Origin of the sequence: Salinicola endophyticus (assembly GCF_003206575.1) — a bacterium.
Lineage (GTDB): Bacteria > Pseudomonadota > Gammaproteobacteria > Pseudomonadales > Halomonadaceae > Salinicola > Salinicola endophyticus.
Genome location: NZ_PZJO01000004.1, coordinates 519,045 through 573,655 on the forward strand (window position 1 = coordinate 519,045; position 54,611 = coordinate 573,655).

Sequence of the window (54,611 nt, forward strand, 5' to 3'; positions counted from 1 at the left end):
TCATCTCGTCGGAGAGTGGCAGCCGCGCGCGCACCGCCGGGTCCAGGGCGATGATACGTTCGCCCAGCGCCTGCAGTTCCTGCATCTCTTTCTTGAGCTGTGTCTTGCTCGGGGGCGCAGCGTCCTCGAAAGTCATGTCATTACCATTTGCAGCGAGTCGGGGGCGCAGTATATCAGCCGCCGCTCGCTCGCCCAGGCCCGTTCACGCGGCCGGGGCACCATCGATCAGGAGTTTGCCATGAGTCAGGCCTTCGATGCCGCCGAACAGCAGTCACGCCTCAAGGAGCGGGCGACCCGGGCGCTGGCGCTCGCCGCCGAACTAGGCGCCGACGCCTGCGAGGTGGGTGCCAGTGTCGATCAGGGTATCGGCGTGGGGGTACGCCTGGGCGAGACCGAGAGCGTCGAGCTCTCGCGCGACCAGGGCATTGCGGTGACCGTCTATGTCGGCCAGCGCAAGGGTAACGCGTCGTCGTCGGATGACAGCGATGCGTCGCTGCGCGCGGTGGTCGAGAAGGCGATCGCGATCGCCCAGCACACCGGAGAAGACCCTGCCGCGGGGCTTGCCGAGGCCGCGCTGATGGCCACCGAGCTGCCCGACCTCGACCTGCATCACCCCTGGGCGCTGGAGACCGACGACGCGCTGGCGCTGGCGCTGCGCTGCGAGCAGGCCGGGCGTGAGCGCGCCGGTATCACCAACTCGGAGGGCGCCAGCCTGTCGTCGACCGAGGCGGTGACGGTCTACGCCAACAGTCATGGCTTTCTGGGCAGCCGTCGCGGCACCCGCCACTCGCTGTCGTGCCTGCTGATCGCCGGCAGCGGCGAGGGCATGCAGCGCGACCACGACTTCACCACGGCGCGCCGGGCGAGCGACCTGGCCAGCCCGGAGCAGGTCGGCATCAGCGCCGCCGAACGTACCCTGCGCCGGCTCGACGCCCGGCGCCCGCGCACCGGACGCTTCCCGGTGCTGTTCGCCCCCGAGATGGCGCGCGGGCTGGTGGGCAACCTGCTCAACAGCATTGCCGGTGGGGCGCTCTACCGCGAGTCCTCGTTCCTCTGCGACCAGCTCGGCGCGACGCTGTTCCCCGAGTGGTTCTCCCTCGGCGAGCGTCCGCGCGAGCGCGGCGGCATGGCGAGTTCCGCTTTCGATAGCGACGGCGTGGCCACCCGCGACAACGTCTTCATCGACCAGGGGCGTCTGGCCAGCTATATGCTGTCGGCTTACAGTGCTCGCCGCCTCGGCCTGCAGACCACCGGCAACGCCGGCGGAGCGCGCAACGTGCGCATCCAGGCGCCGACCACTGAGCTGGCGGCGCTGATGCGTCAGATGGGCACCGGGGTGATGGTCACCGAGATGATGGGGCAGGGGCTCAATCCGGTCACCGGCGACTATTCGCGCGGGGCGGCGGGGTTCTGGGTCGAGAACGGCGAGATCTCCCACCCGGTGGAGGAGTTCACGGTCGCTGGCAATCTGCGTGAGATGTTCGCCGCCCTGCAGGGGGTGGGTGACGACATCGACCGCCGCGGCAGCGTGCACACCGGCAGCTGGCTGGTGGATGGGATGACGCTCGCTGGGCAGTAGGGCGGGGCGAAGTCAGGGAAACACGGCATCAAGGACGAAGTGGGTGAGGCTATGAATCAGTCCCGGCAAGCGGACGAGTCGCGTCAGTTCCTGGGCCACCCCTGGCCGCTGTCGACGCTCTTCGGCATGGAAGTGTGGGAGCGCTTCTCGTTCTACGGCATGCAGGCGATCCTGCTGATCTACCTCTACTACGAGAGTGCGCGGGGCGGGCTGGGCATCGCCGAGAGCGCGGCGTTCGGTATCGTCGGCGCTTACGGCAGCAGCGTCTATCTGGCGACCATCCTCGGTGGCTGGTTCGCCGACCGCGTGCTCGGTCCCGAGCGCACGCTGTTCTACTCGGGGGCGATCGTGATGGCGGGGCATGTGGCCCTGGCGCTGGTGCCCGGGGTTCCCGGGGTGACGCTGGGGCTGTGCCTGGTGGCGCTGGGCAGTGGTGGGGTCAAGGCGACCTGTGCCGCGCTGGTCGGGTCGCTCTACGCTCCAGGCAGCCCCAAGCGCGACGCCGGCTTCTCGATCTTCTATCTGGGGATCAATCTCGGCGGTTTTGCCGGGCCGCTGCTGACCGGCTATCTGCAGAGCAGCGCCGGCTTCCACTACGGTTTCGGTATCGCCGCCATCGGCATGGCGCTGGGGCTGATCCAGTATGCCTTCGGTCGGCGTCATCTCGCCGAGGCGCAGCGCCATCCGCCGATGCCGCTGGCGGCGGGGGAAGCCAAGCGTTATCTGTTCGGTGCGATCGTGGCGTTGGCGCTGCTGGCGGCAGCGCTCGTGTTCGGTTGGCTCCGGGCGGACACGCTCACGGATGTGATCCTCGGCGTGATCGTGGTCACCACGCTGGCCTACTTCGTGGTCATTCTGCGCTCGGCCCGGGTGTCGGCGCTGGAGCGCCGCCGGGTACTCGCCTTCGTGCCGCTGTTCATCGCCAGTGCGGTCTACTGGGCGCTCTATGTGCAGTCCTACACGGTGATCGTGGCGTTCTTCGACCAGCGGGTGGATCGCCAGTTGGACGGCTGGACGATACCGGTGGGCTGGCTGACCTCGGTACAGGCACTCACCATCATCCTGCTGTCCGGGGTCTTTGCCTGGCTGTGGTCACGCCTGGGCAAGCGCCAGCCCTCGTCGGCGGCCAAGTTCGTGATCGCGATGCTGGTGATCGGCGCTTCGTTCTTCGGCTATCTGCCCTGGCTGGGCACGGATGCCGTGGGCATGCCGCTCTGGGTGCTGGTACTGCTGCTGCTCGGCTTCACGGTCTCCGAGCTGTGCCTGTCGCCGATCGGGCTATCGGTCACCACGCGGCTGGCGCCACGCGCGATGCAGACCCAGATGATCGCGCTCTTTTATCTGTCGCTGTCGCTCGGTTTCGCCGCCGGCGGACGTGCCGGCGAGTGGTACACCCAGCGCACGGAGGTGGTCTATTTCATCACGCTGGGCACGGTGAGTCTGATCGCCGGTGTGCTGCTCGCGCTCTGCCTGCCGGCGATTCGCCGCGCCAGCGCCGGCACCGAGTGAGCGCCGGCAGCGAATAAGCGCTGTTATCGAGCAAGTACCGGCGGTACCCCGGGCGCCGCGGGTATGGCGTCCGGGGGATGGCGGTATCAGCTGTCGAGGCGATCCTTGACGTAGGTGATCTCGCTCTTGCCGTGGGGCACAGGTTGGCCGTCGGCATCGAGATTGACGAAGACCATGCGATCGATCGTCAGAATGCTCTTGCGGGTGATCTTGTTGCGGACATGGCAGGAGAGCGTGATCGAGCTGGTGCCGAAATGGGTCGCGGTGAGGCCCAGCTCGATGATGTCACCCTGACGTGCACTGGAGACGAAGTTGATCTCCGAGATGAACTTGGTGACCACGTTGGCGTTGTCGAGCTGAATGATGGCGTAGATCGCGGCTTCTTCGTCGATCCAGCGCAGCAGACTGCCCCCGAACAGCGAGCCGTTGGGGTTGAGATCCTCGGGCTTGATCCATTTGCGGGTATGGAAGTTCATGCACGGCTCCTGGGGGCGACGGTAGGCGTCGGGGCATTGACGTTGAAGGATTGCCGCTATCGGCGGGACCTATTCATCCTCGTGGAAGCGGGCCTCGAACAGCGCGGTGATCGCCTCCATCGCTGGTTCCGCTTCGTCACCTTCGGTGACGATCACCAGCGGCGTGCCGCAGGGCGCGGCCAGCATCAGCAGCGACATGATATTGGCGGCGTCGGCGATACGCTCGCCGTGGTGTACCGCGACCCGGGCGGCGAACGGCTGACAGCACTGCACCAGCTTGGTCGCGGCCCGGGCGTGCAGGCCGCGGCGGTTGGTCAGGCGCAGTTCACGCGTCGGCATTGCCACCCCGCTCGGCAGGCATGTCATCGGAGAGGGCGGTGTGCACCCCGAGTTCGCGATGGCGTAGACGGATATCGACGTCGTCGTGACGGAAGTGGTGCGCCAGGCGCTCGATCAGGTAGACCGAGCGGTGATGGCCGCCGGTGCAGCCCACCGCGACGGTGAGGTAGCTGCGGTGGCTGGCCAGGTAGGCCGGCAGCCAGCGGATCAGCCAGGCATGGATATCGCCGGCCATGGCGTGCACGTCGGGGTACTGCTCGAGAAAGGTGACGATCTCGCCGTCGCGGCCGTCGAAAGCACGCAGGTTCGGGTCCCAGAACGGGTTGGGCAGGCAGCGCACGTCGAACACCATGTCGGCATCCAGCGGTACGCCGCGCTTGAAGCCGAACGATTCGAAGGTGAGCGTGAGGCGGCCGCCGCTGTGACGCGCGACCTGTTCGCTGATGCGGGCACGCAGGTCGTGGACCGAGAGACCGCGGGTATCGATCACCAGATCGGCGACCCGTCGGATCGGCGCCAGATAGCCCTGCTCGTTGTCGATCGCCTCGGCCAGCGTCATGTCGTTGCCGCGGGTCAGCGGATGGCGACGACGGGTGGCGGAGTAGCGTTCGAGCAGCACCTTGGCGTCGGCGGTGAGGTAGATCACCTGGGTGTCGATGCCGCGCTCGCGCACACCTTCGAGCAGCACCGGGAAGCGCTCCAGCGCCTCCGGCAGGTTACGCGCATCGATGCTCACCGCCACATTGGGCCGCGACGGCGGTGCGGCCCTGAGCTCGTCGATCAGCGGCGCCAGCAGATTGGTCGGCAGGTTGTCGATGGCGTAGTAGCCGAGATCTTCCAGCGCCTGCAGCGCAATGGATTTCCCCGACCCCGAGCGGCCACTGATGATGACGAGTCGCATGCAGTCTCTATCCGTCTTCGCTGTCCTGATGATGGCGAATGGCGTCGATCAGCGTGTCGTGGAGCGCGTGCTGCGAGCCGGCCTGGCGCAGCTTCTGGCGCACGCTGCCCTGATTCATGATGCCGGCGACCTCGGCCAGCAGCGAAAGGTGGGCGTCGTCGGCCTCCTCCGGCACCAGCAGCACGAACACCAGATCCACCGGCTCGCCATCGATGGCATCGAAGTCGATGGCATCCTCGAGGCGCATGAAGCCAGCCAACGGCGTCTTGCAGTGCGGGCTGCGGGCGTGCGGGATGGCGACCCCGTTGCCGATGCCGGTGCTGCCCAGCCGCTCGCGTCCGATCAGGCGGCTGAACACCTCCTGACTGTCCAGGCTGGGCGTATTCTGGGCGATGAAGGTGCTGAAGAATTCCAGCAGACGCTTTTTGCTGCCCCCCGTCACACCGTAGAGGGTGCGTTCGGGGGGCAGGATGGTTTCCAGAGTGATCATCGGGGAATTAGCGGGCGCCTGCGCCTTGCGCGCGGGCCTGTGCCTTCTCTTTGTGTTTGACCAGCTGGCGGTCCAGCTTGTCGGTCAGGGCGTCGATCGCGGCATACATGTCGATATCGCTGGCTTCGGCATGAATGTCGCCGCCCGCTGCGTGTAGCGTGCAAGCCGCTTGCTGACGCTCTTTCTCGATGCTCAACGTCACCTGAACGTTGGTGATGTTGTCGTAGTGGCGCTCCAGACGTGCGAGTTTCTCGTCGACGTAGTCCCGCAGGGCGTCGGTCAGTTCGACATGGTGGCCGGTGACGTTCACTTGCATGGCGCGCTCCTGTTGCGGCTTATGTGGCACCTCTGATTGTAACCCTTTTCTCCGCGCTGCAAAGGGATCGCGGACGATTGATCGCCATGCGCTGGCGTGAATTCTAAAAGTTCAATCAAGACAGTCGCTTACGTTCGCTCGAGGCGGGGATGCCCATGGCCTCGCGGTACTTGGCCACGGTGCGCCGGGCGACGCTGATGTCGGCTTGCGCCAGCAGCTCCACCAGTTTGCTGTCGGAGAGCGGCTTGCGCGGCGACTCCTCGCCGATCAGCTTCTTCAGACGTGCCCGAATCGCGGTGCTGGAGACGCTGTCGCTCTCGCCGCGTTGACCCACCTGGCTGGAGAAGAAGTACTTGAGCTCGAACACCCCGCGCGGCGTGTGGATGAACTTCTGCGTGGTCACCCGCGAGATGGTGGATTCGTGCATGTCGACGCTGGTGGCGATGTCGGCCAGGATCAGCGGCTTCATCGCCTCTTCGCCGCGCTCGAGGAAGTCGACCTGGCGCGCCATGATCTCGCGCCCCACCCGCAACAGGGTGTCGTTGCGGCTGGAGAGGCTCTTCATCAGCCAGCGCGCCTCCTGCAGGTGCTGGCGCAGGAAGGTGTTGTCGTCGCTCTTGTCGGCGCGCCGGATCAGCGCGGCATAGTCGGGCTGGATGCGCAGCCGCGGCAGCGCCTCGGCGTTGAGCTCGATGCGCCAGCCATCGCGGGTCAGGCGTGCCACCAGATCCGGGATCACATAGTCCTGCTGGCTGTGGTCGAAGGCCTGGCCGGGGCGCGGATCGAGGGTGCGGATGGTGGCGATGACGCGGTCGAGCTCGTCGTCGTCGAGGCGCAGGCGGCGCTTGAGCTGGCGCCGGTCGTCGCCGGCCAGCGCCTCCAGGAACTGGCGCACCAGGCGCTTGGCCTGGGGCAGCAGTGGGGTATCGCCGGGCAGCGCGCCGAGCTGCAGCAGCAGGCATTCGCGCAGATCGCGGGCGCCCACGCCGGTGGGGTCGAACTGCTGCAGACGCAGCAGTACGCGCTCGAGGTCGGCGCTGGTGCACGGCTCCGAATGCTGCTCGCGCAGCCCCGCGGTGAGCTCGTCGAGGGTGCCCTCGAGATAGCCGTTGGCGTTGATGGCGTCGATCAGGTAGTCGCCGATGAGCCGTTCGCGGGGATCGAAATCGCCCATGGCGAGCTGCCAGGCGAGATGGTCGTGGAGCGTGGTGCCGGCGGCGTTTCGCTCCAGGTCCGGCCACTCGTCGGCGCCGGCCGGGGCGGCGCTGGCGGCGATGTCCTGATAGGTGTCGCTCCACTCGCTGTCGAGGGCGAGCTCTTCGGGAATATCGCTGGCCCACTCCTCCTCGGGCGTCTCGCTGGCCGCCTGCTCGGCATACTCTTCGTCCAGCTCGAGCATGGGGTTGGCCTCGAGCGCCTGCTGGATCTCCTGGCGCAGATCGAGCGTCGACAGCTGCAGCAGCTGGATCGCCTGCTGCAGCTGTGGCGTCATTGTCAGCTGGGCGCCGACACGCAGTTGAAGTGAAGGTTTCATGGACATGGCATGGACACGGGAAAGGGCCGCGGTGGCCGTCGATAGGTTAACCCTACGTTACTGACTGCCCCGGTGGGATGCAACGCTTTGAGCGCTAACTTTATGCAAGAAATATGCCACGGTACGTTCGACTTGGGTGTGCAGAGGCTTTGAGAGGTGCGCCGCCCGCCGCGAGTGACGCAGCGGGCTGGGGAGGCGGAAGGGCCTTGGCGCGACGCTGGACTTTGTAAGCAAAGTCGGCGAGCGAAGGCTAGGCCGGAGCGCGTGGCTAAGACAAAATCGGCGAAAACGGACCGGTCTGGCGCTCCAGTTTACGGGGAGTAAATGAGCATTTTGACGGGGGCGCCGACCTCGGGCTGGCGATCCCGCCGATTTTTAACGCCGAATTGTCGAGCGCAGGCAGTTTTTGTGTCGAGTCTAGAGTCGGAACTCGTGCCCCAGATAGACATCGCGCACGCGCTGATTGTCGAGGATCGCCTCCGGGCGCCCCTCGGCGATGATCTGTCCATCGCCGACGATGTAGGCGTTGTCGCAGATATCCAGTGTCTCGCGCACGTTGTGGTCGGTGATCAGCACGCCGATCTCACGATCCCGCAGCTGGCGGATGATGTTCTTGATATCGCCCACCGAGATCGGATCGACCCCGGCGAAGGGTTCGTCGAGCAGCACGAAGGCGGGCTCGGTGGCCAGTGCCCGGGCGATCTCCACCCGCCGCCGCTCGCCACCGGAGAGCGACATGCCCAGGTTGTCGCGGATATGGTCGACGTGGAAATCGCCCAGCAGCTGCTCCAGGCGGTCGCGGCGCCCGGCGCGGTCGAGATCCCGGCGCGTCTCCAGAATGGCCATGATGTTGTCGGCGACGCTGAGCTTGCGGAAGATCGAGGCCTCCTGCGGCAGGTAGCCGATGCCGGCGCGGGCGCGCTCGTGCATCGGCGCGCGGCTCAGGTCGCGATCGTCGATGTGCACGCTGCCGGCGTCGGACTTGACCAGCCCCACGATCATGTAGAAGGAGGTGGTCTTGCCCGCGCCGTTGGGGCCGAGCAGGCCGACGATGCTGCCCTGGCGCAGGGTCAGGCTGAAGTCGTGGACGACTCGACGCCCCTTGTAGCTCTTGGCCAGATTGGCGGCCGTTAGCGTTTTCATCGCTGGATTCCTTGCCTCGCGAAAGGGTGCGTCACTGCGTCTGCTGGCGCGGCGTGAGCGTCATGCGCACGCGGCCGTCGCCGCTGCCATCGCCACTGGTGCTGGAGCGCGCATTGACCCTGCGCGAGTTGAGATAGTACTCGACATAGGCGCCATCGAAGGTGTCGCGTGCCTGGTGCAGTTCGGCGTGACCGATCAGCTCGACCCGGCGCTCGGCGGCGTGGTAGATGATCTTGTCGCCCCAGCCCTTGACCAGGGCTTCGTCGGGGGCGGGCTTCTGCTCCAGATAGGCGCGCTCGCCACCGCCACCGGTAGCGGTCACCAGGCTGACTTCGCCATTCTTGCCGCGCTTGATCTCCACTCGAGCGGCCTTGAGCTGCATGCTGCCCTGCTGCATGTCGACCTTGCCGGTATAGACGGCGGTGCCTTGGCGATCGTCGAGTTCGAGCTGGTCGGCGGCGATCTCGATCGGCGCCGAGGCGTCGCTCTCCAGCGCCAGGGCGGGCAGGCTGGAGAGTCCCAGTGCGGTCAAGACCAGCAGTTGGCCGAGTTCTCGCCTCATGATCCTTGATCCTCAGATTGCTGTGGCAGGCGGCCCTGCACGTTATCGGTCAGACGCATGCGGTTCTGGTTGATCCAGGCGTCGAAGCGATCGCCACGCATGGTCTGGTTATGCTGACGCAAGACGGAGGAGGTGTCACTCCAGGCGTGCGCGCTGCGGTTGTCGTAGTGGAGGGTCTGGGTCTCCAGGCTCCAGGCCTTGGTCGGCTGCACCAGGCGTGCGTTGCCCTCGAGGGTGAGCAGGTTGCCGTTATCGGCCAGCCGGCCCTGGTCGCCGGTGATCTGCCACTCACGCTGATCGTCGTCGATCAGATAGCCGTGGGGCTTCTCGGCCCGGATCACGTCGTCGACCGGGGTGTGCACCATGCGCGGCGTATCGAGGCGCTGATAGGCACGGCCCTGCTCGTCGAAGCGCGTCATTCGCGCATCTTCGAGAAAATAGTCCGGCTCGCCGGCGGGATCGCTGGGCGCCGGTGCCGGGGCGCGCTCGTTGCGCTGGTCGAGATAGGCGAGCCCGCCACCGAGGGCCAGCAGCAGGGCCAGCAGGCCGAGGCGGCGCCACCAGGGGGAGCGAGTTCGTGGCGTGGCTGTCACGCGATCTCCTTCGGCATCGGGGTTAGCAGCGACCATCTCAGATCACGCCGCTGCGCAGCAGGTCGTGCATGTGCAGGGCGCCGATCGGGCATCCCGCCTCGACCACCGCCAGTGCGGTGATCATGTTGTCCTCCATGATGCGCACCGCCTCGGCGGCGAGCATGTCCGGGGCTGCCGTCTTGCCGCCGCGGGTCATGACGTCATCGACCTTCAGCAGGTCGAAATCGCCACGCTGGTCCAGCGTGCGGCGCAGGTCGCCGTCGGTGTAGACACCGACCAGGCGCTGATGTTCATCCACCACGCAGGTGAAGCCCATGCCCTTGCGCGTCATCTCCAGCAGGGCCACGCGCAGGGGGCTGCCGGCGGGCACGCAAGGCAGTCGCTCGCCGCCATGCATCAGATCGCTGACGCGCAGCAGCAGCCGCTTGCCCAGGGTGCCACCGGGGTGCGAGAGGGCGAAATCCTCGGGGCTGAAGCCGCGCGCTTCGAGCAGGGCCAGAGCCAGGGCGTCGCCCATCGCCAGGGCTGCGGTGGTCGACGAGGTGGGGGCGAGGTCGTGCGGGCAGGCCTCGCGCGAGACGCCCGCATCGATATGCACGTCGCTGTAGCGCGCCAGGGTCGAGTGGGGGCGGCCGGTGAGGCTGATCAGCGGTGCGCCCAGGCGCTTGAACAGTGCGATCAGGCCAGTGATCTCCTGGGTCTCGCCGGAGTTGGAGAGGGCGATCACCACGTCACCCTCGGTCACCATGCCCAGATCGCCGTGACTGGCCTCGCCGGGGTGCAGATAGAAGGCCGGCGAGCCGGTGCTGGCAAAGGTGGCCGCCATCTTTCGCGCAATATGCCCGGACTTGCCCATACCGGTGACGATGATCCGACCGCGGCACTCGAGCAGCGTGCGACAGGCGTGGTCGAAGCTGACATCGAGCTTGTCGATCAGCTCGTTCAGGGCCTGCTGCTCGAGGGTGAGGGTGCGCCGGGCGCTGGCGCGGAAGTCGAAGGTGGCGTCGTGGATCATGGTCCTGCTCTGTGATTCTGCTGTGTCACGGTGAGTGGCCGGGGCGGGAGCGAAGCCTCGGCTGCCGCGCGGGCATCGGGTGGCGTCCGGGCGCGGACACGCTAGGGTTTAGTCAGTATACCGTTGATCGCCTGCACTTTGGGCACTCGCTGCCGCGGCGGGGCAAGATCGCGCTTGACGATGAGCATGCTCATGGCTGGCTGCGCTCCGCCAGGTTAGGATACAATGTTCGATAATCTTTCGAACCAGAGTGGTGGAGGGTGCATGAATGACCCGATTATGGTCGAGGTCAAGGATCTGCATTTCGCCCGCGGTAACACCGAGGTGTTTCGCGGCGTCGATCTGCAGATTCCGCTCGGCAAGATAACCGCCATCATGGGGCCGAGTGGCACCGGCAAGACGACCCTGCTCAAGCTGATCGGCGGGCAGTTGACCCCTGACCGCGGTCAGGTGCTGATCGGGGGGCAGGATGTGCACGAGCTGCCGCGGCGCTCGCTGTTCAAGCTGCGTCGGCGTATGGGCATGCTGTTCCAGAGCGGCGCGCTGTTCTCCGATCTGGACGTGTTCGAGAACGTGGCCTTCCCGCTGCGCGTGCACACCGAGCTGCCCAACGCCATGATTCGCGACATCGTGTTGATGAAGCTGCAGGCGGTGGGGCTGCGCGGTGCGCGCCACCTGATGCCGTCGGAACTCTCCGGTGGCATGGCGCGGCGTGTGGCGCTGGCGCGGGCGGTGGCGCTGGACCCGGACCTGGTGCTCTACGACGAGCCTTTCGTGGGCCAGGACCCGATCTCGATGGGTGTTCTGGTGCAACTGATCAAGAAGGTCAATCAGGCGCTGGGGCTGACCGCGATCGTGGTCTCCCACGACATCAAGGAGACGCTCTCCATCGCCGACTACGTCTATATCATCGCCGACGGCAAGGTCATGTCTCACGGCACGCCACAGACGCTGGACGTCGACGATGACGCCCACGTCCGCCAGTTCGTCCATGGTGAGCCCGACGGGCCGGTGCCGTTCCACTATCCGGCGCCGGACTTCTACGACGATATTCTGGCACCCGCGGGGCAGTTTTCATGATCGATCGTATCGCCGCACTGGGCCGGGGCACGCTCGACGTGCTCATGGCGATCGGGCGCGCCGGACTCTTCCTGGTGCAGTCCGTGTTCTGCCTGCCCTCGCGCGAGGGTTTCCATCTGTGGCTGCGCCAGATGCACTTCGTTGGGGTGATGTCGGTGGCCATCGTGCTGGTGTCTGGGCTGTTCATCGGCATGGTGCTGGCACTGCAGGGTTACACCATTCTGGTGGGCTTTGGCGCCGACGAGGCGCTGGGGCAGATGGTAGCGCTGTCGCTGGTGCGTGAGTTGGCACCGGTGGTCGCGGCGCTGCTGTTCGCCGGCCGCGCGGGCTCGGCGCTGACCGCCGAGATCGGCCTGATGAAGGCCACCGAGCAGCTCACCAGCATGGAGATGATCGGGGTCGACCCGCTGCGCCGCATCGTCGCGCCGCGGCTGTGGGCCGGTTTCGTGTCGCTGCCGATCCTCACCGTGATCTTCGCGGTGGTCGGTATCTGGGGCGGCTATCTGGTCGGCGTCGACTGGCTCGGCGTGTATGACGGCTCCTACTGGAGCAACATGCAGGACAGCGTCGACTTCGTCGGCGACGTGCTCAACGGCATGGTCAAGAGTCTGGTGTTCGGCCTGGTGGTGACCTGGATTGCGGTATTCCAGGGCTATGACCTGGTGCCCACCTCGGAAGGCATTTCACGCGCGACCACCCGCACGGTGGTCTACGCTTCGCTCGCGGTACTGGGCCTCGATTTCGTGCTCACCGCCTTGATGTTTGGAGATCTCGGATGAAGCGCAATAGCGTCCTCGAACTGGGTGTCGGTCTGTTCATGCTGGCCGGCATCCTGGGGCTGGTGTTCCTCGGGCTGCGGGTCAGTGGCCTGAGCTTCGGTGTGCCCCAGAACACCTTCACGTTGACGGCCAATTTCGCCAACATCGGCGGGCTGCGCCCGCAGGCGAAAGTGAGCATGTCGGGCGTGCGGATCGGCAAGGTGACCGATATCGAACTCGATCCCAAGTGGTTCGACGCCAAGGTCACCATGCAGATCGATGCGCAGTACGACGGCAAGTTCTCCGACGACACCACGGCGGCGATTCTTACTGCCGGCCTGCTCGGCGAGCAGTACGTCGGCCTGACCGTGGGCGGTTCGCCCAAGATGTTGCACGATGGAGATGTCATTCACGACACCCAGCAGGCGCTGGTGCTGGAGCAGTTGATCCAGCAGTTCGTGTCGAACATGGCCAAGTGATCGTAGACAAGGAGTCGATGATGAACGCAACCCGTTTTTACCGCCGCTCTGCCGGCTTCGTGGCCGCCCTGATGCTGGGGCTGTGTGCCGTGGTGTCCACCGCCCAGGCGCAGACCCAGACGCCCACCGAGGTGATCCGTCAGAGCGTCGATTCGTTGATGTCGGAGCTCGAGGGCAAGAAGGACTACTACGCCCAGCACGAGGACGAACTGGCCCAGCTGGTCGATAGCAACATGGCGCAGGTCGCCGACTTCCGCTATATCGGCGCCAGCGTGATGGGGCGCTACTTCCGGGCGGCGACGCCGGAGCAGCGTTCGCGCTTCGTCAAGGTGTTCCGCAAGACGTTGATCGATACCTACGCCAAGGGTCTGGTCACCTTCGACTACAAGACCCTGCGGGTGAAGGACGCCGAGGACACCGGCCGCTATGAGGACCAGGCCTCGGTGCCGGTCGAGGTGGTATCGACCACCGGCAAGACCTATCCGGTCAGCTTCACCCTGCGCCAGAGCGACGGCCAGTGGAAGGTGATCAACGTGATCGTCAACGGCATCAACCTGGGTCTGACCTTCCGCAACCAGTTCGATCAGTCGATGCGTGACAACGATCGCGATTTCGACAAGGTGATCGACAACTGGGCGCCGAAGGTCGACACCGATCAGCTCGAGAAGGGTGGCGATTCGTGAGTCTGCTGCTCGAGCGTGAGGACGCCACGCTGGAGGTGGTCGAGGGTAACGTGCTGACCATCCGCGGCGAGGCGGACTTCGACAGTGCCGGCCCGCTGGCCCAGGCGGGTCGGCACTGGCTGGGCGCTCAGCCGGCGGAGACCCAGGTCTCGTTCGATCTGACCGCGGTGGAGGTCGCCAGCAGTGCCGTGCTCAGCGTGCTGCTGGTCTGGGTGCGTAGCGTGCAGAAGCACTCGCTGCACCTGGAGCGGGTGGCGCTCTCGCGTCCGCTGCGCCGGCTGATGGATATCACCGAGCTGGGGCCACTGCTGCCGGCCCGTGAAACCACCTGCCGCGAAGACGAGGCGCCCGCCTCGCCCTGAAGTCGCCTCGCGGGATAGGCGGAGACGCGGCGCCCCGGCGCTCGCGTCTCTATCTCTCTTCCTTGCCTGCCTGTTGCGGCCCCGCCGTTGCTGTCGTTCTGGCTTGCATCGTTGTTGCCTGCCTGTGGCATCGCCAGGGCGGGGCGATTGCCGCACCTTGAAGAGGGGCGCTTGCGCCACGCGGAAATCGCCCTCGCGTTTATCATCTTGATGGCTTGCATCGTTTTTGCCTGCCTATGGCGTCGCCAGGGCGGGGCTTTTTCCGCTACCATGTGGCGCTTTCCCTGCGCATCCGGCGCAGCAGTCATACGGGAGCCGAGTCTATGCAACCCAGCGACGTCAAACGTCTGCTCGAAGATCGAATCGACGGCTGTGAATTCCATATCCAGGGCGAAGGCTGCAACTTCCAGGTCGTCGCCGTGGGCGAGGTCTTTGCCGGCCTCAACAAGGTCAAGAGCCAGCAGTTGATCTATGGCGCACTCTCCGACGAGATCGCTTCGGGCGCGCTGCACGCCATCACCATCAAGACCTTTACCCCGGCGCAGTGGGCCGAGGCGCCGGAAAACGCGGGGTTCTGATCGCGTCCGCTGCCGCGGCGGCGGATACGCTTTCGTCACGGTCGGTCACCTGGCCACTTCTTTTCGATCTATAGCGAAACTCCATGGACAAGCTGATCATTACCGGTAACGGCCCGCTCGACGGCGAAGTCTGGGCCAGCGGGGCCAAGAACTCGGCGCTGCCGATCCTGGCGGCGACGCTGCTCGCCGACGAGCCCGTCACCATCGGCAATCTGCCGCACCTGCAGGACATCACCACCACCCTCGAACTGCTCGGCCGGATGGGCATCGAGCCGGTGATGGGCGAGAAGATGAGCATTCAGATCGATGGCTCCCAGGTGCGCGACAGTCACGCGCCCTACGAGCTGGTCAAGAAGATGCGCGCCTCGATCCTGGTGCTGGGTCCGTTGCTGGCGCACTTCGGTACCGCCGACGTGTCGCTGCCGGGGGGCTGTGCGATCGGCTCGCGCCCGGTCGACCTGCATATTCGCGGGCTCGAGGCGATGGGCGCCGACATCCGTGTCGAGGGCGGCTACATCCGTGCCCGGGTCGACGGCCGGCTCAAGGGCGCCACCATCTTCTTCGACACCGTGACCGTGACCGGGACCGAGAACCTGCTGATGGCGGCGACGCTGGCCGACGGCACCACCACGCTGGAGAACGCCGCGCGGGAACCGGAAGTGGTCGACCTCGCGGAGTGCCTGATCGCGATGGGCGCCAAGATCAGCGGTCACGGCAGCGACACCATCGTGATCGAGGGCGTCGAGCGGCTCCACGGTTGCCACTACGATGTCATGCCCGACCGCATCGAGACCGGTACCTTCCTGGTGGCGGCGGCGGCCACCGGCGGGCGCGTGCGCGTGCGCAATACCCGCGCCGACATCATGGAAGCGGTACTCAGCAAGCTCGAGGAGGCCGGCGGCAAGATCACCTCCGGTGAGGGCTGGATCGAGCTCGACATGCAGGGGCGTCGGCCGCGGGCGGTGAACATTCGCACCGCGCCTTATCCGGCGTTCCCGACCGACATGCAGGCGCAGTTCGTGGCGCTCAATGCGGTCGCCGAGGGTACCGGCACCGTGGTCGAGACGATCTTCGAAAACCGCTTCATGCACGTGCAGGAGCTCAATCGCATGGGCGCGCACATTGCCCTGGAGGGCAATACTGCGGTGGTGACCGGGGTCGAGCGCCTTTCCGGGGCGCCGGTGATGGCAACCGATCTGCGCGCGTCGGCAAGCCTGGTGGTGGCAGCGATGGTGGCTCAGGGTGAGACCCTGGTCGACCGGATCTATCACATCGACCGTGGCTACGAGTGCATCGAGGAAAAACTGCAGCTGCTGGGTGCGCGGATTCGCCGCGTGCCGGGCTAGCCGGGTGTAGAGATACCATGAGCGATCAACTGATTCTCGCGCTCTCCAAGGGGCGCATTCTCGAAGAGACGCTGCCGCTGCTGGCGGATGCCGGGGTGGTGCCGGCGGACGACTTCGGCAAGAGCCGCAAGCTGTTGTTCGATACCAACCTGCCCGACGTCAAGCTGGTGGTGATCCGCGCGGTGGATGTGCCCACCTATGTACAGCTGGGCGCGGCCGATCTCGGCGTGGCGGGCAAGGACGTCCTGCTCGAGCATGGCGCCGAAGGGCTCTACGAGCCGCTGGATCTGGAGATCTCGCGCTGCCGGCTGATGACCGCCGGGATCGTCGGCGCCCAGCCGACGCACGCGCGGCGCCGGGTGGCGACGAAGTTCGTCGAGGTCGCACGCCGCTATTATGCCGAGCAGGGCATCCAGGCCGAGGTGATCAAGCTCTACGGCGCCATGGAGCTGGCGCCGCTGATGAATCTGGCCGACGAGATCGTGGATATCGTCGACACCGGCAATACCCTGCGTGCCAATGGCATGGAGCCGCGTGAGCTGATCGAGGAGATCAGTACTCGACTGGTGGTCAACAAGGCCTCGATGACCATGAAGCATGCGCGCCTGAAACCGCTGATCGAACGCCTGCGTGGCGCCGTCAGCGCCCGCCGCGAGAGCGCCTGATCCTGAGTGATGTGCCGTGCGTCCGTGCCGACGGCCGGGTGCAGGCAATGACCGAGAGAGTGAATCGATGAGCCAAACTCCGACCATCGCCCGCCTGAACACGCGGGATGCCGACTTCGATGCGCGCCTCGACGCGCTGCTGGCCTGGGAGGGCGTGTCCGATCATTCGGTGGCGGCACGGGTCGACGAAATCCTGGCGGCGGTGCGCCAGCGGGGCGACGCCGCGCTGATCGAATACACCCAGCGCTTCGACCGGTTGACCCTCTCCAGCGCCGCCGATCTCGAACTCGCCGGCGAGCGCCTGGCTGCGGCCTACGCCGGGCTGCCGGACGCGCAGCGCGACGCCCTCAGCCATGCCGCGGAGCGCATCCGCAGCTACCACGAGCAGCAGAAGCCCGGCTCCTGGCACTACGAGGAGGCCGACGGCACGCTGCTGGGGCAGAAGGTCACGCCGCTCGAGCGGGTGGGTATCTATGTGCCCGGCGGCAAGGCGGCCTATCCCTCCTCGGTGCTGATGAATGCGATTCCGGCCCAGGTCGCCGGGGTGGCGGAGATCGTCATGGTGGTGCCGACCCCCGATGGCGTGGTCAACGAGCTGGTGCTGGCGGCGGCACACCTGGCCGGCGTGCACCGGGTCTTCTGCGTCGGTGGCGCCCAGGCGGTTGCGGCGCTCGCCTACGGCACCGAGAGCGTGCCGCGGGTGGACAAGATCGTCGGCCCCGGCAACATCTACGTGGCCACCGCCAAGCGTGCGGTGTTCGGGCAGGTGGGTATCGATATGATCGCCGGGCCCTCGGAGATTCTGGTCGTCTCCGATGGCGGTACCGATCCCGAGTGGCTGGCGCTGGATCTGTTCTCCCAGGCCGAGCACGACGAAGATGCCCAGGCCATTCTGGTGACCTGGGATGCCGAGCACCTGGAAGCGGTACACGCCGCCATCGAGCGTCTGCTGCCGACCCTGGAGCGCGCCGAGATCATTCGTCAGTCGCTGTCGCGGCGCGGAGCCCTGGTGCTGTGCGACGGGCCCGAGCAAGCGGTGGCCCTGGTCGACCGCATCGCCCCCGAGCATCTGGAGCTGTCGGTAGCCGCACCGCGCGAGATGGCCGAGCAGGTGCGCCATGCCGGTGCCATCTTCATGGGCCGCTACACCGCCGAGGCGCTGGGTGACTACTGCGCCGGCCCCAACCACGTGCTGCCGACGTCGGGCACGGCGCGTTTCTCCTCGCCGTTGGGGGTCTACGACTTCCAGAAGCGTTCGTCGCTGATCGAGTGCTCGGCCGCCGGTGCCGACCGCCTGGGGCGTACCGCCTCGGTGCTGGCCCGGGGTGAGTCGCTCACCGCCCACGCACGCTCGGCGGAGAGCCGCTGGCAGCGTTGAGGCACAGCCAGCGGTGCCAGGGTTTTTACGCAAAGGGTTTTTTGCGAAAGCGCTTTTTGCGAAAAGAAGGTCCAACGCGATTGCCGCCNNGGCGGCAATCGCGTTTCCGGTGGCCGGGTAGTGGGCGTTGGCGGATGGTTCAGTCTGCCTCGGAAGCCGACCCGCTGCTGTTCGGCGCCGCGGTGTCGCTTTTTGGCGTGGTGCCGGCATCGGGGGCATCCGAGCGATTCGAGCTCGAGCCCTTCGTGCCGCTGTCCGGCGTGCTGCTGCCATCGCTACCGCGCTTGGTGTCGCCGGCGGTGGGTTCGGGACGCTCGCCGACGGTGAGTGTCACTTCGCGCTTCTCGCCGTTGCGCAGGATGGTGATCGGGAGCTGGGTGCCGGGGGAGATCTCGGCGATGTCGACCATGGTCTCGCGCGGGTCGAGAATCGGCTTGCCGCGAATCGCCAGCAGGATGTCCCCCGGTTCGAGTCCGGCCTTGGCCCCCGGGCCGCCGGCCACCACGTTAGCGATGATCACACCGCTCAGGGTCTTGAGTCCGAAGGAGGCGGCCAGGTCGGGTGTCATCTGCTGGGCGTCGATGCCCAGCCAGCCGCGGATCACCCGGCCCTGGGTGACGATGTCGTCGAGAATGCTGCGTGCCAGGTTGGTGGGGATGGCGAAGCCGATGCCCTGCGAGCCGCCGGAGCGTGAGAAGATCGCGGTATTGATGCCGACCAGGGAGCCGTTGGCATTGACCAGGGCGCCACCGGAGTTGCCGGGGTTGATCGCGGCGTCGGTCTGGATGAAGTCCTCGTAAGCGTTGAGCCCGATATGGTCACGCCCGGTCGCGCTGATGATCCCCATGGTCACCGTCTGGCCGACCCCGAACGGGTTGCCGATCGCCAGCGCCACGTCGCCGATGGCGACGTTTTCGGAGTTGCTGAGCTTGATCACCGGCAGGTCCTTGAGGTCGATCCTGAGCACCGCGAGATCGCTTTCCGGATCGGTGCCGATCACCTTGGCGATCGCCTCGCGACCGTCGCGCAGCGCGACCTGGATCTCGTCGGCGTCGTTGATCACATGGTTGTTGGTGAGGATGTAGCCATCCTTGCTGACGATGACGCCGGAGCCGAGACTCGACAGCATGCGCTGACGCTGCGGCAGATTCTTGCCGTAGAACTGGCGGAAGAAGGGGTCGGACATCAACGGGTGCTGGCGGGTATCGACGATCTTCGAGGAGTAGACGTTGACCACGGCCGGGGCAGCCTGGTTGACCGCTTCCGCGTAGCTCACCGTGGGGTTGCCGCGCACCAGCGGCGGAGCTTCCTCGACGCTGGGGGCCGCGCGTTCACCGCCGCCGGAGAGGTGGGCGGTGGTGGTGTGGTTGGCATTGGTGGCCTGGCTGGGGGTGGCGCGTTCCCCGCCGCCGCCGAGCAGCGACGGGAAGGCGTAGAGCAGCACGATGGCGAGCAGGATGCCGCAGACGGTGGGCCAGAATAGCGCGGCAAAGTGACGGCGCATGCGCGGGGTCCTTGGGCTGATAGCGGCCACGGGAGGCCGCCACCGGGGTGTCTGTCCGGGGTGTATGGCGGTCGCGAGCCGCGCGCTGCGGCCCGGCGCCGAATGCCCTGGCGGCGCCTGTGATGCCGCGGGCGGGCACAGGGGCTCGACGGCGTCGACCTCGAGTGCGAGTGTAACATTCATCGATGACTTTGCGCGGGAGAGAGCATGATTTCACGAGCAGCCCTTCAGGCGGCGATCGACGCCGAACTCCGCCCCCAGGCGTTCAAGGACTACACCGTCAACGGCTTGCAGGTCGAGGGGCGCGAACGCATCACCCGGGTGATGACCGGGGTGACGGCATGTCAGGCGCTGCTCGACGCGGCGGTGGCGTGGGAGGCCGATGCAGTGCTGGTGCACCACGGCTATTTCTGGAAGAACGAGCCGGTAGCGGTGACCGGCATGAAGCGCCGCCGCTTCGCGACGTTACTCGGCCATGACATCAATCTGCTGGCCTACCATCTGCCCCTGGATGCCCATCCGGAGCTCGGCAACAACGCCTGCCTCGGCCGCCGGCTGGGGCTGGTGGCCGAACGCTGCCTGGATGGCGAGCTGGGGCAGGGGCTTCTGTGGTATGGCGCCCCCGATACTGGGCTCGACGGGGCCGCGCTGGACAGCCACGCGCTCGCCGCGCGAGTCGAGTCGGCGCTGGGGCGGCGGCCGCTGCTGGTCGAGGGGCACCAGGGGCCGCTCGAGCGTATCGCCTGGTGTACCGGTGGCGCCCAGGACATGCTGCCGCTGGCCGCCGAGGCGGGCGCGCAGGCGTTCATCTCCGGCGAGATTTCCGAGCGCACCACCCATCTGGCGCGAGAGCTGGGGGTCACCTATCTGGCGGCGGGGCATCACGCCACCGAACGCGATGGGGTCGAGGCGCTGGGCGAGTGGCTGGCGGCACGTTTCGATATCGAGCACCGTTTCGTGGATATCGATAACCCCGCTTGAGCGCGATCAGCGCAGAGGGCGAGGCGGTGAGAGAGCATGCAGGGGGAGTAGTGGGGGCTGCCGCCGGGCGAGGCGCCGGCGGCAGTGAAACGGGTGTGGACTCAGTAGCGCGGTGGTTGGCTGACGTTCTCCTCCTCGTCGCGCTTCTTGCGCACGCCGTAGTCCTCGGCCAGAGTGCCGCGGTTGCCATCGGCGTAGTCCCGCGGGACCTGGGGGACGTCGACATTGGCGTCCTCTTCCTCGCCCTGGCCATGCAGCCGGCGCTTGAGCTGCAGGTCATCGACCAGGCGATCGGCACCGTTTACCAGATGGCTTTCGAGCTCCTGGCTCTGGCGCTGGATGCTGGAGGCGAGATCGGCGACCTTGGCGAAGTGGTCGTTGAGCGAGTCGCGAACCTGATTGAGCTCGAGCTCGGTTTCGGCCAGACGCTGACGCACCTTCTGATTGCGCGCCACGTTGGCGTTGAGCAGATGGTAGCAAAGGGCGCCGATACCGATGCCCGCGAGGAAGCAGGCGATGGCCAGGATCCAATCGATATTGCTTTCGTTCACTATGCGCTCCTTTGGCGTCGTGCCCGGCCTCGGCGTGACCGGCACGACCATGCTTGAGATCGTTGCAAACCCATTATATCGATCGGTTCGGTGATCGGGTCAAACCTCGCGTGTGGGGATGACGCTGTCAAGACTTTCGTCGAGCGCTATAATCCCCCGCCATCCGTTCCTGCATGAGGCCATCGATCCGCCATGACTGCTCCCCGCTCCGCGACGTCCGCTGCCAATGCCCAGACGCCGATCGCGCGTTACCGCGCCGATCTCGAGCGCGACGACTTCAGCTACGACGCGGCGCAGGAGAATGCCGTCAAGCACCTGCAGCGCCTCTACGACGACCTGCTGCGGGCGCCGGCTCCCAAGCCCTCTACCACCGGTGCCGGCGGCGATTCGGCGCTCTCCAAGGTCGCCGGGCTGTTCGGCAAGCGCAAGGCGGCCGCGCCCGAGGCGCCGGCCAAGCCGGCGGTCATGGGACTCTACTTCTGGGGCGGTGTGGGACGCGGCAAGACCTATCTGGTCGACGTCTTCTTCGAGTCGCTGCCGTTCGAGCGCAAGATGCGCACCCATTTCAACCGCTTCATGCAGCGCGTCCACCGTGAGCTCGACGCCCACAAGGGCGAGAAGAACCCGCTGACCCAGATCGCCGCGCAGTTCGCGCGCGAGGCGCGGGTGATCTGCTTCGACGAGTTCTACGTCAAGGACATCACCGACGCCATGATCCTGGGCAATCTGATGGAGGCGCTGTTCGCCCAGGGCGTGGTACTGGTGGCGACCTCCAATATCGTGCCCGACGACCTCTACAAGGATGGCCTGCAGCGTTCGCGCTTCCTGCCGGCGATCGATCTGCTCAAGCGCAATTGCGAGGTGGTCAATGTCGACTCCGGGGTCGACTACCGCCTGCGCGCGCTGGAGCAGGTGGAGATCTTTCACTCGCCGCTGGACGACGAGGCCGAGCGCTCGCTGGCCAGGAGTTTCCGGTCGGTTGCCGGTAGCGAAGGGCGCGAGAATGCCAAGCTCACCATCAACCATCGCGAGTTGAGCGCGCGCCGGCTGTGCGAGGGGGTGGTGTGGTTCGACTTCAAGGCGATCTGCGACGGGCCGCGTAGCCAGAACGACTACATCGAACTGTCGCGGGAGTACCACACGGTGCTGGTCTCCAAGGTGCCGCGCATGGGGGCGGGCAGCGACGACCAGGCACGTCGCTTCATCAGCATGGTCGACGAGTTCTACGACCGCGCGGTGAAGCTGCTGCTCTCGGCGGAGACCGAGGTGGAGTCGCTCTACACCGGTGGCAACCTCAGCTTCGAGTTCGAGCGGACGCTGTCGCGGCTGCAGGAGATGCAGTCGCGGGACTATCTGGCGCTGGCTCACAAACCTTGAAGGGCAGGGCATGACGGGGCGGCGCGAGACAGGCTCGTATCCCTCTTTCGCCGCTCAAGGGGCTCGTGTACAATACGCGCTCTTCGCTCCGTTGTCGCTCCTGTCGGGAGAGGCAACCCAAGAAAAATAGGGATGGTCGAGAAGCCTGGCTTCGAGACCCAAATACGCTTATTTGGTGAAACACTCATGAAGACGTTCAGTGCCAAGCCGCAAACCGTGCAGCGCGACTGGTATGTCGTCGATGCATCGGGCAAGACGCTCGGTCGTCTGGCGACGGAGATCGCCCGTCGCCTGCGTGGCAAACACAAGCCGGAATACACCCCGCACGTCGACACCGGCGATTACATCGTCGTGGTCAACGCCGAGAAGGTGCACGTCACCGGCAACAAGGCGCAAGCCAAGAATTACTACCGTCATACCGGTTACCCGGGCGGCCTGCGCTCCATGTCGTTCGAGAAGCTGATCGACCACGCTCCTGAGCGTGTGATCGAGAGCGCCGTCAAGGGCATGCTGCCCAAGGGCCCGCTGGGTCGTGCCATGTACGCCAAGCTCAAGGTGTACGCTGGTACCGAACATCCGCACGCCGCGCAGCAGCCGCAAGAACTGAACATCTGAGGGTAGACCGCAATGGCACAACAGTACTACGGCACCGGGCGTCGCAAGACCTCCACCGCTCGTGTGTTCCTCAAGCCGGGCACCGGCAAGATCACCGTCAACAGCCGTGAGCTGGGCGAATACTTCGGCCGCGTCACCGCGCAGATGGTCGTGCGTCAGCCGCTCGAGCTGACCGAGACCACCGGCCAGTTCGACGTCTACATCACCGTCCAGGGTGGCGGCGGTTCGGCCCAGGCCGGCGCCATTCGTCACGGCATCACCCGTGCGCTGATGGACTACAACGAAGAGCTGCGCAAGCCGCTGCGTGCGGCTGGCTACGTGACCCGCGACGCGCGCGAAGTCGAGCGTAAGAAAGTCGGTCTGCGTAAAGCCCGCCGTCGTCCGCAGTTCTCCAAGCGCTGATCCGTCCCGGATCCCACGCGCGCTCGACGCCCGGCTCACCATGGTCGGGCGTTTTGCTGTTGGTACCTTTGCTGGCGATGCCGGTGCGCTGGCCGTGCGGTCAGCGAGCCCCTGGCGGGTTGCCCGCCGTGTTATCATTGACAGCTGAATCAATGCGAGGAATGTTTCATGGGTGTAGTGGCCAAGCGATCGTCGATGACTTTCTACTCCGGCAGCGATGATCACTTCAGTCATCGCGTGAGAATCGTGCTGGCCGAAAAGGGGGTTGCCGTCGATATCCTGGATGTCTCGGCCGACGAGCACAACGCCGAGCTCGCCGATCTCAACCCCTACAACAGCGTGCCCACGCTGCTCGATCGTGACCTGGTGCTCTACGAGTCCAAGGTGATGATGGAGTATCTCGACGAGCGCTTCCCGCATCCGCCGCTGCTGCCGGTCTATCCGGTGGCGCGCGCGCAGAGCCGCCTGTGGATGCATCGCATCGAACGCGAGTGGTGCCCGCTGGTCGAGCAGATCCAGCAGGGTTCCAAGAAGGACGCCGAGAAAGCGCGCAAGGAGCTGCGTGAGAGCCTGGCGGGCATCTCGCCGATCTTCGAGGACATGCCCTACTTCATGAGCGAAGAGTTCACTCTGGTCGACTGCTGCATCGCGCCGATTCTGTGGCGTCTGCCGACGCTGGGCGTGGAGCTGCCGGAGAAGCAGGTCAAGCCGCTGATGAGCTACATGGAGCGCGTGTTCGCGCGCGATGCCTTCAAGGCGTCGCTGTCCGAGTCCGAACGTGAAATGCGCAGCTGAGACCGCTCGCCGGTCAAGCCGCTCGAGAAGGAGGTGACATGCTGACCAGTCGTCCCTATCTGGCGCGAGCCCTGTACGAATGGCTGCTCGACAACGATCAGACGCCTTACATCGTGGTCGACGCCGGCAGGCCGGGCGTGCGCGTGCCTCAGCAGTTCGTGCAGAACGGCCAGATCGTGCTCAATATCGCCCCGGCTGCGGTGCGCGACCTGCAGATCGACAATGCCGCGCTGACCTTCGGTGCCCGCTTCAGCGGCCAGCCGATGCAGGTGGTGGTGCCGACCGATGCCCTGATCGCCATCTATGCGCGTGAGAATGGCGTCGGCATGGTGTTCGGGCAGGAGCCTGTAATGCCCGAGTTCGCCGCCGAGGAAGAAGCGGAGCTGGAAGACGATGGCCGTCCGTCGCTCGAGAGCGTCGACGATGCCTCGGCCAGTGCCGAGGCGTCTGACGCCGACGACGGGCCGCGTCCCGAGAAGGGCAAGCCGTCGCTGCGTATCGTCAAGTAGTCGGCTGACGCCACGCCTGCCATTGCGCAGAAATCAAAAACCGCCGCCGANNTCGGCGGCGGTTTTTTCATGCCTTGCCTAATCTCGTCAAAGTCGCGCTGGCTCGAGCCAGCGCTGACGGCCTTTCTACCAATCCTAGTTGAGGTATTCGAAGACCTTGACGATACGCTGCACGCCGCCGACACCCGAGGCGGCGTTGACCACTTCACCGGCCTGTTTCTGGGTCACCAGGCCCATCAGGTAGACCGTGCCATTCTCGGTGATCACGCGGATCAGGTTGGCATCGATATCCTCGTTGGCGACCAGGTTGGCCTTGATGCGTCCGGTGATCCAGGTGTCATTCATGCGCTGGCTGAGCGGGGTGTTGGCCGAGACCATCAGCTCGTTGTGGACCTGGCGCACGCTGCGCACCTGCTGAGCGATCTCGCCGGCTTTCTGCTTGAGCTCCTGGCTCGGCACCTGGCCGGTCAGCAGCACATTGCTGTTGTAGCTGTCGATGTTGATGTGGGCATCGCCGAAGCGCGCATCGGCCGCCTGCAGATCACTGTAGATCTTGCTCTGGATGGTGCTGTCCTCGACCTTCGCCCCCGGTGTGCGCTCGGCGTAGTTCTCCTGGGTGTTCTGGCTGGCACAGCCGCCCAGGGTGAGCAGGGCGATCACGCATGCGGAGAGAATCAGTGTCTTCTTCATGGGGTTCACTCGTTGCTACCGAAAAGTTGTTGATCGATCAAGTCGCACAGGCAGTGGATGACCAGCAGGTGGACCTCCTGGATGCGTGCGGTAGAGGTCGCCGGCACGCGGATCTCGCAATCTTCCTGGCCCAGCAGCGAGGCCATATCACCGCCATCGCGGCCGGTCAGCGCGACCACGCTCATCTCGCGGTCATGCGCTGCCTGGATCGCCTGTACCACGTTGGCCGAGTTGCCGCTGGTGGAGATGGCGAGCAGGATGTCGCCCGGCTGACCGAGGGCGCGGATCTGCTTGGAGAAGACGTCGTTATAGCTGTAGTCGTTGGCGATCGAGGTCAGCGTCGAGGTGTCGGTGGTCAGGGCCAGGGCCGGCAGGCTGGGGCGCTCGCGCTCGAAGCGGTTGAGCAGCTCCGAGGAGAAGTGCTGGCTGTCGCCGGCGCTGCCGCCGTTGCCACAGGCCAGGATCTTGCCCTCGCTGACCAGGCACTGGACCATCATCTGGCTGGCGACCTCGATGAAGGGCGGAAGCACCTCGCTGGCGTAGGTCTTGGTGTCGATGCTGGCGTTGAAGTGATCGAGTATGCGTGCTTGAAAGTCCATGGATCGCCTATTGGACGGTTAATATGCGTCGAATGCGGCACGAATCCAGTCGAATTCGAGATCGGGCTGGCTGCCGGTGACGCCGACGACGTCGAAGCGGCACGGACATGATAGCCGCTGTGCCTGGAGATAAAAACGCGCCGCGCGGACGAGGCGGCGCTGCTTGGCGGCGGTGATCGTCTCCATCGGGTCGCCGTAGTCGGAGCGCCGGCGATGGCGCACCTCGACGAACACCAGGGTGTCGCCGTCGCGCATCACCAGGTCGATCTCGCCGCCCTTGGCGTGCTGGTTGCTGGCCACCAGCGTGAGGCCGTGGTTGGCCAGCCAGCGGGCGGCGGCCTGTTCCACCGCCAGCCCACGAGCGCGGGCGTCAGTTCCCGCCGGCATCGCCGTTGCCATTCGTTGCCGGGCCGAGCGGATCCCCCGGCACGCCATCCGTACCATTACCGGTCGTGGCACTGGCGTTCGGGGTGCCGCTGTTGCTGCCGCTCGACGTCTGCTGCTGGGTGCCGGCGTTGCTGCCGTCGCCCAGCGTCGCCCCCGGAGAGGCAAGCAGCGGCTGGGGCACGCCGGCCTGGAACACGGCCCAGGGCAGGGTGCGCTGGATGCGCCCGTCTTCGCGCGCCTGCAGGTTACCGGTGGCGCCGTACACCTGGGTGCTGGGTAGCGCCTGCAGCAGCGGCAGGCGGCGCGCCAGCTCCAGGGCGTCCACACCCATGGCGTTGAGCTTGAGTAGACCGGGGTCGTCCTGGGTCGCCAGCTGGCGGTAGGTGGTGGCGTAGGGCAGGGCGTCGACCCCGCCGGCGGCGGCGTCCGGAATCATCCACGGCAGGTCGACGAACTGGACGTCGTTGAGATCATGGTCGGCGCGCGGCTGCGGCGTGCCCTCGTAGATCTGCGAGGTGGCGTAGACCGGCAGCTTGCCGGCGTAGTAGAAGTCGAGGGTCGGCGGAACCTGGCGGGCGTAGCTGGGCAGTGCGAGCAGGAACAGCATGTCCGGTTTCGATGAGCCGCCTTTGAGCATCCGGCTGACCGCCTTGGTGACCGAACCCGAGGGATCGTAACTGACCACCGAGGCGAGCTGGCCGCCGTCTTGCTGCCAGCGGTCGCGGAACGCCGCCAGTACCCGTGAGCCCCACTCGTTGTCGGGGACCAGAATGCCGGCGTGGCGGTGACCGTCGAGATAGGCCCGTTGGGCCACCTGGCGCGCTTCGTCCTCGGCGGAGAGGCCGTACTGGAACAGCTCGGCGGCCTGGTTGCGCGCGTGCTCGCCGTAGTTCAGGGCCAGTGTCGGCAGGGGCACGCTGGCGCGGGTCTCCAGTTGATTGACCTTGTCCTTGCTCAACGGGCCGATGACCGCCTGGGCGCCGCCGAGGGTGGCCTGGGCGTAGAGGGCATCGATGTCCTGCTGGCTCGAGTCGATGAAGGTGAGCGCTGGCACCTTCTCGCCCTGGGCGCGGGCGTCGTCCAGGCGCGCTTCCATGCCTTGGCGGATCGCTTTGGCGACATTGGCCAGCGGGCCGCTCTCGGGCAGCAGCACGGCGACGCGGTCGATCTGACGCCCCTCGACCTGATGCAGGGCGCTGAGCTCCTGCGGCAGGCGGCGATTGGCCGGGTGGTCAGGATAGCGGCTGCGCCACTGGTCGAGGCGGTCGAACAGGCCCGCGACGTCGCCGCTGGCGCTGCGGTAGAGGCGCGCCAGGGCGACCCAGCCCTGGGTGAGGGAGTCGTTGCTGCTGGCGGCGAGGGTGTCGAGGCCGGCGGGGCTCAGGCGTGACAGCGGCTTCCAGATCTCGTCGTTGAGCTCATAGGGGGCGTTGTCGCGCTGCAGGCCAATGAGCAGATCGGCGGCGGCCTCCGGCTCGCCGATCATGTCCAGTGCGATGCCGCGGCGATAGCGCAGCGTCTGGGCGTCGGCAGTGGGGATGGCAATGCCGCTGTCGAGGATGTCGGTGGCGCGGACCACGCTCCAGCCATCCTTCTCGGCGAGGCCGGCATCCGACATCACCAGCGCCCAGCGCACGCGCAGGTCGGGAGCGAGCTGGGCGCCGTCGATCTGTCCCGCGATCTGCAGCGCCTGCCGGGTATCCCCCTGGCGTGCTAGAATCTCCGCCGCCTGCAGGCGCGTGGCCGCAGCCTGCTGGCCGCTCTGGCTGCGGGCCTGGTCGAGCAGCGTCTGGGCGTCGGGGCCGCTGCTGCCCGGCATCATGCCGGTTCCGGCGCAGCCGGCCAGGATCAAGGCTGCCATCGCCGGCAGGAGAAGTCGCCGCAGGGCGTAACGCATAATGTCTGTCCCTTTTCCGTATTTGAGAGGCCGTGCGCTGTCGCGCCCCAGTGGCAGTGACGGTGGCCGGCCTCGGTTCCCTCGTTCCGCTGGCGACTGCCGGCCAGCGGCGGCGGCCGTCGAAACGACTCCCTGAACTCTCGCTGCCGAGCGCCCTTGGCGAGGGCGAGGCGCTACGCGGCGACAACGCGAGACTGCGTCGACCCGAGCGACGAGCGACGAGCGGATCGTGCGCGAGACGCCTGGTACAGGATCTTCCCCATGCACCGCAACCCGGATGTTACCGAATGAGCGAGACAAATGAAGGCGTATTGTACGTGGTCGCTACGCCGATTGGGAATCTCGAGGACCTGAGTGCCCGCGCCGCGCGGGTGCTGAGTGAGGTCGACCGGATCGCCGCCGAGGATACCCGGCATACCCAGCGCCTGCTGCGTCACCTGGGGATCGAGCGGCCGCTGGTCTCTCTCCACGAGCACAACGAGGCCGCCCGCGCCGAGTGGCTGCGCGAGCGGCTGGCGGCGGGTGAGCAGCTGGCGCTGGTCAGCGATGCCGGCACGCCGCTGATCTCCGACCCGGGATTCGTGCTGGTGCGCGAGCTGCGCCGCAGCGGTTTCCGGGTGGTGCCGGTGCCCGGCGCCTGCGCACTGGTGGCGGCGCTCAGCGTGGCCGGGCTGCCGACCGATCGCTTTCTCTTCGAAGGCTTTCTGCCGGCCAAGTCGACGGCGCGCCGACGCCAGCTGGAAGCGGACGCCGAGCGTACCGAGACGCGTGTCTTCTATGAGTCGCCGCACCGGATTCGCGATCTGCTCGCCGACCTGGAAGCGACGCTGGGGGCGCGCCGGGTGGTGCTGGCACGGGAGCTGACCAAGACCTTCGAGACGCTGCTCGAGGGCACGCCCGGCGAGCTGCTGGCGCGCATGGCGGAAGATCCGGACCAGACCCGCGGCGAGTTCGTGGTCATGGTGGCCGGTGCCGCGGCGGCCGAGCTCGCCGCGGATGCCGCCGAGGGCGAAGCGCTGATCGCCGCGATGCTGGCCGAGGGGGTGGGCGTCAAGAGTGCCGCGGCGGTGGCGACACGGCTGCTCGGCGGGCGCCGCAAACAGTGGTATCAGTTGGCCCTGACGCAGCAGTCCGAGGCGCCATGAGACACGCCTGGCGCGTCGCCGTTCGGCGACAGGTGGGGCGCCGCGCGTCGATGGCTGCAGCCCAGTGTTGAGAGGGGCAGGGGGTGCTGCTATTCTTGCGCGCTTGGGAGTTGGCCAGACAGTCGCCGCCGGTTGATCCGGGGGAGGAAAGTCCGGGCTCCATAGGGCGAGGTGCCAGGTAACGCCTGGGCGGCGCAAGCCGACGGCCAGTGCAGCAGAGAGTAGACCGCCTAAGCCGCTTCGGCGGCCGGTAAGGGTGAAAGGGTGCGGTAAGAGCGCACCGCGCGCCTGGTAACAGTGCGTGGCACGGTAAACCCCACCTGGAGCAAGACCAAATAGGGATCCTTCGGCGCGGCCCGCGCTGGATCCGGGTAGGTTGCTCGAGAGGTATGGCGACGTACCTCCTAGATGAATGACTGTCCTCGACAGAACCCGGCTTATCGGCCGACTCCCTCCTCTTTTTTCGCCGTTCGAATACCGAGATCCGCATGCTGCACCGCGACAAGGCTCCACAGGCACACGACGATGGCGCGGCCGGCTCGCCGGACTACCGCCACACCAGTGTGCTGCTCGATGGCGCGGTCGAGGCGCTGGTGCAGGCACCGAACGGCTGCTACCTGGATGGTACCTTCGGTCGTGGCGGCCACTCGCGGGCGATTCTCGAACGTCTCGCCCCTGACGGGCGGCTGCTGGCGATCGATCGTGACCCTGCCGCGCTGGCCGCGGCCGCGGCGATCTCCGATCCTCGCTTTGACATTCGCCCGGGGGTCTTCGCCGAGCTCGATCAGCACGCCGCAGCCGCGGGTCTGATGGGCAAGCTCGATGGCGTGCTGCTCGATGTCGGCGTCTCTTCGCCGCAGCTCGACGACCCCGAGCGCGGCTTCAGCTTCCTGCGTGATGGCCCCCTCGACATGCGCATGGACCCCAGCTCCGGGGTCGGTGCCGCGGCCTGGATCGCGCGCAGCGACGAGCAGGAGATGGCGCGGGTGTTCAAGACCTACGGCGAGGAGCGCTTCGCCAAGCGTATCGCGCGGGCCATCGTCGCGGCGCGCCGTGAGGCACCGATCGCGCGTACCCAGCAGCTGGCCGAGATCGTCAAGGCCGCGCATCCGGCCTGGGAGAAGGGCAAGCATCCGGCGACCCGGGTCTTCCAGGCGATTCGCATCCATCTCAACGACGAGCTGGGGCAGCTCGAGCGTGCGCTGAGCGCCGCGCTGGAGACCCTCGCCCCGGGTGGTCGCATGGTGGTGATCAGCTTTCACTCCCTCGAGGATCGGCTGGTCAAGCGCTTCATTCGTGATCAATCCCGCGGCGACACCCACTTGCCCCGCGGCATGCCGATACGCGAGGATCAGCTCAACAAGCGGCTCAAGCCGGTGGGCAAGGCACTGCGTCCCGGTGAGCGCGAAGTCGATGGCAATCCCCGTGCGCGCAGCGCGGTGATGCGCATCGCCGAGAAGTTGGCGTAAAGGAGCTCCATGGCCGTTCAAGGAAGACGCAGGCCCCCGCTCTATGGGGACTGGCCATTCGCCCGCCGCACGGGCACCCGTTCGATCATCCTGATCCTGCTCATCGTCGCTATCCTCGCCAGTGCGCTGGCGATCATCAGCACGTCCCACCTCACCCGCCTGCAGTACGCACGGCTGCAGAAGCTCGAGAACCAGCGCGATGCGCTGCAGACCGAGTGGGGGCGCCTGCTGCTGGAGGAGAGCACCTGGTCGTCGCCGGCCCGCATCGAGGCGCTCGCCAGCAAGCGCCTGGACATGCGCGTGCCGAGCGTGGGTGACGTCAAGGTCATCACCCCATGAGCGCCACGCGCCGACGCACCGCTACCCCCAAATCCCGCGCCGCGAATGCGCCGCTGGGGGGCGGCCGCTACTGGTTCATGCTGTGCATCATTCTGGTCGCCCTCGCTGCCTTGGTGGGGCGCGTGGTCTATCTGCAGGTGATCGACCGCAGCTTCCTGCAGGATCAGGGCGATGCACGCACCCTGCGGGTGGAGTCGATCGGTGCCCACCGCGGCATGATCAGCGATCGCAACGGTGACCCGCTGGCGATCTCGACCCCGGTGGTCACGCTTTGGGCCAACCCGCAGGAGCTGCCTACCGACCCGATCCAGCTCACCATGCTGGCCCAGGCGCTCAAGGTCGACCCGCAAGAGCTGCGCGATCGCGTTGGCCGCTACGCCCAGAAGGAATTCATGTATCTGCGGCGTCAGCTCACCCCGGCCCAGGCCCAGCCGGCGATTGATCTGCAGGTGCCCGGGGTCTACGCCCGCGACGAGTACAAGCGCTACTACCCGGCGGGCGAGGTGGCGGCCCAGCTGGTCGGAGTGACCAATGTCGACGACCGCGGGCAGGAGGGGCTGGAGCTGGCCTACAACCGCTATCTGACCGGCGAGCCGGGCAAGCGTCGCGTGCTGCAGGACCGCAAGGGGCGGCTGGTGCGCGACCTGCACCTGATCAAGGATGCTCGACCCGGCGGTGACCTCAAGCTATCGATCGATCTGCGCCTGCAGTACATGGCCTACCGTGAGCTCGCCGCCGGGGTGCGCGAGAACGACGCCGACGGTGGCTCGCTGGTGATGCTCGATGCCCGCACCGGTGAGGTGCTGGCGATGGCCAACTTGCCCTCCTACAACCCCAACAATCGCTCCGACGTCGACGTGCGCGGGCTGCGCAACCAGGCGATCACCGATGCCATCGAGCCGGGCTCGGTGATGAAGCCGCTGGCGATGTCGGCGGCGCTGGCCTCCGGTAAGTACACCCCGCAGAGTGTCATCGACACCTCGCCCGGGTGGATGGTGGTGGATGGCTACACGATTCGTGACTTCCGCAACTACGGCAAGCTCACCCCGGCGGGTATTCTGCTGCACTCCTCCAACATCGGCATGGCGCACATCGCGCTGTCGCTGCCCAAGGACACCATCTGGAACCGTTATCGCCAACTCGGCCTGGGCCAGTCGCCGGGCACCGGTTTCCCGGGTGAGAACAGTGGCAGCCTGCCGTCGCTGACCAATCTGCCGCGTAGCGCCCAGGCAGCGATGGCCTACGGCTACGGCATCGCGGTCACGCCGCTGCAGCTGGCCAGCGCCTATACCGCGATCGCCAATGACGGCAAACGCCTGCATCCGTCGCTGCTCAAGCTCAGTGGCGAGCCGGAGAGCGACCAGGTGATGGCGCCCAAGGTGGCGCACGAGCTGCTCCAGATGATGGAGCAGATCGTCAAGCCCAATGCTGGCGGCCATCTGGCGATGGTTCCCGGTTACCAGATCGCAGGCAAGACCGGTACGGTGCGCAAGGTCACCAGTACCGGCTATCAGAAGACCGCCTATCGCGGGCTGTTCGCCGGTATTGCGCCGGCCAACAATCCGCGCATCGTCACTGTGGTGATGATCGACAATCCCAAGAAGGGCGATTATTACGGTGGCCTGGTCGCTGCGCCGGTGTTCAGCCGCGTGGTTGGCAGCGCCCTGCGTCTGCTCGATGTGCCGCCGGACCAGCCCGAAGAGGAGACGGCACCATGACGCTCGAAGTCGAAGTCTCGCGTCTGATCCAGGCGCTCGCGTCGCTGTGGCCGGAGGCTGACCTAGCGTCACTGCGACGACGTCTGGCCGATGCCGACAGCGTAGCCCTGGCCCTCGATAGTCGCGATGTGAGCGGCGGCGGTGAGCTGTTCGTCGCGCTGCCCGGGGTGGATCGCGACGGACGCGAGTTCATTGCCGCGGCGCTCGAGCAGGGCGCGGTGCTGGTGCTGGCCGAGGCCCACGGGCTCGATATCGCGTGGCACGAGGACGCCCGCGTGATGGCGCTACCGGGGCTTGCCGGACGGCTGTCCGAGTTCGGCCGCCAGCTGTTCGCGGTGCCCGACGGCCTGACACTGATCGGTGTCACCGGCACCAATGGCAAGAGTTCGGTCACCCACTATATCGCCACCCTGCTGGAGGCCGTGGGGCGGCCGGCGGCGGTGATCGGCACCCTCGGTTATGGCCGCCCGCAGCGACTCAAGGCAGCGCGCCAGACCACGCCGGGGCCGCTCGAACTGCAGCAGATGCTGGGCGAGCTCGCCCGTGAGGGGGTCGAAACCGTGGCCATGGAGGTCTCCTCCCACGCCCTGGCCCAGGAGCGTCTCGGCGATACCCCGATCGAGGTCGCGGTCTTCACCAATCTGAGTCGTGACCATCTCGACTATCACGGCAGCATGGCCGCCTACGCTGCGGCCAAGGCCAGGCTGTTCCGCCGCGAGTCCCTGCGGCTGGCAGTGGTCAACGCCGACGACCCGCTGGCGCGATTGATGCTGGCGGGTCTGTCCTCCGGGGTGCGGGTGCTGGCCACCGGCGCGGCCGAGGCGACCACCCTGCGGGTGGCCGGCTGCGAGACGCTGCCGCAGGGGCTGCACGCGGTGGTCGCTTCGCCGGAAGACGAGCATCTGCTCGAACTGCCGCTGATGGGACGCTTCAATCTCGATAATGCGCTGCTGGCGATGGTCACGCTTTATGGCCTGGGTGTGCCGCTGGCGTCGCTATGGCCGGCGGCACAGACGCTGTCGCCGGTGCCCGGGCGCATGCAGCGGCTGCCGCGCGACCCTGATAGTGAAATGCCCAGCGTGGTGATCGACTACGCCCACACCCCGGATGCGCTGGACAATGCCCTGACCGCGCTGCGTGAGCATCTGCCGGCCCAGGCGGACAGCCAGCTATGGTGCGTGTTCGGCTGTGGCGGCGACCGCGACAGCGGCAAGCGACCCCTGATGGCAGCGGTCGCCGAGCGCCACGCCGACCGGCTGGTGGTGACCGACGACAATCCGCGTAGCGAGAACCCGGCGACCATTCGTGGCGAGATCGTCGCCGGTCTGTCGCCCGCGGCGGCGGCGAACGCCTGGTCGATCGATGGCCGTGGCGAGGCGATCCGGCGAGTGATCGCCGAGGCTGGCCCCCACGATATCGTGCTGATCGCCGGCAAGGGGCACGAGGATTACCAGGAGATCGCCGGTGTGCGCCACCCGTTCGACGATCTCGAGCAGGCGCGGGCGGCGTGCGCGCAGCGGGAGGCGCAGGCGTGAACCTGAGCTTGAGCGCCATCGCCGCGACCCTGGGAGCGCCCGGGGTCGCTGGGGATAGTGAGGTCGCACGCATCGTCACCGACACCCGTGAGCTTGCCCCGGGGGATCTGCTGGTGGCGCTCCAGGGCGAGCGCTTCGATGCGCACGACTTCCTCGCCATGGCGCGGGAGCGCGGTGCGGTGGGGGCAGTGGTCGCGCGTCCGGTGGCCGATCCGCTGGCACAGATCCTGGTGCCGGATACCCGTCTGGCATTGGGACTGCTGGCGCGGGCGCACCGGCTTGCCTGGGCAGGCGAGCTGGTGGCGGTCACCGGTAACAGCGGCAAGACTACGGTCAAGGAGCTGCTCGCGGCGATTCTCTCCCGGCGCGCCCCGACCCTGGCCACCCGCGGCAATCTCAACAACGACATCGGCGCGCCGCTGACCCTGCTGGGGCTGCGCGCGCCCCACCGTTACGCCGCGGTGGAGCTGGGCGCCAACCATCTCGGCGAGATCGCCTGGACCACGGCGCTGGCCCGGCCGCAGGTGGCGATCATCACCAACGTCACCGGCGCCCATGTCGGCGAGTTCGGCGGCATGGGGCAGATCGCCCAGGCCAAGGGCGAGATCCTCGCCGGCCTGGGTCGTGACGGCGTCGCCGTGCTCGACCGCCAGGAGCACTATTTTCCCGTGTGGCGGGCACTGGCGGGGAGCGCCCGCGTGCTCGATATCGCCATCGATGCCCCGGCCGCCGTCACCGCCCACGATCTGGTCTGTGATGACGCCGGGCGGTATGCTTTCACGCTCTCGCTGCCGGACGCTCCGGCGCTGACGGTGAAGCTGGCGCTGATCGGGCGCCACAATGTGCGCAATGCGCTGGTGGCGGCGGCGGCGGCCCACGCACTCGGTTTCGCGCCGGCGGAGATCGTCGCCGGGCTCGTGGCCACCACCGCGATGAGTGGGCGCATGCAGGTGGTGGCAGGCGTACGCGGCAGCCGCCTGATCGACGACAGCTACAACGCCAACCCCGGTGCCATGCGCGCCGCGCTGGAGACGCTGGCGACCCTGCCGGCGCCGCGCTGGTGCTTCCTCGGCGCCATGGGGGAGATGGGGGCCGAGTCGGCCGCGCTGCACGCCGAGGTGGGGCGCACCGCGCGCGATCTCGGTATCGATTGTCTGGGTACGTTCGGGGAACCCGCGCGTGCCGCAGCCGAGGCCTTCGGTGACGAAGGCCGCCATTTCGACGACTGGGCGGCGCTCGAGCGCTTCGCCCGTGATCAGATGCCTTCCCACGCCAGCGTGCTGGTCAAGGGATCGCGTAGTGCCGGCATGGAAAGACTCGTGGCCGCGCTGCGTGACGACGCCTCAAGGTGAATCGGACTCATGCTGCTTTTTCTGGCTGAACTGCTGACGCATTTTCAAAGTGCCTTCAACGTCTTCGGTTATCTCACCCTGCGAATCATCCTGGGGACGCTGACGGCACTGTTCCTGAGCCTGTGGATGGGGCCCCAGATGATCAAGCGCCTGGTCGAGCGCCAGATCGGTCAGGCGGTGCGCGACGACGGCCCGCAGTCACACCTCTCCAAGGCCGGTACGCCGACCATGGGCGGTGCGCTGATCCTGATCTCGATCGCCGTGAGCACCCTGCTGTGGGGCGATCTGACCAACCATTACGTGTGGCTGGTGCTGGCGGTCACGCTGGGCTTCGGCGCGATCGGCTGGGTCGACGACTTCCGCAAGGTGGTGGAGAAGAATCCACGTGGCCTGCCGGCGCGCTGGAAGTACTTCTGGCAGTCGGTGATCGGTCTCGGTGCTGCGCTGGTGCTCTATTTCACCGCCGCCAGCCCGGTCGAGATCAGTCTGATCGTGCCGCTGTTCAAGGATGTGGTGATTCCGCTCGGCGGTTTCTTCGTCGTGCTCAGCTATCTGGTGATCGTCGGCAGCTCCAATGCGGTCAACCTGACCGACGGACTCGACGGTCTGGCGATCATGCCCACCGTGCTGGTGTCGATGGGGCTGGCGGTGTTCGCCTACGCCAGCGGCAATGCGGTATTCGCCCACTATCTACATATCCCTGAAGTCCCCGGGGCCGGCGAGCTGGCGGTCTTCTGCGGCACCATCGCCGGCGCCGGGCTCGGCTTCCTGTGGTTCAACACCTACCCTGCGCAGGTGTTCATGGGCGATGTCGGTGCGCTGGCACTGGGGGCTGCGCTGGGCGTGGTGGCGGTGATCGTGCGCCAGGAGATCGTGCTGTTCATCATGGGCGGGGTGTTCGTGATGGAGACGGTGTCGGTGATCCTGCAGGTGGGCTCCTACAAGCTGACCGGGCGGCGCATCTTCCGCATGGCGCCGCTGCATCACCACTTCGAACTCAAGGGGTGGCCCGAACCGCGCGTCATCGTGCGCTTCTGGATCGTCACCGTGATGCTGGTCCTGCTGGGGCTGGCGACGCTCAAGCTGCGCTGATCCCATGACCTCGATATCGCAGCGTGCCAACGACCTGCCTGCCGGCCCGCGCCTGGTGGTGGGCCTGGGCATCTCCGGGCGTGCCATCGCGCGCTTCCTGCGCGCGCGGGGCGAAGCCTTCGTGATGGCGGATACGCGCAGCGCACCGCCGGGGCTGGAGGCCTTCCGAGCCGATTTCCCCGAGGTGACGCTGCACCTGGGGGCCCTCGATACACTGGATCTGGACGCCTTCGCCGAGATCGCGGTGAGCCCGGGTGTGGATACCGCCAGCGCCGGGCTTTCGCCCTACCGGCATAAGCTGGTGGGGGAGATCGGGCTGTTCCGGCGCTACTGCCACGCGCCGCTGGTGGCGATCACCGGCTCCAATGCCAAGTCCACGGTAACCACACTGGTGGGTGAGATGGCCCAGGAAGCGGGGCTCGATATCGCCGTGGGCGGCAACCTGGGCGAGGCGGCGCTGGATCTGCTGCTCGATCGGCCCGCGGCGGCCTGGTTCGTGCTCGAACTCTCGAGCTTCCAGCTCGAGAGCCTCGACGCCCTGGATGCCCGCTGCGCCGCCTTTCTCAACCTCTCCGAGGACCATCTCGACCGGCATGGCGACATGGCCGGCTACCGCGCCGCCAAGGCCCGTATCTTTCGCGGCGCCGAGTGCGCGGTGGTCAACGCCGAGGATAGGGCGACCTGGCCCGACGACCCCCAGCTGCCCTGTGTGCGTTTCACCCGGGCCGCACCTGCCAGCGCCAACGAGTGGGGCGTGGCGGTGCCCACCGGGGCTGAAGAGCCCTGGCTGTGTCGCGGCACCGAGGGGCTGATGCCGGTGGCGGCACTGGCCATGGCGGGGCGCCACAACCAGGCCAACGCCCTGGCGGCGGTGGCCATTGGCGAGGCGATGGGGCTGCCGTGGGCGGCGATGCGCCAGGTGCTGACGCGTTTTGGCGGGCTGCCGCACCGCGGCGAGGTGGTGGTCGAGCGGTGCGGCGTGCGCTGGATCAACGACTCCAAGGGGACCAATGTGGGCGCCACCCTGGCCGCCATCGCCGGTGTCGGCGAAGGGCTCGCCGGGCGCCTGGTGTGGCTCGGCGGGGGCGTGGGCAAGGGTGCCGATTTCACCCCGCTGGCGCCGGCGCTGGCGCGGCATGCGCGCGAGGCGGTGGTCTTCGGTCAGGATGCCGGGCGCCTGGCTGCGGCGCTCGGCGATCAACTGCCGGTGACCCGGGTCGAGACCCTGGCCGAGGCGATGCGCCGGGCCGCCGCCATCGCCGAGCCCGGTGACTGCGTGCTGCTGTCACCGGCCTGCGCCAGTCTCGATCAGTTCCCCAATTATCTGGCGCGCGGCGCGGCGTTCCGCGAGATTCTGGCGCAAGGGCAGGAAGCCACATGCTGAAAGGGCTGGAACAACGTTTCACCACCCGCCATCAATCCTTCGATGGCTGGCTGCTGCTGTCGGCGCTGGCGCTGATGCTGATCGGCTGGGTCATGGTCACCTCGGCCTCCACCGAGATCGCCGCCAGTCTCACCGGGAATCCCTACTATTTCAGTATCCGTCACGGCATCTTCGTGCTCGCGGCGATCGGGGTCGGCCTGCTGGCGGTGCGCCTGCCGCTGTGGTGGTGGCGCGAGAAGGGGCCCATGCTGCTGATCCTGGGGCTGCTGCTGCTGGTGCTGGTGCTGCTGGTGGGACGCGAGATCAACGGCAGTCGGCGCTGGATCCCGCTGGGCATCGTCAACGTCCAGGCCTCCGAGGTCGCCAAGCTGTTCATGATCGTCTACGTCGCCGGCTACCTCGAACGCTTCCTGCCCGAGGTGCGGCGCACCTGGGGCGCCTTCATGCGTCCGCTGGCGGTGATGGCGCTGATCGGCTTCCTGCTCATCCTGGAGCCGGACTACGGCGCCGTGGTGGTGATGACCGGCTGCGTGATGGGCATGCTGCTGCTCTCCGGGGCGCCGCTGTGGCGCTTTCTGCTGATCATGGTGGTGGTCGGCTCGGGGGCGGTGATGCTGGCCGTCGCCGAACCCTACCGTCTGCAGCGTATCACCAGTTTCGCCAACCCCTGGGCGGATCAATACAACACCGGCTACCAGCTGACCCAGGCGCTGATCGCCTTCGGTCGCGGGCACTGGTTCGGTCTGGGCTTGGGCAATAGCGTGCAGAAGCTCTTCTATCTGCCCGAGGCGCACACCGACTTCGTGTTCGCGGTGCTGGCCGAGGAGCTGGGGCTGTTCGGGGCGGTCGGGGTGATCCTGCTGTTCGCCCTGCTGGTGTTCCGCGCCTTCCGCATCGGACGCAAGGCGGAGCTGGCGCGGATGCCGTTCGCGGCTTACCTGTGCTACGGCATTGCCCTGGTGATCGGCGCCCAGGCCTTCATCAATATTTCGGTGAGCTCGGGCATGTTGCCGACCAAGGGTCTGACGTTGCCGCTGCTGAGCTACGGCGGCTCGAGCCTGATCGTCAGCGGTATCATGGTGGCGATGCTGTTCCGGGTCGACGCCGAAGTTCGCCGCAGCCAGCGGCGCGCCGCCGCGCCGCCACAGGGGCAGTCGTCGGCGCCGCCGGAGCGGCAGCCGCAGGGGGACGAGTCATGAGCCAACTCGAGCGCGTCCTGATCATGGCCGGCGGTACCGGTGGCCACGTGGTGCCGGCGCTGTCGCTGGCGCGGGCGCTGCGCCAGCGAGGCGTCACGGTGGAGTGGCTGGGCAGCCCGCGGGGCATCGAAAATCGGCTGGTGCCGGCGGCCGGGCTGGTGCTCCATCAGATCGACGTGGCCGGACTGCGCGGCAACGGTCTGGCCGGCTGGCTGGCGATGCCGTGGCGCCTGAGCCGAGCCGTGATGCAGGCGCGCCGGGTGATCAGACGCTTCGATCCGCAGCTGGTGGTCGGGCTGGGCGGCTTCGCCAGCGGCCCCGGCGGGCTCGCTGCCCGGCTCTGCGGCAAGCCGCTACTGGTGCATGAGCAGAATGCCATCGCCGGGTTGACCAATCGCGCCCTGGCGCGGCTGGCGACGCGCACCTATGCCGCCTTCCCGGGGGCTTTTCCAGCTTCGCGTGCCGAGGTGGTGGGTAATCCGGTACGCGAGGAGATCGCCCGCCTGGGCGAGTCACCGCGGCAGGCCCAGGCGATGGCCGGGCGGCCACTGCGGCTGCTGGTGTTGGGTGGTTCGCTGGGGGCGCAGGCACTCAACGAGCGTCTGCCCGCGGCGCTGGCAGCGCGGCCTCCTGAGAGCCGCCCGGAGGTGCGCCATCAGGCCGGCCGTGACAAGGAGTCCGCGACCCAGACGCGCTACCAGGAGTCAGGGGTGAGCGCCGAGGTGAGCGACTTCATCGATGACATGGCCGAGGCCTACGCCTGGGCCGATCTGATCGTCTGTCGCGCCGGCGCGCTGACGATCGCCGAGCTGAGCGCGGCGGCCAAGCCGTCGCTGCTGGTGCCTTTCCCCCACGCGGTGGACGATCACCAGACACACAATGCGCGCCATCTGGTCGCGGCCGGTGGCGCCGAACTGATACAGCAGAGTGAGTTGACGCCGCAGCGGCTGACGCAGGCGCTCGACGCGCTGCTGCGCCCCGACGTGCTCGCGGAGATGGCGGTCCAGGCACGCCGGGTGGCTCATCTGGATGCCGTCGAGCGCATGCTCGAGGGCTGCATGGAGGTGGCAAGTGAGCGATAGCATCGAGAATCGTCCGGTACGTTCGCATCTGGGGATGCGACGGATCCGCGGGATTCACTTCGTCGGCATCGGCGGTGCCGGCATGTGTGGCATCGCCGAGGTGCTGGCCAACGAGGGCTACACCGTCAGCGGCAGCGATCTGCGCGAGTCGGCGGTGACCCAGCATCTGCGCGAGTGCGGCATTCGCGTGGCGATCGGGCATGCCGAGGTCAATGCCGAGGGCGCCGACGTGGTGGTGGTTTCCACCGCCGTGGATGCCAGCAACCCGGAGATCGCCTGGGCCCGCGAGCATCGCGTGCCGGTGGTGCGGCGCGCCGAGATGCTGGCCGAACTGATGCGCTTTCGTCACGGCATCGCGGTCGCTGGCACCCACGGCAAGACCACTACCACCAGTCTGCTGTCGACGCTGCTGGGCGAGGCGGGGCTCGATCCGACCTTCGTCATCGGCGGTAAGCTGACCAGCGCCGGCACCAATGCGCGTCTGGGCGCTGGCGAGTTTCTGGTCGCCGAAGCCGACGAGTCGGATGCTTCCTTTCTGCATCTGCAGCCGATGACCGCCATCGTCACCAACATCGATGCCGACCACATGGCGACCTATGATGGTGACTTCACACGCTTGAAGAACACCTTCATCGAGTTCCTCCACAACCTGCCGTTCTACGGCCGGGCAGTGCTGTGTGTCGATGACGACAACGTGCGTGAACTGCTGCCGCGGGTGCAGCGCCATTTCGTCACCTATGGTTTCAGCGAGGACGCCGACTTCCGCGTCAGCGAGTTCTGGCAGGAAGCAGGGGAGATCGGCTTCGTCGCGGTGCGCCCCGAGGGCCACGCCGACCTGCGCATTCGGCTGGCGATGCCGGGGGCGCACAATGCCCTCAACGCGCTGGCGGCGATCGCCGTGGCCACCGATGCCGGTGTCGCCGACGCCGATATCGTCACCGGCATGGCCTCCTTCGGCGGCGTCGGGCGGCGGTTCCAGGTGCATGGCCACTATCCGCTCAAGCGCGGCGGCGAGGTGATGCTGGTGGATGACTACGGTCACCATCCGCGCGAGGTCGAGATGGTGATCCGCGCGGTGCGCGCCGGCTGGCCGGAGCGCCGTCTGGTGATGGTCTATCAGCCGCACCGCTACAGCCGTACCCGGGATCTCTACGAAGACTTCGTGCGCGTGCTCTCGGGGGTCGACACGCTGCTACTGTTGGATGTCTACAGCGCCGGCGAGGCGCCCATCCCCGGGGCCGAGGGCAAGATGCTGGCCGGCTCGATCCGCCAGCGTGGTCTGGTCGACCCGATGTTCGTCGAGGACAAGGCCGCGCTGCCCGATATGCTCTCCCATGTGTTGCGTTCCGACGACATCCTGATCACCCAGGGTGCCGGCGACGTGGGTGGCATTGCGCTCAAGCTGGCCGGCAGCGGCCTCGATCTCGACGAGGTGGTGCTTTGAGTTCCAGCTCGACCCGCCTGCCGGCCGCTGCGCAGAGGCGTCACCGATGAACGCCAACGCGCGGGGGGCGCTGATCGGCGTGCTGATGATCGTCGTGCTGCTCGGTGCCGGGGGGCGCGCGCTCTGGTTGTGGCTGGACAAGCCGATCGCCCGGGTCTCGATCAGCGGTGATCTCGAGTACGTCAGCGCCAGTTACCTGCAGCAGCAGCTGGCACCGCTGATCCGCGGCCACACCTGGCTCTCCATCGATCTGCCGGCGCTGCGTGACCAGGCGCGCAAGATCCAGTGGCTGCGCGAGGTCAAGGTCACCCGCGAGTGGCCCAATGCGCTGCGCTTCGAACTCTACGAGCAGGACCCGGTGGCGCGCTGGAACGACGACGCGCTGCTCAACAGTCGCGGTCAGCCGTTCCTGCCCGGGCCGATCGAGGATTTCGGCCGGCGCCTGCCCGATCTGGGTGGCCCCGAGGGTAGCGGTCGCGAGGTGCTGGCCTACTACGACTCGCTGCGGCGTACGCTCTCCGATCTCGGGCTCGAGGTCACCCAGCTGCGGCTCGAAGCGCGCGGCGCCTGGCGCTTCCAGGTCAATGACAATGTCTGGGTCATCCTCGGGCGCAGCGATCTGGATACGCGACTGGCACGTTTCATCGCTGCCTGGCAGCGCCAGTTGGGTGCGCAGGCGTCGCAGATTCGCTACATCGATCTGCGTTATCCCAATGGCGTCGCGGTGGCCTGGCACGGAGAGACCCAAACCAGCGCCGAAGCCAACTAGATCGGTGGCGTGATCCCGACGTAGTCGTTTGCGATCGGGGTCACGCCCGCCGATCTCGGCCTTGCATCGTGGGAATGGCACGGCGCAGAGCCTCGCCGGCGTTGCCATCTCGCTACACTTGCGGCAAAAAAAGCGGCCCTTGGCGTAGCCATTTCCCTTTTGTAGAAAAAGGGCTTACTGTGGCTTTTGTTTCAGCGATGGGCTGGTGAAAAAGGCCCGCTTGTTTCTATAATAAGCCTGAATCTTTATCGGCCCATTTTTAACGGGTTTTATCGGTGTTTGAGGAGCGATCCCGACCTATGGCAGGACAATCCAACGCTTCCAATATGGTGGTCGGGCTGGATATCGGAACATCCAAGGTGGTCGCCATCGTGGGGCAACCCACGGATGATGGTGGGCTAGAAATCGCCGGGATTGGTTCGCATCCTTCGCGTGGCATGAAGAAGGGTGTGGTGATCAACATCGAGTCGACCGTGCAGTCGATTCAGCGTGCCGTCGAGGAAGCCGAGCTGATGGCCGGCTGCGACATCCATTCCGTCTATGTCGGCATCGCCGGCAGCCACATCAGCTCGATGAACTCCGATGGCGTTGTCGCCATCAAGGAGCGCGAGGTCGGCCCCAGCGACATCGAGCGGGTGATCGACTCTGCCCGTGCCCGCGCCATTTCCGAAGGCCAGCGCGTGCTGCACGTCATCCCGCAGGAGTTCGCGATCGATACCCAGGAAGGGATCCGCGAGCCGCTGGGGATGTCCGGGGTACGCCTGGAAGCGCGGGTGCACCTGGTGACCGCGGCGCTCAATGCGGTCCAGAACATCGAGAAGTGCGTGCGCCGCTGCGGCCTCGAGGTCGACGACATCATTCTGGAGCAGATCGCTTCCAGTCACGCCGTGCTCACCGAAGACGAGCGCGAGCTGGGTGTGTGCATGGTCGATATCGGTGGTGGTACCACCGATATCGCAGTGTTCACCGAAGGGGCGATTCGCCACACCGCGGTGATCCCGATCGCCGGCGATCAGGTCACCAATGATATCGCCATGGCCCTGCGCACGCCGACCCAGTATGCCGAAGACATCAAGGTCAAGTACGCCTGCGCGCTGACCCAGCTGGCCAGCAGCGACGAGATGATCAAGGTGCCGAGCGTCGGCGACCGCCCCTCCCGCGACCTGTCGCGACAGGCGCTTGCCGAGGTGGTCGAGCCGCGCTACGAGGAGCTCTTCACGCTGGTGCGCGAAGAGCTCAGGCGCAGCGGCTACGAGGATCTGGTCGCCGCCGGCGTGGTGCTGACCGGTGGCACCTCGCGCATGGAGGGGGTGGTCGAGCTGGCAGAGGAGATATTCCACATGCCGGTGCGCATCGCTTCCCCGCACAATGTGCGCGGTCTGGCCGACGTGGTGCGCAACCCGATTTATTCGACCGGGGTAGGTTTGCTACTCTACGGCATGCAAGACGCCAAGCACGCTCGCGCAGTATCAGCCCAGCCTCAACGGGAAGAGCACCTTCCTCGACGTGGAACCAGGGATGAGGTTTCCGCGTTGGCGCGGATCAAAGGCTGGTTTAAAGGAAATTTCTGACAGGCCGCGATGCGGTCTTGGAGACGGGGCAATGTTCGAACTAGTAGATAACGCACCTTCCAGTAGTGCAGTCATCAAAGTCATCGGTGTTGGCGGCGGTGGCGGCAATGCCGTCAACCACATGGTCGAGAGCAACATCGAGGGCGTCGAGTTCATCTGCGCCAACACCGATGCCCAGGCGCTCAAGCGCGTGGCGGCCAAGACCGTACTCCAGCTGGGTGGCGAGATCACCAAGGGCCTCGGTGCCGGTGCCAATCCGGAAGTCGGGCGCCAGGCGGCGATGGAAGATCGCGAGCGCATTGCCGAAATGCTGCAGGGCGCCGACATGGTCTTCATTACCGCCGGCATGGGTGGTGGCACGGGGACCGGCGGTGCGCCCGTGGTGGCCCAGGTGGCCAAGGAGCTGGGTATCCTGACCGTGGCGGTCGTCACGCGTCCGTTCCCGTTCGAAGGTCCCAAGCGCATGCGCGCGGCGGAAGAGGGCATGAAGGCGCTCTCCGAATACGTCGATTCGCTGATCACCATCCCCAACGAGAAACTGCTCTCGGTGCTGGGCAAGAATGCCAGTCTGCTGACCGCGTTCAGCGCCGCCAACGACGTGCTCCTGGGAGCGGTCCAAGGGATCGCCGAGCTGATCACCAGCCCCGGCATCATCAACGTCGACTTCGCCGATGTGCGCACTGTCATGTCCGAGATGGGTATGGCGATGATGGGCACCGGCGCCGCGACTGGCGAGAACCGTGCCCGCGAAGCGGCCGAGAAGGCGATTCGCAGCCCGCTGCTCGAAGATATCGACCTGCATGGCGCCCGCGGCATTCTGGTCAACATCACTGCCGGCCCGGACCTCTCCATCGGTGAGTTCAACGACGTCGGTGCGACGGTGCAGGAGTTCGCCTCCCAGGACGCCACCATCGTCGTGGGCACCTCGATCGACATGGAGATGTCCGACGAGCTGCGCGTGACAGTCGTGGCCGCTGGCCTGGATGCGCAGAAAGAGAAAGCGCTGCCGCGCGAGAGTGTGGCGTCGCGTCCCGAACCGACCGATTACCGCAAGCTGCAGCAGCCGGCCGTGATGCGCCAGCAGGCCGCCCGCGCCGAGCAGGAAGCGGCTGCAGCCAAGAAGCAGCAGAGCCAGGAGAAGCGCAAGTCTGCCGAGATGGATGACTATCTCGACATTCCGGCCTTCCTGCGGCGCCAGGCGGACTGAAAACAGAGCGTCACACGATGCTCATCATTCTGTCACGTCGATATGTTTGGTGAAACGGTCGTTCGGTGTTACAGTGAACACCGTTTTCAAACTATTTGACTGTCAGGTCGATGCCGATGATCAAACAACGAACGTTGCAGAACACGATCCGCGCCACGGGCGTGGGCCTCCATTCCGGAGAGAAAGTGTATCTGACGCTGCGTCCCGCGGCGCCCAATACGGGCATCGTGTTCGTACGCACCGATCTCGACCCTGTCGTGCAGATTCCCGCCGACGCCCAGAGCGTGACCGACACCAACCTGTGCACTGCGCTGTCACGGGATGGTGTGAAGGTGGCTACGGTCGAGCATCTGATGTCGGCATTCGCCGGCCTGGGCATCGATAATGCCTATGTCGAGCTGAGCGCTGCCGAAGTGCCGATCATGGATGGCAGCGCGGGTCCGTTCGTGTTCCTGATCCAGTCCGCCGGTATCGCCGAGCAGGCCGCGCCCAAGAAGTTCATCCGCATCAAGCGCGAGGTGACGGTCAGCGACAACGGCAAGCAGGCCACCTTCCTGCCGCACAACGGCTTCAAGGTGAGCTTCGCGATCGATTTCGATCATCCGGTGTTCGATCAGCAGAAGCAGACCGCCAGCGTCGACTTCTCCACGACGTCCTTCGTCAAGGAAGTGTCGCGGGCGCGTACCTTCGGCTTCATGCGTGATCTCGAATTCCTGCGTTCGCAGAATCTGGCCCTCGGCGGCAGCCTCGATAACGCCATCGTGGTCGACGACTATCGCATCGTGAACCAGGACGGCCTTCGCTACGAAGACGAGTTCGTCAAGCACAAGATGCTCGACGCCATCGGTGACCTCTATCAGTTGGGCTACAGCCTGATCGGTGAGTTCCGCGGCTACAAGTCCGGCCATGGCCTCAACAATCAGCTCTGTCGTGAGCTGCTGGCACATCCCGAAGCTTTCGAGGTCGTGACCTTCGAGGAGGCCGCCGAGTCGGCGCCGATCTCCTACGCGGCTCCGGCGATGGCCTGACGACAAGCGTGTTTCGATCGTCGCCGCAGACGACAGCGCGGCCACGATCCACGAGAACGCCGACCCATTGGGTCGGCGTCTTCGTTTTCGGGGATGCTGCCGGGTGGTCGAGGGTACGTGCTGTTCGAGAGGGCGGTCTCTGCTGGCCTAGTGCGAGCTGTCGTTGCCGTCTTCGGACTCCGCGGGCGCGGCGTGGGAGGCGAGGCGGGTGAGGGCGCGCCGCAGTGGCGACTCCTCCATGCCCGCCGCGCACTGGTTCAGCGCATTGGCGCCGGCCGGGGTCAGGTGGCGGATCTGGCGCGGCGGGACCTTGACCGGACGCACCGGACGCACCTTGAGCGACAGCTTCATCACCGCTTCGAAGCCTGGCAACTGATGCAGCAGCTTGAGCAGGTGCGGCTGCTCGTAGCGCAGCCAGGTGAGCCAGGCTGCGCGATCGGTGATCAGCGTGAGCACGCCGTCGCGGTAGCCGCCGACGAACACGTGCTCGGCAACGTCCGGCGGCAACTGGCGACGCAGATGGCGTTGGGCGCGGTCGATCAGCGTGGCCATGCGCACCACGTCGCCGAGGCCGCTGGGCTGGCCGAGCAGATGGGAAACGGACTGGGCTCGAAAACGCTTAGCCTTTATACTCATCGGCTTGCACGCAGTGGGAAAAGTTCCCCCAAACCTATCACGACGCGGAGTTCGTCGACAGCATGACATCGGCCCATTCGCATTCCGGCCATACGGGCGCCCGCTGGCGACCCCGCCAGCGGGCGCACTGGTGGCTGGCCAGCGTGCTGGTGGGATGCCTGCTGCCAGCCGGATTGGTGCAGGCCGAGGCGCTGCGCCTGGCCGAGCGACTGGCCCAGGTCTACCTGATGGCGCCGGAGGAGATCCGCGCCGAGTCTCGCCGTGTCGCCCGTGCGCCGACCACGCACCCCCAGCCGCCGCGACTGGCGCTCCCGACGCTGGTCGGCGTGCTGCCGGCCCTGGTCGCAGTACGGCGCCTGGCGCACGACGCCTTCTCCCGCCGCGGCCCGCCACTTCCTGCCTGACTTTCATCGCTTGTCGCAGCGCCGCTACCGCCGTCTCGACGGCCGCGGAGGCGCCCATGAATGACGCAGGAACTCCATCATGTTGAACGTATTGGTCAAGAAACTGGTCGGCTCGAAGAACGAGCGCGACGTCAAGCGGATGCGCAAGCAGGTCACGGCGATCAATGCGCTGGAAGAGACCATCGCCGCGCTCGACGATGCCGCGCTCGCCGCCAAGACGGCTGAATTCCGCAGCCGTCTGGAAGCTGGCGAAAAGCACGACGCCCTGCTGCCGGAAGCCTTTGCCGTGGTGCGCGAGGCGAGCAAGCGGGTGCTCGGCATGCGTCACTTCGACGTCCAGATGGTCGGCGGCATGGCGCTGCACGACGGGCGTATCGCCGAGATGAAGACCGGTGAGGGCAAGACCCTCGTGGGCACCCTGGCGGTCTACTTCAACGCGCTGCCGGGCAAGGGCGTGCATGTGGTCACGGTCAACGACTACCTGGCCAGCCGTGACGCCAACTGGATGCGTCCGCTCTACGAATTCCTCGGTCTCAGCGTTGGCGTGATCGCCTCCGGGCAGCCCAACGAAGAGAAACGCAAGGCCTACGCCTGCGATATCACCTACGGTACCAACAACGAGTACGGCTTCGACTATCTGCGCGATAACATGGCCTTCTCGCTCGAAGACAAGGTCCAGCGCCCGCTCCACTACGCCATCATCGATGAGGTCGACTCGATCCTGATCGACGAGGCGCGTACGCCGCTGATCATCTCCGGCCCGGTGGAGGAGGACGTCGAGCTCTACCGCACCATCGGCACGCTGTCGCAGCGGCTCGAGCAGTGCAGCGACGAGGAGGACCCGAGCAGCGGCGACTTCCTGATCGACGAGAAGCAGAAGCAGGTGGAACTGACCGAAGAGGGGCACCAGAAGGTCGAGGGGCTGATGCGCGAGGCCGGCCTGCTCAAGGAGGAGGACTCCCTCTACGCGGTGCAGAACCTGGGGCTTCTGCAGCACATCCACTCGGCGCTGCGGGCGCGCTGCCTCTACCATCGCGACGTCGACTACATCATCGCCGAGAACCAGATCGTCATCGTCGACGAGCATACCGGGCGTACCATGCAGGGCCGGCGCTGGTCCGAAGGCCTGCACCAGGCGGTCGAGGCCAAGGAGGGCGTGCCCATCCAGCGCGAGAGCCAGACGCTCGCCTCGACCACCTTCCAGAACTACTTCCGTCTCTACGACAAGCTGGCCGGCATGACCGGTACCGCCGACACCGAGGCGTTCGAGTTCAACCATATCTACGGCCTCGACGTGCTGGTGATTCCCACCAACCGCCCGCTGGCACGCCAGGATCTCAACGACCTGGTGTTCATGAGCGCCGAGGAGAAGTTCGAAGCGATCATCGAGGACGTCAAGACCCAGCGCGAGGCCGAGCGCCCGGTGCTGGTGGGTACTGCCTCCATCGAGACCTCGGAGTATCTGTCGCGGCTGATGCAGGCGCAGAAGATTCCGCACAACGTGCTCAACGCCAAGCAGCATGACAGCGAGGCCGAGATCATCGCCCAGGCCGGTCGGCCCGGCGCGGTGACCATCGCCACCAACATGGCCGGCCGCGGTACCGACATCATGCTCGGCGGCAGCTGGGAGGCCGATGTGGCCAAGCTGGAGTCCCCCAGCGACGAGCAGATCGAGGCGATCAAGGCCGAGTGGCAACAGCGCCATGACGCCGTGCTCGCCGCCGGCGGCCTGCACGTGGTGGGTTCGGAGCGCCACGAGTCACGGCGTATCGACAACCAGCTGCGCGGCCGTGCCGGGCGTCAGGGCGACCCGGGTTCGACCCGCTTCTTCCTCTCGCTGGAGGACAACCTGATGCGCCTGTTCGGCTCCGAGCGGGTGCAGCGTCTGATGGGCGCACTGGGGCTGGAGCGCGGCGAGGCGATCGAGCACAAGATGGTATCGAATGCGGTCGAGCGCGCGCAGAAGAAGGTCGAGGGGCGCAACTTCGATATCCGCAAGCAGCTGCTCGAGTACGACGACGTCTCCAACGATCAGCGCCGGGTCATCTACGACCAGCGCGACGAGATCCTGGCCGCCGAAGAGATCTCCGACAACATCGCCAGCATTCGCGATGAGGTGCTCGACCATACCATCTCCACCTATGTGCCGCCGCAGAGCCTGCCGGAACAGTGGGAACTGGCCAATCTGCAGGATCAGCTCAAGCAGGAGTTCAACCTCGACCTGCCGCTCGTCGAATGGGCCGAACAGGATCAGAACTTCAACGAAGAGGTGCTGCGCCAGCGGCTGCAGGACCAGCATCGTGGCCAGTACACGGCCAAGGTCGAGGCGATCGGGCGCGAGATGATGCAGCGCTTCGAGAAGCAGGTGATGCTGCAGGTGCTGGATACCCGCTGGAAGGAGCATCTGCAGTCGATGGACCATCTGCGTCGGGGTATCCATCTGCGCGGTTACGCCCAGAAGAATCCCAAGCAGGAGTACAAGCGCGAAGCCTTCGAGCTGTTCCAGTCGCTGCTCTACAACATCAAGCACGATGTGACGCGTATCCTGAGCCACGTTCAGGTACGCCGTCAGGAAGAGGTCGAGGATCTCGAGCGCCAGCGCCGCGAAGCGCTGGAGCGCGAACAGGCCGGCAGCCAGTCTCTCCACGAAGAGGCGGTGGCCGCCGCGCGTGAGACCGCCGAAGGTGCCGAGGAGCCCGCCGCTCAGGCCGCCGACGACAACGCACCGGTGCGCCGCGAAGGGCCCAAGGTGGGGCGCAACGACCCCTGCCCGTGCGGCTCGGGCAAGAAGTTCAAGCAGTGCCACGGCAAACTGAACTGAGCATGACTCGGCGCCGCGCAGCGCGGCGCCCACGAGGAGAGACAAGATGGCAGTAGGCGAGGCGAGCTTTCCGCACATGCCGGCGATCGACGGCGTACGGCTGGGTGCCGCAATGGCGGGAATCAAGAAGCCCAACCGCCGCGATCTGGTGGTGATCGAGATTCCCGAAGGGGCCAGCGTCGCGGCCACCTTCACCCGCAACGCCTTCTGCGCCGCGCCGGTGCACGTCGCCAAGGCGCACCTGACGCAGACGCCGCCGCGCTATCTGCTGATCAACACCGGCAACGCCAACGCCGGTACCGGCAGTCGCGGCATCGCCGATGCCGAGCGTTGCTGCAGCGCCCTGGCATCGCTCGCCGGGGTCGACCCGCAGCAGGTGTTGCCGTTCTCCACCGGCGTCATCGGCGAGACGCTGCCGGTGGAGAAGATCGCCGCCGGCCTGCCGCAGGCACTGACCCAGTTGGACGGGGCGCAGTGGGCCGAAGCTGCCGAGGGCATCCTGACCACGGATACCCGGGTCAAGGGCGCCACGGCGCAGGTCGAACTCAGTGGCGGTACGGTGACGCTCAACGGTATCAGCAAGGGGTCGGGCATGATCAAGCCCAACATGGCCACCATGCTGGGCTTCGTCGCCTGCGACGCCGAGATTCCCGCCGCTACGCTGAGCCAGTGGCTGCGCGATTCGGTGGCGGTCTCGTTCAATGCCATCACCGTCGATTCCGACACCTCGACCAACGACGCCTGTACCCTGATCGCCACCGGGCGCGGGCCGCAGGTGGTCTCGGCGGAGGACGAACGGCGTTTCCGTGCGGCCCTGACCCAGGTGCTCACCGAACTGGCCCAGGCGATCATCCGTGACGCCGAGGGCGCGACCAAGTTCGTGACGCTGGAGGTCGAGGAGGCCGCCAGCGTCGAGGAGGCACGTGAAGTCGCCTTCACCGTGGCCCACTCGCCGCTGGTCAAGACCGCACTTTACGCCTCCGACGCCAACTGGGGGCGTATCCTGGCGGCGGTCGGGCGCGCCCCGGTCGAGGCCCTCGATGTCGAGCGTATCGTCATCGATCTGGGCGACGTACGTCTGGTCGAGCACGGTGGACGCGCCGAGAGCTATACCGAAGCGGCGGGTAGCCGGGTGATGGCACAAGCGGAGATCACCATCCGCATCCGGCTCGGCCGGGGCGAAGCCCGGGCCACCGTCTGGACCTCGGATCTGTCCCACGACTACGTCTCGATCAACGCGGACTACCGCAGTTGAAGGCAGGCCTCAGCGCGGCATGCCGTCACGAGACGTGACACTCAGCGAAGCAACACCCCAAGGTGCGAGAGATTTAGCAAGATGATGAAGAGACGGGTTCACGTAGCGGCGGCAGCCGTCATCCGCGAAGACGGGCGTGTGCTGATCGCGCGGCGTCCAGCGACCGCGGATCAGGGCGGCCTGTGGGAGTTTCCCGGCGGCAAGCTGGCGCCCTACGAAACCGGCTTCGAGGCGCTCAAGCGCGAGCTGAGCGAAGAGCTGGGTATCCAGATCCGGCGTGCTCAGCCGCTGATCCGGGTACATCACGAGTATCCCGACAAGCACATCCTGCTCGACGTCTGGCAGGTTCGCGAGTATGAGGGTGAGCCATACGGCCGCGAGGGCCAGCCGGTGCGCTGGGTAGGCGTCGATGACCTGCCCAACTATCCGTTCCCCGCGGCCAATCTGCCGATCCTGCGTGCGGTGGCGCTGCCCCAGGAGTATCTGATCACCGCCGAAGAGCCCGACGAGACGGTGTTCCTGAAACGCCTGGAGCGGGCACTGCGCGAGGACTCGATTCGCCTGGTGCAGCTGCGGGCCAAGACGCTCGACGATGCCGCCTATCAGGCGCGGGCCGAGAGCACCCTGGCGCTGTGCCGGCGCTATGGTGCCAAGCTGCTGCTCAACGCCGATCCGGCGTGGCTGGAGCGGGTGGACGCCGACGGCATCCATCTGACCAGCGCACGTCTGATGACGCTCAAGCAGCGGCCGATCCCTGCCAACAAATGGCTGGGGGCGTCGACCCATGGCGATGAGCAGTTGGCTCAGGCCGGGCACATCGACTGCGACTTCGTCACTCTCTCGCCGCTGGCACCGACGCCCTCGCATCCCGACGCGATCACCATCGGCTGGCACGATTTCCAGCAGATGGTCGAGACCGCGGCGATGCCGGTCTTCGCCCTTGGCGGCATGACCCGGCACCACGCCAACCAGGCGCGTGGCGTCGGTGCCCAGGGCATCGCCTCGATCCGGGATTTCTGGCGCGACGATCGCTGATGCCTCAATCTTTGCGCATGATGCTGGCGACCCACACAAACGCCGCTCCCTTGGGAGCGGCGTTTGTATTGATGTGGCTGTTGTCTTGATGGCGCTGTGTCTTGCGCCGGGCCTTCACTCGCCGCGTTCGAGGCGATCGATCAGCTCATCGAGCTGGGTCTCGTCCATGTGCGGCTCGCCCGGGATACGGTGGCTGCCGTCGGCCCAGGCGCCCAGGTCGAGCAGCTTGCAGCGCTGGGAGCAGAAGGGGCGGTAGGGATTGTCGGTGGTCCAGGCGATCGGCGTCTGGCACTGCGGGCAGCGCACCTTGAGTGCGCCGCCGTCGCCTGCGTGGCGGGAGTCGTTACCGGAGGTCATGGGTAGCCGTGTCGTTGCGGTGATGCCGCCCACTGGCGATAGCGTGCGTCCAGCCGGGCGACCTGATCGATGAGCATCTCTCTGTCGCCGCTATTGTCGATGACGTCATCGGCGGCTGCAAGGCGCGTCTGGCGTGAACTCTGCGCGGCGAGAATCGCCTCCACCTGCTCCTGCGAAACGCCGTCGCGGGCCAGGGTGCGCTCGATCTGCAGCGACTCGGGGACATCGATCACCAGCACCCGCGAGACCATCTCGCGCTGGCCGCTCTCGATCAGCAGCGGCGAGATGAGCAGGCAGTAAGGCGCGTCACTGCGGCACAGGCGCGCCAGGTGTGTCTGCAGGCGCTGGCGGATACGCGGATGGGTCTGGCTCTCGAGCCAACGCCGCTCGGCGGGGTCGGCGAAGATCCGCGCGCGCAGGCTGCGCCGGTCCAGGTTGCCGTCGGCATCGAGGACCCCGGCACCGAAACGTTCGGCGATCGCGGCCAGCGCCGGTTCGCCCGGCATGACCACCTCGCGGGCCACGGCATCGGCATCGATGCCCGGGATACCCCGCTCAGCAAAGGCTTCGGCGACCGCGCTCTTGCCCGAGCCGATGCCGCCGGTGACACCGATCACCGGGGTGGTGTGGGTGTTGTGGTCAGTGGGCTCGTTCATCCTGCCCCCCCCAGCAGCAGCGCCTGATAGCTGGCCTGCAGCGGCGCGCCCACCAGCAGGGCGATCCAGCCGGCCAGGGCAATGAACGGTCCGAACGGCAGCGGCTGCCCGCGCACGTGGCGGCGGGCGATGATCAGCGCGATACCGATCAGCGTGCCGGCGCCGGCGGAGAGCAGCAGCAGCAGCGGCAGATTCTGCCAGCCCAGCCAAGCGCCCAGCGCTGCCATCAGCTTGAAGTCACCATGGCCCATGCCCTCCTTGCCGGTGGTCAGCTTGAACAGCCAGTAGACCGCCCACAGCACCAGATAGCCGGCCACCGCACCGAGCACGGCGCTGCCCAGCCACAGCGGGTGGTAGGCCCACTGGTAGAGCAGGCCGGCCCACAGCAGGGGCAGGGTGAGGGCATCGGGCAGTAGTTGGGTACGCCAGTCGATCACCGCCAGCGCCAGCAGCACCAGGCAGGCGCCGAGCAGCCACAGTGTCTCTATGCTGGCGCCATGGATCGCCAGCGCGGCCAGGCTCACGCCCCCCGCCAGCAGCTCGACCAGTGGGTACTGTGGGCTGATCGGGGTCGCGCAGGCGGCACAGCGGCCGCGGCGCTTGAGCCAGCCGATCAACGGCAGGTTGTCGTGCCAGGCGATGAACTGGCCGCAGGCGGGGCAGTGCGAGCGCGGCAGCAGCAGGTCGTAACGCGGTGACGGCTCGGCTTCCAGCTCGAGCGCGGCGCGCGCCTCGGCGCGCCAGCGACGCATCAGCATCACCGGCAGCCGTACGATCACCACGTTGATGAAGCTGCCCAGGCAGGCGCCCAGCACGAACGCCAGGGGCCACAGCAGCCAGGGGGATAGTTGGGGCAAGGTAGACTCCCGCTTCGGCCAATCGATGGAGGCGCTCAGGGTAACGTATCGCCGTGTCCAGGGCCGCCCCGGCACGACATTTCGTTTAGATCGCCGAGCCCATCTCGAAGATCGGCAGATACATCGACGCCACCAGCCCGCCTACCAGCACCCCCAGCACCAC

The 54,611-nt window shown here is 66.7% G+C and carries 58 protein-coding genes and 1 other RNA gene (2 of these 59 cut by a window edge); 37 read left to right on the forward strand and 22 right to left on the reverse strand.

Annotated elements, in window-relative coordinates; genetic code table 11:
- Positions 1-136, reverse strand: partial view of a ribosome biogenesis factor YjgA gene (gene yjgA / locus DOM66_RS11630; protein ID WP_110676335.1) — the 5' portion only. The gene continues 356 nt to the left of window position 1, outside the view; the window shows 136 of its 492 coding nt (coding positions 1-136); it begins with the start codon at positions 134-136; its stop codon lies off the left edge, out of view.
- A gap of 102 nt (positions 137-238) precedes the next feature.
- On the opposite strand from yjgA, the gene pmbA reads away from it, so the two are divergent.
- Complete coding sequence (pmbA, locus tag DOM66_RS11635) at positions 239-1,579, forward strand: metalloprotease PmbA (protein WP_110690203.1); 1,341 nt, start codon at positions 239-241, stop codon at positions 1,577-1,579.
- 51 nt (positions 1,580-1,630) lie between these two features.
- A complete protein-coding gene (locus tag DOM66_RS11640; protein WP_110690204.1) occupies positions 1,631-3,088 on the forward strand; it encodes a peptide MFS transporter in 1,458 nt (485 codons plus the stop codon).
- 86 nt (positions 3,089-3,174) lie between these two features.
- Here the strand turns inward: DOM66_RS11640 and DOM66_RS11645 are convergent, their stop codons facing one another.
- The 10 genes from DOM66_RS11645 to DOM66_RS11690 all read right to left on the reverse strand — a co-directional run bounded on the left by DOM66_RS11645 (position 3,175) and on the right by DOM66_RS11690 (position 10,457).
- A complete protein-coding gene (locus DOM66_RS11645; protein ID WP_110676329.1) occupies positions 3,175-3,564 on the reverse strand; it encodes an acyl-CoA thioesterase in 390 nt (129 codons plus the stop codon).
- Positions 3,565-3,633: 69 nt separating this feature from the next.
- On the reverse strand, positions 3,634-3,903 hold the full coding sequence (locus DOM66_RS11650; protein ID WP_110676327.1) for an HPr family phosphocarrier protein: 270 nt from the start codon (positions 3,901-3,903) through the stop codon (positions 3,634-3,636).
- On the reverse strand, positions 3,890-4,804 hold the full coding sequence (gene rapZ / locus DOM66_RS11655) for an RNase adapter RapZ (protein WP_110676325.1): 915 nt from the start codon (positions 4,802-4,804) through the stop codon (positions 3,890-3,892). The genes DOM66_RS11650 and rapZ overlap by 14 nt, the downstream gene beginning before the upstream one ends.
- 7 nt (positions 4,805-4,811) lie before the next feature.
- The gene (locus DOM66_RS11660; protein WP_110676368.1) at positions 4,812-5,291 is read right to left on the reverse strand and encodes a PTS sugar transporter subunit IIA; all 480 of its coding nucleotides are present in this window, start codon (positions 5,289-5,291) and stop codon (positions 4,812-4,814) included.
- Positions 5,292-5,301: 10 nt separating this feature from the next.
- Positions 5,302-5,610: a ribosome hibernation-promoting factor, HPF/YfiA family gene (gene hpf, locus DOM66_RS11665; RefSeq protein ID WP_035473830.1), complete on the reverse strand. Its 309-nt coding sequence runs from the start codon at positions 5,608-5,610 to the stop codon at positions 5,302-5,304.
- A 115-nt stretch (positions 5,611-5,725) separates the two neighbouring features.
- Positions 5,726-7,150 carry an RNA polymerase factor sigma-54 gene (locus DOM66_RS11670; protein WP_110676323.1) on the reverse strand — a complete coding sequence of 475 codons (1,425 nt, stop codon included), beginning with the start codon at positions 7,148-7,150 and terminating at the stop codon, positions 5,726-5,728.
- A 411-nt stretch (positions 7,151-7,561) separates the two neighbouring features.
- Entirely contained in the window at positions 7,562-8,287 is a 726-nt protein-coding gene (gene lptB, locus DOM66_RS11675; protein ID WP_110676321.1) for an LPS export ABC transporter ATP-binding protein, read from the reverse strand.
- A 31-nt stretch (positions 8,288-8,318) separates the two neighbouring features.
- Positions 8,319-8,849: a lipopolysaccharide transport periplasmic protein LptA gene (gene lptA, locus DOM66_RS11680; RefSeq protein WP_110676319.1), complete on the reverse strand. Its 531-nt coding sequence runs from the start codon at positions 8,847-8,849 to the stop codon at positions 8,319-8,321.
- Positions 8,846-9,442: an LPS export ABC transporter periplasmic protein LptC gene (gene lptC / locus DOM66_RS11685; protein ID WP_245392419.1), complete on the reverse strand. Its 597-nt coding sequence runs from the start codon at positions 9,440-9,442 to the stop codon at positions 8,846-8,848. The genes lptA and lptC overlap by 4 nt, the downstream gene beginning before the upstream one ends.
- Positions 9,443-9,479: 37 nt before the next feature.
- Positions 9,480-10,457: a KpsF/GutQ family sugar-phosphate isomerase gene (locus tag DOM66_RS11690; RefSeq protein WP_110676315.1), complete on the reverse strand. Its 978-nt coding sequence runs from the start codon at positions 10,455-10,457 to the stop codon at positions 9,480-9,482.
- A 264-nt stretch (positions 10,458-10,721) separates the two neighbouring features.
- Between DOM66_RS11690 and DOM66_RS11695 the strand changes: the two genes are divergently transcribed.
- From DOM66_RS11695 to hisD, 9 genes are all read left to right on the forward strand, one after another.
- Positions 10,722-11,537 carry an ABC transporter ATP-binding protein gene (locus tag DOM66_RS11695; RefSeq protein WP_110676313.1) on the forward strand — a complete coding sequence of 272 codons (816 nt, stop codon included), beginning with the start codon at positions 10,722-10,724 and terminating at the stop codon, positions 11,535-11,537.
- Positions 11,534-12,316 carry a lipid asymmetry maintenance ABC transporter permease subunit MlaE gene (gene mlaE / locus DOM66_RS11700; RefSeq protein WP_110676311.1) on the forward strand — a complete coding sequence of 261 codons (783 nt, stop codon included), beginning with the start codon at positions 11,534-11,536 and terminating at the stop codon, positions 12,314-12,316. Before DOM66_RS11695 ends, mlaE begins: the two co-directional genes overlap by 4 nt.
- Complete coding sequence (mlaD, locus tag DOM66_RS11705; RefSeq protein WP_110676309.1) at positions 12,313-12,774, forward strand: outer membrane lipid asymmetry maintenance protein MlaD; 462 nt, start codon at positions 12,313-12,315, stop codon at positions 12,772-12,774. The genes mlaE and mlaD overlap by 4 nt, the downstream gene beginning before the upstream one ends.
- 20 nt (positions 12,775-12,794) lie before the next feature.
- A complete protein-coding gene (locus DOM66_RS11710; RefSeq protein WP_110676307.1) occupies positions 12,795-13,457 on the forward strand; it encodes an MlaC/ttg2D family ABC transporter substrate-binding protein in 663 nt (220 codons plus the stop codon).
- Positions 13,454-13,819, forward strand: a complete 366-nt coding sequence (locus DOM66_RS11715) for an STAS domain-containing protein (protein WP_110676305.1) — start codon at positions 13,454-13,456, stop codon at positions 13,817-13,819. The genes DOM66_RS11710 and DOM66_RS11715 overlap by 4 nt, the downstream gene beginning before the upstream one ends.
- A 323-nt stretch (positions 13,820-14,142) precedes the next feature.
- Entirely contained in the window at positions 14,143-14,397 is a 255-nt protein-coding gene (locus DOM66_RS11720) for a BolA family protein (RefSeq protein ID WP_110676303.1), read from the forward strand.
- 83 nt (positions 14,398-14,480) lie between these two features.
- On the forward strand, positions 14,481-15,743 hold the full coding sequence (gene murA, locus DOM66_RS11725; protein WP_110676301.1) for a UDP-N-acetylglucosamine 1-carboxyvinyltransferase: 1,263 nt from the start codon (positions 14,481-14,483) through the stop codon (positions 15,741-15,743).
- Positions 15,744-15,760: 17 nt separating this feature from the next.
- The gene (gene hisG / locus DOM66_RS11730; RefSeq protein WP_110676299.1) at positions 15,761-16,408 is read left to right on the forward strand and encodes an ATP phosphoribosyltransferase; all 648 of its coding nucleotides are present in this window, start codon (positions 15,761-15,763) and stop codon (positions 16,406-16,408) included.
- A gap of 67 nt (positions 16,409-16,475) precedes the next feature.
- On the forward strand, positions 16,476-17,786 hold the full coding sequence (gene hisD / locus DOM66_RS11735; RefSeq protein ID WP_110676297.1) for a histidinol dehydrogenase: 1,311 nt from the start codon (positions 16,476-16,478) through the stop codon (positions 17,784-17,786).
- A gap of 139 nt (positions 17,787-17,925) precedes the next feature.
- On the opposite strand, the gene DOM66_RS11740 is transcribed toward hisD, so the two are convergent.
- Positions 17,926-19,290 carry a Do family serine endopeptidase gene (locus DOM66_RS11740; RefSeq protein ID WP_110690206.1) on the reverse strand — a complete coding sequence of 455 codons (1,365 nt, stop codon included), beginning with the start codon at positions 19,288-19,290 and terminating at the stop codon, positions 17,926-17,928.
- A 207-nt stretch (positions 19,291-19,497) separates the two neighbouring features.
- Here DOM66_RS11740 and DOM66_RS11745 point away from each other — a divergent pair, with 207 nt between their 5' ends.
- Entirely contained in the window at positions 19,498-20,271 is a 774-nt protein-coding gene (locus DOM66_RS11745; RefSeq protein ID WP_110690207.1) for a Nif3-like dinuclear metal center hexameric protein, read from the forward strand.
- A 101-nt stretch (positions 20,272-20,372) separates the two neighbouring features.
- Here DOM66_RS11745 and DOM66_RS11750 read toward each other — a convergent pair whose 3' ends face one another.
- On the reverse strand, positions 20,373-20,822 hold the full coding sequence (locus DOM66_RS11750; RefSeq protein ID WP_157958855.1) for a YhcB family protein: 450 nt from the start codon (positions 20,820-20,822) through the stop codon (positions 20,373-20,375).
- 192 nt (positions 20,823-21,014) lie between these two features.
- Here DOM66_RS11750 and zapE point away from each other — a divergent pair, with 192 nt between their 5' ends.
- From zapE to DOM66_RS11775, 5 genes are all read left to right on the forward strand, one after another.
- Positions 21,015-22,199 (forward strand): cell division protein ZapE, encoded by a 1,185-nt coding sequence (gene zapE, locus DOM66_RS11755; RefSeq protein WP_110690210.1) that lies wholly within the window; start codon positions 21,015-21,017, stop codon positions 22,197-22,199.
- A gap of 186 nt (positions 22,200-22,385) precedes the next feature.
- On the forward strand, positions 22,386-22,814 hold the full coding sequence (rplM, locus tag DOM66_RS11760) for a 50S ribosomal protein L13 (RefSeq protein WP_035473795.1): 429 nt from the start codon (positions 22,386-22,388) through the stop codon (positions 22,812-22,814).
- Positions 22,815-22,826: 12 nt separating this feature from the next.
- The gene (rpsI, locus tag DOM66_RS11765; RefSeq protein ID WP_035473793.1) at positions 22,827-23,216 is read left to right on the forward strand and encodes a 30S ribosomal protein S9; all 390 of its coding nucleotides are present in this window, start codon (positions 22,827-22,829) and stop codon (positions 23,214-23,216) included.
- 168 nt (positions 23,217-23,384) lie between these two features.
- A complete protein-coding gene (gene sspA, locus DOM66_RS11770) occupies positions 23,385-24,011 on the forward strand; it encodes a stringent starvation protein SspA (RefSeq protein WP_110676286.1) in 627 nt (208 codons plus the stop codon).
- Between the two features lie 38 nt (positions 24,012-24,049).
- Positions 24,050-24,520, forward strand: coding sequence for a ClpXP protease specificity-enhancing factor (locus tag DOM66_RS11775; RefSeq protein WP_110690212.1), 471 nt, complete (start codon positions 24,050-24,052; stop codon positions 24,518-24,520).
- Between the two features lie 135 nt (positions 24,521-24,655).
- Here the strand turns inward: DOM66_RS11775 and DOM66_RS11780 are convergent, their stop codons facing one another.
- Genes DOM66_RS11780 through DOM66_RS11795 form a run of 4 tightly spaced genes read right to left on the reverse strand, consistent with a single transcriptional unit; the run spans position 24,656 to position 28,093 of the window.
- Positions 24,656-25,210: a BON domain-containing protein gene (locus DOM66_RS11780; RefSeq protein WP_110690214.1), complete on the reverse strand. Its 555-nt coding sequence runs from the start codon at positions 25,208-25,210 to the stop codon at positions 24,656-24,658.
- 5 nt (positions 25,211-25,215) lie between these two features.
- Positions 25,216-25,809, reverse strand: a complete 594-nt coding sequence (locus DOM66_RS11785) for a phosphoheptose isomerase (protein ID WP_035473784.1) — start codon at positions 25,807-25,809, stop codon at positions 25,216-25,218.
- An 18-nt stretch (positions 25,810-25,827) separates the two neighbouring features.
- On the reverse strand, positions 25,828-26,196 hold the full coding sequence (locus DOM66_RS11790) for a YraN family protein (protein ID WP_110676281.1): 369 nt from the start codon (positions 26,194-26,196) through the stop codon (positions 25,828-25,830).
- On the reverse strand, positions 26,180-28,093 hold the full coding sequence (locus DOM66_RS11795) for a penicillin-binding protein activator (protein WP_110690216.1): 1,914 nt from the start codon (positions 28,091-28,093) through the stop codon (positions 26,180-26,182). Before DOM66_RS11795 ends, DOM66_RS11790 begins: the two co-directional genes overlap by 17 nt.
- Before the next feature lie 287 nt (positions 28,094-28,380).
- On the opposite strand from DOM66_RS11795, the gene rsmI reads away from it, so the two are divergent.
- From rsmI to lpxC, 16 genes are all read left to right on the forward strand, one after another.
- Positions 28,381-29,238, forward strand: a complete 858-nt coding sequence (rsmI, locus tag DOM66_RS11800; protein ID WP_110676277.1) for a 16S rRNA (cytidine(1402)-2'-O)-methyltransferase — start codon at positions 28,381-28,383, stop codon at positions 29,236-29,238.
- A 106-nt stretch (positions 29,239-29,344) separates the two neighbouring features.
- Positions 29,345-29,694: RNase P RNA component class A (gene rnpB / locus DOM66_RS11805), an RNA gene on the forward strand.
- Positions 29,695-29,726: 32 nt separating this feature from the next.
- Entirely contained in the window at positions 29,727-30,707 is a 981-nt protein-coding gene (rsmH, locus tag DOM66_RS11810) for a 16S rRNA (cytosine(1402)-N(4))-methyltransferase RsmH (RefSeq protein ID WP_110690329.1), read from the forward strand.
- A 9-nt stretch (positions 30,708-30,716) separates the two neighbouring features.
- Entirely contained in the window at positions 30,717-31,046 is a 330-nt protein-coding gene (gene ftsL, locus DOM66_RS11815; protein WP_110676275.1) for a cell division protein FtsL, read from the forward strand.
- Positions 31,043-32,764 carry a peptidoglycan D,D-transpeptidase FtsI family protein gene (locus DOM66_RS11820; protein WP_110676273.1) on the forward strand — a complete coding sequence of 574 codons (1,722 nt, stop codon included), beginning with the start codon at positions 31,043-31,045 and terminating at the stop codon, positions 32,762-32,764. Before ftsL ends, DOM66_RS11820 begins: the two co-directional genes overlap by 4 nt.
- Positions 32,761-34,299 (forward strand): UDP-N-acetylmuramoyl-L-alanyl-D-glutamate--2,6-diaminopimelate ligase, encoded by a 1,539-nt coding sequence (locus DOM66_RS11825; protein WP_110690218.1) that lies wholly within the window; start codon positions 32,761-32,763, stop codon positions 34,297-34,299. The genes DOM66_RS11820 and DOM66_RS11825 overlap by 4 nt, the downstream gene beginning before the upstream one ends.
- Entirely contained in the window at positions 34,296-35,651 is a 1,356-nt protein-coding gene (locus DOM66_RS11830; protein ID WP_110690221.1) for a UDP-N-acetylmuramoyl-tripeptide--D-alanyl-D-alanine ligase, read from the forward strand. Before DOM66_RS11825 ends, DOM66_RS11830 begins: the two co-directional genes overlap by 4 nt.
- Positions 35,652-35,660: 9 nt before the next feature.
- Positions 35,661-36,743: a phospho-N-acetylmuramoyl-pentapeptide-transferase gene (gene mraY, locus DOM66_RS11835; RefSeq protein WP_110676267.1), complete on the forward strand. Its 1,083-nt coding sequence runs from the start codon at positions 35,661-35,663 to the stop codon at positions 36,741-36,743.
- A 4-nt stretch (positions 36,744-36,747) separates the two neighbouring features.
- Positions 36,748-38,127, forward strand: coding sequence for a UDP-N-acetylmuramoyl-L-alanine--D-glutamate ligase (gene murD, locus DOM66_RS11840; RefSeq protein ID WP_110690224.1), 1,380 nt, complete (start codon positions 36,748-36,750; stop codon positions 38,125-38,127).
- Complete coding sequence (gene ftsW / locus DOM66_RS11845; RefSeq protein WP_110690226.1) at positions 38,121-39,326, forward strand: putative lipid II flippase FtsW; 1,206 nt, start codon at positions 38,121-38,123, stop codon at positions 39,324-39,326. The genes murD and ftsW overlap by 7 nt, the downstream gene beginning before the upstream one ends.
- The gene (murG, locus tag DOM66_RS11850) at positions 39,323-40,408 is read left to right on the forward strand and encodes an undecaprenyldiphospho-muramoylpentapeptide beta-N-acetylglucosaminyltransferase (protein ID WP_110690228.1); all 1,086 of its coding nucleotides are present in this window, start codon (positions 39,323-39,325) and stop codon (positions 40,406-40,408) included. Before ftsW ends, murG begins: the two co-directional genes overlap by 4 nt.
- Before the next feature lie 34 nt (positions 40,409-40,442).
- Positions 40,443-41,852 (forward strand): UDP-N-acetylmuramate--L-alanine ligase, encoded by a 1,410-nt coding sequence (murC, locus tag DOM66_RS11855; RefSeq protein ID WP_232825244.1) that lies wholly within the window; start codon positions 40,443-40,445, stop codon positions 41,850-41,852.
- Positions 41,853-41,898: 46 nt separating this feature from the next.
- Positions 41,899-42,621, forward strand: coding sequence for a cell division protein FtsQ/DivIB (locus DOM66_RS11860; protein WP_110676257.1), 723 nt, complete (start codon positions 41,899-41,901; stop codon positions 42,619-42,621).
- Positions 42,622-42,920: 299 nt separating this feature from the next.
- Complete coding sequence (gene ftsA / locus DOM66_RS11865; RefSeq protein WP_110676255.1) at positions 42,921-44,192, forward strand: cell division protein FtsA; 1,272 nt, start codon at positions 42,921-42,923, stop codon at positions 44,190-44,192.
- 31 nt (positions 44,193-44,223) lie between these two features.
- On the forward strand, positions 44,224-45,399 hold the full coding sequence (gene ftsZ / locus DOM66_RS11870) for a cell division protein FtsZ (RefSeq protein WP_035473756.1): 1,176 nt from the start codon (positions 44,224-44,226) through the stop codon (positions 45,397-45,399).
- 116 nt (positions 45,400-45,515) lie between these two features.
- Positions 45,516-46,427: a UDP-3-O-acyl-N-acetylglucosamine deacetylase gene (gene lpxC / locus DOM66_RS11875; RefSeq protein ID WP_110676364.1), complete on the forward strand. Its 912-nt coding sequence runs from the start codon at positions 45,516-45,518 to the stop codon at positions 46,425-46,427.
- A 147-nt stretch (positions 46,428-46,574) separates the two neighbouring features.
- On the opposite strand, the gene DOM66_RS11880 is transcribed toward lpxC, so the two are convergent.
- The gene (locus tag DOM66_RS11880) at positions 46,575-47,063 is read right to left on the reverse strand and encodes a DUF721 domain-containing protein (RefSeq protein WP_110690230.1); all 489 of its coding nucleotides are present in this window, start codon (positions 47,061-47,063) and stop codon (positions 46,575-46,577) included.
- Between the two features lie 62 nt (positions 47,064-47,125).
- Here DOM66_RS11880 and DOM66_RS19750 point away from each other — a divergent pair, with 62 nt between their 5' ends.
- The 4 genes from DOM66_RS19750 to DOM66_RS11900 all read left to right on the forward strand — a co-directional run bounded on the left by DOM66_RS19750 (position 47,126) and on the right by DOM66_RS11900 (position 52,578).
- Positions 47,126-47,467: a hypothetical protein gene (locus tag DOM66_RS19750; protein ID WP_188115178.1), complete on the forward strand. Its 342-nt coding sequence runs from the start codon at positions 47,126-47,128 to the stop codon at positions 47,465-47,467.
- Between the two features lie 79 nt (positions 47,468-47,546).
- Complete coding sequence (gene secA, locus DOM66_RS11890) at positions 47,547-50,288, forward strand: preprotein translocase subunit SecA (RefSeq protein ID WP_110690232.1); 2,742 nt, start codon at positions 47,547-47,549, stop codon at positions 50,286-50,288.
- 46 nt (positions 50,289-50,334) lie between these two features.
- Positions 50,335-51,543, forward strand: coding sequence for a bifunctional glutamate N-acetyltransferase/amino-acid acetyltransferase ArgJ (gene argJ, locus DOM66_RS11895; RefSeq protein ID WP_110690234.1), 1,209 nt, complete (start codon positions 50,335-50,337; stop codon positions 51,541-51,543).
- Positions 51,544-51,624: 81 nt separating this feature from the next.
- Positions 51,625-52,578 (forward strand): Nudix family hydrolase, encoded by a 954-nt coding sequence (locus DOM66_RS11900; protein ID WP_110690236.1) that lies wholly within the window; start codon positions 51,625-51,627, stop codon positions 52,576-52,578.
- Positions 52,579-52,692: 114 nt separating this feature from the next.
- Here the strand turns inward: DOM66_RS11900 and yacG are convergent, their stop codons facing one another.
- From yacG to DOM66_RS11920, 4 genes are all read right to left on the reverse strand, one after another.
- Positions 52,693-52,935: a DNA gyrase inhibitor YacG gene (gene yacG / locus DOM66_RS11905; RefSeq protein WP_106420474.1), complete on the reverse strand. Its 243-nt coding sequence runs from the start codon at positions 52,933-52,935 to the stop codon at positions 52,693-52,695.
- A complete protein-coding gene (coaE, locus tag DOM66_RS11910; protein WP_110690239.1) occupies positions 52,932-53,591 on the reverse strand; it encodes a dephospho-CoA kinase in 660 nt (219 codons plus the stop codon). The genes yacG and coaE overlap by 4 nt, the downstream gene beginning before the upstream one ends.
- A complete protein-coding gene (locus DOM66_RS11915) occupies positions 53,588-54,448 on the reverse strand; it encodes a prepilin peptidase (RefSeq protein WP_232825240.1) in 861 nt (286 codons plus the stop codon). Before DOM66_RS11915 ends, coaE begins: the two co-directional genes overlap by 4 nt.
- 85 nt (positions 54,449-54,533) lie before the next feature.
- A protein-coding gene (locus DOM66_RS11920) for a type II secretion system F family protein (RefSeq protein ID WP_110690241.1) crosses the window boundary here: on the reverse strand, positions 54,534-54,611 show its 3' end. Its footprint extends 1,149 nt past the window's final position; 78 of the gene's 1,227 nt are visible here — the last part of the coding sequence; its start codon lies off the right edge, out of view; it ends in the stop codon at positions 54,534-54,536.

Excerpts from the sequence above, each read along its gene's own strand:
- pmbA (WP_110690203.1), top strand. The coding sequence starts at position 239 with ATGAGTCAGGCCTTCGATGCCGCCGAACAGCAGTCACGCCTCAAGGAG.
- DOM66_RS11640 (WP_110690204.1), top strand. The coding sequence starts at position 1,631 with ATGAATCAGTCCCGGCAAGCGGACGAGTCGCGTCAGTTCCTGGGCCAC.
- DOM66_RS11645 (WP_110676329.1), bottom strand. The coding sequence starts at position 3,564 with ATGAACTTCCATACCCGCAAATGGATCAAGCCCGAGGATCTCAACCCC.
- DOM66_RS11650 (WP_110676327.1), bottom strand. The coding sequence starts at position 3,903 with ATGCCGACGCGTGAACTGCGCCTGACCAACCGCCGCGGCCTGCACGCC.
- rapZ (WP_110676325.1), bottom strand. The coding sequence starts at position 4,804 with ATGCGACTCGTCATCATCAGTGGCCGCTCGGGGTCGGGGAAATCCATT.
- hpf (WP_035473830.1), bottom strand. The coding sequence starts at position 5,610 with ATGCAAGTGAACGTCACCGGCCACCATGTCGAACTGACCGACGCCCTG.
- DOM66_RS11670 (WP_110676323.1), bottom strand. The coding sequence starts at position 7,150 with ATGTCCATGAAACCTTCACTTCAACTGCGTGTCGGCGCCCAGCTGACA.
- lptB (WP_110676321.1), bottom strand. The coding sequence starts at position 8,287 with ATGAAAACGCTAACGGCCGCCAATCTGGCCAAGAGCTACAAGGGGCGT.
- lptA (WP_110676319.1), bottom strand. The coding sequence starts at position 8,849 with ATGAGGCGAGAACTCGGCCAACTGCTGGTCTTGACCGCACTGGGACTC.
- DOM66_RS11690 (WP_110676315.1), bottom strand. The coding sequence starts at position 10,457 with ATGATCCACGACGCCACCTTCGACTTCCGCGCCAGCGCCCGGCGCACC.
- DOM66_RS11695 (WP_110676313.1), top strand. The coding sequence starts at position 10,722 with ATGAATGACCCGATTATGGTCGAGGTCAAGGATCTGCATTTCGCCCGC.
- mlaE (WP_110676311.1), top strand. The coding sequence starts at position 11,534 with ATGATCGATCGTATCGCCGCACTGGGCCGGGGCACGCTCGACGTGCTC.
- mlaD (WP_110676309.1), top strand. The coding sequence starts at position 12,313 with ATGAAGCGCAATAGCGTCCTCGAACTGGGTGTCGGTCTGTTCATGCTG.
- DOM66_RS11710 (WP_110676307.1), top strand. The coding sequence starts at position 12,795 with ATGAACGCAACCCGTTTTTACCGCCGCTCTGCCGGCTTCGTGGCCGCC.
- DOM66_RS11720 (WP_110676303.1), top strand. The coding sequence starts at position 14,143 with ATGCAACCCAGCGACGTCAAACGTCTGCTCGAAGATCGAATCGACGGC.
- murA (WP_110676301.1), top strand. The coding sequence starts at position 14,481 with ATGGACAAGCTGATCATTACCGGTAACGGCCCGCTCGACGGCGAAGTC.
- hisG (WP_110676299.1), top strand. The coding sequence starts at position 15,761 with ATGAGCGATCAACTGATTCTCGCGCTCTCCAAGGGGCGCATTCTCGAA.
- hisD (WP_110676297.1), top strand. The coding sequence starts at position 16,476 with ATGAGCCAAACTCCGACCATCGCCCGCCTGAACACGCGGGATGCCGAC.
- DOM66_RS11740 (WP_110690206.1), bottom strand. The coding sequence starts at position 19,290 with ATGCGCCGTCACTTTGCCGCGCTATTCTGGCCCACCGTCTGCGGCATC.
- DOM66_RS11745 (WP_110690207.1), top strand. The coding sequence starts at position 19,498 with ATGATTTCACGAGCAGCCCTTCAGGCGGCGATCGACGCCGAACTCCGC.
- zapE (WP_110690210.1), top strand. The coding sequence starts at position 21,015 with ATGACTGCTCCCCGCTCCGCGACGTCCGCTGCCAATGCCCAGACGCCG.
- rplM (WP_035473795.1), top strand. The coding sequence starts at position 22,386 with ATGAAGACGTTCAGTGCCAAGCCGCAAACCGTGCAGCGCGACTGGTAT.
- rpsI (WP_035473793.1), top strand. The coding sequence starts at position 22,827 with ATGGCACAACAGTACTACGGCACCGGGCGTCGCAAGACCTCCACCGCT.
- sspA (WP_110676286.1), top strand. The coding sequence starts at position 23,385 with ATGGGTGTAGTGGCCAAGCGATCGTCGATGACTTTCTACTCCGGCAGC.
- DOM66_RS11775 (WP_110690212.1), top strand. The coding sequence starts at position 24,050 with ATGCTGACCAGTCGTCCCTATCTGGCGCGAGCCCTGTACGAATGGCTG.
- DOM66_RS11780 (WP_110690214.1), bottom strand. The coding sequence starts at position 25,210 with ATGAAGAAGACACTGATTCTCTCCGCATGCGTGATCGCCCTGCTCACC.
- DOM66_RS11785 (WP_035473784.1), bottom strand. The coding sequence starts at position 25,809 with ATGGACTTTCAAGCACGCATACTCGATCACTTCAACGCCAGCATCGAC.
- DOM66_RS11790 (WP_110676281.1), bottom strand. The coding sequence starts at position 26,196 with ATGCCGGCGGGAACTGACGCCCGCGCTCGTGGGCTGGCGGTGGAACAG.
- DOM66_RS11795 (WP_110690216.1), bottom strand. The coding sequence starts at position 28,093 with ATGCGTTACGCCCTGCGGCGACTTCTCCTGCCGGCGATGGCAGCCTTG.
- rsmI (WP_110676277.1), top strand. The coding sequence starts at position 28,381 with ATGAGCGAGACAAATGAAGGCGTATTGTACGTGGTCGCTACGCCGATT.
- rsmH (WP_110690329.1), top strand. The coding sequence starts at position 29,727 with ATGCTGCACCGCGACAAGGCTCCACAGGCACACGACGATGGCGCGGCC.
- ftsL (WP_110676275.1), top strand. The coding sequence starts at position 30,717 with ATGGCCGTTCAAGGAAGACGCAGGCCCCCGCTCTATGGGGACTGGCCA.
- DOM66_RS11820 (WP_110676273.1), top strand. The coding sequence starts at position 31,043 with ATGAGCGCCACGCGCCGACGCACCGCTACCCCCAAATCCCGCGCCGCG.
- DOM66_RS11825 (WP_110690218.1), top strand. The coding sequence starts at position 32,761 with ATGACGCTCGAAGTCGAAGTCTCGCGTCTGATCCAGGCGCTCGCGTCG.
- mraY (WP_110676267.1), top strand. The coding sequence starts at position 35,661 with ATGCTGCTTTTTCTGGCTGAACTGCTGACGCATTTTCAAAGTGCCTTC.
- murD (WP_110690224.1), top strand. The coding sequence starts at position 36,748 with ATGACCTCGATATCGCAGCGTGCCAACGACCTGCCTGCCGGCCCGCGC.
- ftsW (WP_110690226.1), top strand. The coding sequence starts at position 38,121 with ATGCTGAAAGGGCTGGAACAACGTTTCACCACCCGCCATCAATCCTTC.
- murG (WP_110690228.1), top strand. The coding sequence starts at position 39,323 with ATGAGCCAACTCGAGCGCGTCCTGATCATGGCCGGCGGTACCGGTGGC.
- murC (WP_232825244.1), top strand. The coding sequence starts at position 40,443 with ATGCGACGGATCCGCGGGATTCACTTCGTCGGCATCGGCGGTGCCGGC.
- DOM66_RS11860 (WP_110676257.1), top strand. The coding sequence starts at position 41,899 with ATGAACGCCAACGCGCGGGGGGCGCTGATCGGCGTGCTGATGATCGTC.
- ftsA (WP_110676255.1), top strand. The coding sequence starts at position 42,921 with ATGGCAGGACAATCCAACGCTTCCAATATGGTGGTCGGGCTGGATATC.
- ftsZ (WP_035473756.1), top strand. The coding sequence starts at position 44,224 with ATGTTCGAACTAGTAGATAACGCACCTTCCAGTAGTGCAGTCATCAAA.
- lpxC (WP_110676364.1), top strand. The coding sequence starts at position 45,516 with ATGATCAAACAACGAACGTTGCAGAACACGATCCGCGCCACGGGCGTG.
- DOM66_RS11880 (WP_110690230.1), bottom strand. The coding sequence starts at position 47,063 with ATGAGTATAAAGGCTAAGCGTTTTCGAGCCCAGTCCGTTTCCCATCTG.
- DOM66_RS19750 (WP_188115178.1), top strand. The coding sequence starts at position 47,126 with ATGACATCGGCCCATTCGCATTCCGGCCATACGGGCGCCCGCTGGCGA.
- secA (WP_110690232.1), top strand. The coding sequence starts at position 47,547 with ATGTTGAACGTATTGGTCAAGAAACTGGTCGGCTCGAAGAACGAGCGC.
- argJ (WP_110690234.1), top strand. The coding sequence starts at position 50,335 with ATGGCAGTAGGCGAGGCGAGCTTTCCGCACATGCCGGCGATCGACGGC.
- DOM66_RS11900 (WP_110690236.1), top strand. The coding sequence starts at position 51,625 with ATGATGAAGAGACGGGTTCACGTAGCGGCGGCAGCCGTCATCCGCGAA.
- yacG (WP_106420474.1), bottom strand. The coding sequence starts at position 52,935 with ATGACCTCCGGTAACGACTCCCGCCACGCAGGCGACGGCGGCGCACTC.
- coaE (WP_110690239.1), bottom strand. The coding sequence starts at position 53,591 with ATGAACGAGCCCACTGACCACAACACCCACACCACCCCGGTGATCGGT.